The organism is Blautia sp. MSJ-9 (assembly GCF_018919065.1).
In the GTDB taxonomy this organism is placed as follows: Bacteria; Bacillota; Clostridia; order Lachnospirales; family Lachnospiraceae; genus Blautia_A.
In genome coordinates, this window is the sequence record NZ_JAHLQG010000046.1 from 1 (window position 1) to 57671 (window position 57671).

General features: G+C 40.1%; 63 protein-coding genes and 8 pseudogenes (1 of these 71 running past the window's edge). 11 read left to right on the plus strand and 60 right to left on the minus strand.

Features of this window, described 5'->3' with window-relative positions; all coding sequences use genetic code 11:
- On the plus strand, positions 1-744 hold a 744-nt coding region (locus tag KQI87_RS12865), incomplete at its 5' end, for an IS256 family transposase (protein WP_216460494.1).
- Between the two features lie 178 nt (positions 745-922).
- Here KQI87_RS12865 and KQI87_RS17590 read toward each other — a convergent pair.
- The 12 genes and pseudogenes from KQI87_RS17590 to KQI87_RS12925 form a co-directional block, all read right to left on the minus strand.
- Positions 923-1139, minus strand: a pseudogene (locus KQI87_RS17590) (hypothetical protein); the annotation flags it as partial.
- Between the two features lie 25 nt (positions 1140-1164).
- Positions 1165-1344 (minus strand): annotated as a pseudogene (locus tag KQI87_RS12875) (flavodoxin); the annotation flags it as partial.
- A 32-nt stretch (positions 1345-1376) separates the two neighbouring features.
- Positions 1377-1967, minus strand: a complete 591-nt coding sequence (locus KQI87_RS12880) for a hypothetical protein (RefSeq protein ID WP_118338895.1) — start codon at positions 1965-1967, stop codon at positions 1377-1379.
- A complete protein-coding gene (locus KQI87_RS12885) occupies positions 1964-4402 on the minus strand; it encodes a glycoside hydrolase family 3 C-terminal domain-containing protein (protein WP_216460495.1) in 2439 nt (812 codons plus the stop codon). Before KQI87_RS12885 ends, KQI87_RS12880 begins: the two co-directional genes overlap by 4 nt.
- Before the next feature lie 26 nt (positions 4403-4428).
- Entirely contained in the window at positions 4429-7290 is a 2862-nt protein-coding gene (locus KQI87_RS12890; RefSeq protein WP_216460496.1) for a glycoside hydrolase family 3 C-terminal domain-containing protein, read from the minus strand.
- Positions 7291-7473: 183 nt separating this feature from the next.
- A complete protein-coding gene (locus tag KQI87_RS12895; RefSeq protein WP_216460497.1) occupies positions 7474-8781 on the minus strand; it encodes an ATP-binding protein in 1308 nt (435 codons plus the stop codon).
- 23 nt (positions 8782-8804) lie between these two features.
- Positions 8805-9509 (minus strand): LytR/AlgR family response regulator transcription factor, encoded by a 705-nt coding sequence (locus KQI87_RS12900; protein ID WP_019162588.1) that lies wholly within the window; start codon positions 9507-9509, stop codon positions 8805-8807.
- 203 nt (positions 9510-9712) lie between these two features.
- Positions 9713-10462 carry an ATP-binding protein gene (locus KQI87_RS12905; RefSeq protein WP_055149525.1) on the minus strand — a complete coding sequence of 250 codons (750 nt, stop codon included), beginning with the start codon at positions 10460-10462 and terminating at the stop codon, positions 9713-9715.
- 136 nt (positions 10463-10598) lie between these two features.
- A complete protein-coding gene (locus KQI87_RS12910) occupies positions 10599-10793 on the minus strand; it encodes a hypothetical protein (RefSeq protein WP_216460498.1) in 195 nt (64 codons plus the stop codon).
- Between the two features lie 16 nt (positions 10794-10809).
- A complete protein-coding gene (locus KQI87_RS12915; protein ID WP_216460499.1) occupies positions 10810-12627 on the minus strand; it encodes a cobaltochelatase CobT-related protein in 1818 nt (605 codons plus the stop codon).
- 6 nt (positions 12628-12633) lie between these two features.
- Positions 12634-13566, minus strand: coding sequence for an AAA family ATPase (locus KQI87_RS12920; protein ID WP_118610329.1), 933 nt, complete (start codon positions 13564-13566; stop codon positions 12634-12636).
- Positions 13567-13810: 244 nt separating this feature from the next.
- Complete coding sequence (locus tag KQI87_RS12925) at positions 13811-14581, minus strand: ATP-binding protein (protein ID WP_216460500.1); 771 nt, start codon at positions 14579-14581, stop codon at positions 13811-13813.
- Positions 14582-14749: 168 nt separating this feature from the next.
- On the opposite strand from KQI87_RS12925, the gene KQI87_RS12930 reads away from it, so the two are divergent.
- Positions 14750-15397, plus strand: coding sequence for a TetR/AcrR family transcriptional regulator (locus KQI87_RS12930; protein WP_082424858.1), 648 nt, complete (start codon positions 14750-14752; stop codon positions 15395-15397).
- Here the strand turns inward: KQI87_RS12930 and KQI87_RS12935 are convergent.
- Both KQI87_RS12935 and KQI87_RS12940 read right to left on the minus strand, forming a co-directional pair.
- Positions 15319-15945, minus strand: a complete 627-nt coding sequence (locus KQI87_RS12935; RefSeq protein ID WP_216460501.1) for a DUF3786 domain-containing protein — start codon at positions 15943-15945, stop codon at positions 15319-15321. The two genes, KQI87_RS12930 and KQI87_RS12935, sit on opposite strands and share 79 nt — an antisense overlap.
- A gap of 40 nt (positions 15946-15985) precedes the next feature.
- On the minus strand, positions 15986-16318 hold the full coding sequence (locus tag KQI87_RS12940; RefSeq protein ID WP_215659731.1) for a nitrous oxide-stimulated promoter family protein: 333 nt from the start codon (positions 16316-16318) through the stop codon (positions 15986-15988).
- 228 nt (positions 16319-16546) lie between these two features.
- Here KQI87_RS12940 and KQI87_RS12945 point away from each other — a divergent pair, with 228 nt between their 5' ends.
- Positions 16547-16996, plus strand: coding sequence for an Rrf2 family transcriptional regulator (locus KQI87_RS12945; protein WP_216460502.1), 450 nt, complete (start codon positions 16547-16549; stop codon positions 16994-16996).
- Between the two features lie 460 nt (positions 16997-17456).
- On the opposite strand, the gene KQI87_RS12950 is transcribed toward KQI87_RS12945, so the two are convergent.
- The 4 genes and pseudogenes from KQI87_RS12950 to KQI87_RS17320 form a co-directional block, all read right to left on the minus strand.
- The gene (locus KQI87_RS12950; RefSeq protein ID WP_216460503.1) at positions 17457-18266 is read right to left on the minus strand and encodes an EAL domain-containing protein; all 810 of its coding nucleotides are present in this window, start codon (positions 18264-18266) and stop codon (positions 17457-17459) included.
- 25 nt (positions 18267-18291) lie between these two features.
- Positions 18292-19419: a YibE/F family protein gene (locus tag KQI87_RS12955; protein WP_216460504.1), complete on the minus strand. Its 1128-nt coding sequence runs from the start codon at positions 19417-19419 to the stop codon at positions 18292-18294.
- On the minus strand, positions 19419-20672 hold the full coding sequence (locus tag KQI87_RS12960; RefSeq protein ID WP_216460505.1) for a fibronectin type III domain-containing protein: 1254 nt from the start codon (positions 20670-20672) through the stop codon (positions 19419-19421). The genes KQI87_RS12955 and KQI87_RS12960 overlap by 1 nt, the downstream gene beginning before the upstream one ends.
- Positions 20673-20793: 121 nt before the next feature.
- Positions 20794-20913 (minus strand): annotated as a pseudogene (locus tag KQI87_RS17320) (4Fe-4S dicluster domain-containing protein); the annotation flags it as partial.
- A gap of 300 nt (positions 20914-21213) precedes the next feature.
- On the opposite strand from KQI87_RS17320, the gene KQI87_RS12965 reads away from it, so the two are divergent.
- Together KQI87_RS12965 and KQI87_RS17325 are read left to right on the plus strand one after the other, a co-directional pair.
- Positions 21214-21792, plus strand: a complete 579-nt coding sequence (locus KQI87_RS12965) for a cytidylate kinase-like family protein (RefSeq protein ID WP_216460506.1) — start codon at positions 21214-21216, stop codon at positions 21790-21792.
- Between the two features lie 104 nt (positions 21793-21896).
- Positions 21897-21977 (plus strand): annotated as a pseudogene (locus tag KQI87_RS17325) (DUF6783 domain-containing protein); the annotation flags it as partial.
- Here KQI87_RS17325 and KQI87_RS17330 read toward each other — a convergent pair.
- The 5 genes and pseudogenes from KQI87_RS17330 to KQI87_RS12985 form a co-directional block, all read right to left on the minus strand.
- Positions 21951-22064: pseudogene (locus KQI87_RS17330) on the minus strand (DUF6783 domain-containing protein); the annotation flags it as partial. The pseudogenes KQI87_RS17325 and KQI87_RS17330 overlap by 27 nt on opposite strands.
- Positions 22037-23812: a threonine--tRNA ligase gene (gene thrS, locus KQI87_RS12970; RefSeq protein WP_216460507.1), complete on the minus strand. Its 1776-nt coding sequence runs from the start codon at positions 23810-23812 to the stop codon at positions 22037-22039. The pseudogene KQI87_RS17330 and the gene thrS, both read right to left, overlap by 28 nt.
- Positions 23813-24267: 455 nt before the next feature.
- Positions 24268-24741 carry an FGGY family carbohydrate kinase gene (locus KQI87_RS12975; RefSeq protein ID WP_216460508.1) on the minus strand — a complete coding sequence of 158 codons (474 nt, stop codon included), beginning with the start codon at positions 24739-24741 and terminating at the stop codon, positions 24268-24270.
- A 24-nt stretch (positions 24742-24765) separates the two neighbouring features.
- The gene (locus KQI87_RS12980; RefSeq protein ID WP_216460509.1) at positions 24766-25698 is read right to left on the minus strand and encodes an AEC family transporter; all 933 of its coding nucleotides are present in this window, start codon (positions 25696-25698) and stop codon (positions 24766-24768) included.
- 63 nt (positions 25699-25761) lie between these two features.
- On the minus strand, positions 25762-27366 hold the full coding sequence (locus tag KQI87_RS12985) for an AAA family ATPase (protein WP_216460510.1): 1605 nt from the start codon (positions 27364-27366) through the stop codon (positions 25762-25764).
- 288 nt (positions 27367-27654) lie between these two features.
- Between KQI87_RS12985 and KQI87_RS17335 the strand changes: the two genes are divergently transcribed.
- The gene (locus KQI87_RS17335; RefSeq protein WP_442860622.1) at positions 27655-28161 is read left to right on the plus strand and encodes an AEC family transporter; all 507 of its coding nucleotides are present in this window, start codon (positions 27655-27657) and stop codon (positions 28159-28161) included.
- Here the strand turns inward: KQI87_RS17335 and KQI87_RS17595 are convergent.
- Both KQI87_RS17595 and KQI87_RS13000 read right to left on the minus strand, forming a co-directional pair.
- A pseudogene (locus KQI87_RS17595) lies at positions 28150-28479 on the minus strand (HipA N-terminal domain-containing protein); the annotation flags it as partial. The gene KQI87_RS17335 and the pseudogene KQI87_RS17595 sit on opposite strands and share 12 nt — an antisense overlap.
- Positions 28466-28744 carry a helix-turn-helix domain-containing protein gene (locus KQI87_RS13000; protein WP_216460511.1) on the minus strand — a complete coding sequence of 93 codons (279 nt, stop codon included), beginning with the start codon at positions 28742-28744 and terminating at the stop codon, positions 28466-28468. The gene KQI87_RS13000 and the pseudogene KQI87_RS17595, both read right to left, overlap by 14 nt.
- 299 nt (positions 28745-29043) lie before the next feature.
- Here KQI87_RS13000 and KQI87_RS13005 point away from each other — a divergent pair, with 299 nt between their 5' ends.
- Positions 29044-30189: an aldo/keto reductase gene (locus KQI87_RS13005; protein WP_216460512.1), complete on the plus strand. Its 1146-nt coding sequence runs from the start codon at positions 29044-29046 to the stop codon at positions 30187-30189.
- A gap of 208 nt (positions 30190-30397) precedes the next feature.
- Here the strand turns inward: KQI87_RS13005 and KQI87_RS13010 are convergent, their stop codons facing one another.
- From KQI87_RS13010 to KQI87_RS16655, 21 genes are all read right to left on the minus strand, one after another.
- Complete coding sequence (locus KQI87_RS13010) at positions 30398-31006, minus strand: ABC transporter ATP-binding protein (RefSeq protein WP_216460513.1); 609 nt, start codon at positions 31004-31006, stop codon at positions 30398-30400.
- The gene (locus KQI87_RS13015; RefSeq protein ID WP_216460571.1) at positions 30996-31892 is read right to left on the minus strand and encodes an ABC transporter ATP-binding protein; all 897 of its coding nucleotides are present in this window, start codon (positions 31890-31892) and stop codon (positions 30996-30998) included. The genes KQI87_RS13010 and KQI87_RS13015 overlap by 11 nt, the downstream gene beginning before the upstream one ends.
- Positions 31893-31937: 45 nt before the next feature.
- The gene (locus KQI87_RS13020) at positions 31938-32735 is read right to left on the minus strand and encodes an ABC transporter permease (protein WP_216460572.1); all 798 of its coding nucleotides are present in this window, start codon (positions 32733-32735) and stop codon (positions 31938-31940) included.
- Between the two features lie 107 nt (positions 32736-32842).
- A complete protein-coding gene (locus KQI87_RS13025) occupies positions 32843-33838 on the minus strand; it encodes an ABC transporter permease (RefSeq protein WP_256444829.1) in 996 nt (331 codons plus the stop codon).
- A 94-nt stretch (positions 33839-33932) separates the two neighbouring features.
- Entirely contained in the window at positions 33933-35528 is a 1596-nt protein-coding gene (locus KQI87_RS13030; protein WP_216460514.1) for an ABC transporter substrate-binding protein, read from the minus strand.
- 346 nt (positions 35529-35874) lie between these two features.
- Positions 35875-36543 carry an energy-coupling factor ABC transporter ATP-binding protein gene (locus tag KQI87_RS13035; RefSeq protein ID WP_216460515.1) on the minus strand — a complete coding sequence of 223 codons (669 nt, stop codon included), beginning with the start codon at positions 36541-36543 and terminating at the stop codon, positions 35875-35877.
- A gap of 35 nt (positions 36544-36578) precedes the next feature.
- Entirely contained in the window at positions 36579-37397 is an 819-nt protein-coding gene (locus KQI87_RS13040; RefSeq protein ID WP_216460516.1) for an energy-coupling factor transporter transmembrane component T family protein, read from the minus strand.
- A 3-nt stretch (positions 37398-37400) separates the two neighbouring features.
- The gene (cbiM, locus tag KQI87_RS13045) at positions 37401-38405 is read right to left on the minus strand and encodes a cobalt transporter CbiM (RefSeq protein ID WP_216460517.1); all 1005 of its coding nucleotides are present in this window, start codon (positions 38403-38405) and stop codon (positions 37401-37403) included.
- Positions 38406-38876: 471 nt separating this feature from the next.
- The gene (locus tag KQI87_RS13050) at positions 38877-39635 is read right to left on the minus strand and encodes an ABC transporter ATP-binding protein (RefSeq protein ID WP_320813649.1); all 759 of its coding nucleotides are present in this window, start codon (positions 39633-39635) and stop codon (positions 38877-38879) included.
- A gap of 4 nt (positions 39636-39639) precedes the next feature.
- Positions 39640-40458: an ABC transporter ATP-binding protein gene (locus KQI87_RS13055; RefSeq protein WP_253292517.1), complete on the minus strand. Its 819-nt coding sequence runs from the start codon at positions 40456-40458 to the stop codon at positions 39640-39642.
- A 101-nt stretch (positions 40459-40559) separates the two neighbouring features.
- Positions 40560-42095 (minus strand): ABC transporter substrate-binding protein, encoded by a 1536-nt coding sequence (locus tag KQI87_RS13060; RefSeq protein WP_216460518.1) that lies wholly within the window; start codon positions 42093-42095, stop codon positions 40560-40562.
- Positions 42092-42973: a nickel transporter permease gene (nikC, locus tag KQI87_RS13065; RefSeq protein ID WP_216460519.1), complete on the minus strand. Its 882-nt coding sequence runs from the start codon at positions 42971-42973 to the stop codon at positions 42092-42094. The genes KQI87_RS13060 and nikC overlap by 4 nt, the downstream gene beginning before the upstream one ends.
- Complete coding sequence (gene nikB, locus KQI87_RS13070) at positions 42970-43914, minus strand: nickel ABC transporter permease (RefSeq protein ID WP_216460520.1); 945 nt, start codon at positions 43912-43914, stop codon at positions 42970-42972. The genes nikC and nikB overlap by 4 nt, the downstream gene beginning before the upstream one ends.
- Positions 43915-44155: 241 nt before the next feature.
- Positions 44156-45064, minus strand: coding sequence for a LysR family transcriptional regulator (locus tag KQI87_RS13075; RefSeq protein WP_216460521.1), 909 nt, complete (start codon positions 45062-45064; stop codon positions 44156-44158).
- A gap of 92 nt (positions 45065-45156) precedes the next feature.
- Positions 45157-45414, minus strand: a complete 258-nt coding sequence (locus KQI87_RS13080; RefSeq protein ID WP_256444831.1) for a response regulator — start codon at positions 45412-45414, stop codon at positions 45157-45159.
- Positions 45411-45611, minus strand: a complete 201-nt coding sequence (locus tag KQI87_RS13085; RefSeq protein ID WP_253292518.1) for a HEPN domain-containing protein — start codon at positions 45609-45611, stop codon at positions 45411-45413. Before KQI87_RS13085 ends, KQI87_RS13080 begins: the two co-directional genes overlap by 4 nt.
- The gene (locus tag KQI87_RS13090) at positions 45604-45945 is read right to left on the minus strand and encodes a nucleotidyltransferase domain-containing protein (protein ID WP_216460523.1); all 342 of its coding nucleotides are present in this window, start codon (positions 45943-45945) and stop codon (positions 45604-45606) included. The genes KQI87_RS13085 and KQI87_RS13090 overlap by 8 nt, the downstream gene beginning before the upstream one ends.
- 84 nt (positions 45946-46029) lie before the next feature.
- Entirely contained in the window at positions 46030-46173 is a 144-nt protein-coding gene (locus tag KQI87_RS13095) for a hypothetical protein (RefSeq protein ID WP_330655858.1), read from the minus strand.
- A 63-nt stretch (positions 46174-46236) separates the two neighbouring features.
- Positions 46237-46386, minus strand: a complete 150-nt coding sequence (locus KQI87_RS13100; RefSeq protein ID WP_216460524.1) for a hypothetical protein — start codon at positions 46384-46386, stop codon at positions 46237-46239.
- Positions 46331-46570 carry a hypothetical protein gene (locus KQI87_RS13105; protein ID WP_216460525.1) on the minus strand — a complete coding sequence of 80 codons (240 nt, stop codon included), beginning with the start codon at positions 46568-46570 and terminating at the stop codon, positions 46331-46333. The genes KQI87_RS13100 and KQI87_RS13105 overlap by 56 nt, the downstream gene beginning before the upstream one ends.
- Positions 46571-46691: 121 nt before the next feature.
- Entirely contained in the window at positions 46692-47018 is a 327-nt protein-coding gene (locus KQI87_RS16655) for a hypothetical protein (protein ID WP_253292519.1), read from the minus strand.
- Here KQI87_RS16655 and KQI87_RS13115 point away from each other — a divergent pair.
- A complete protein-coding gene (locus tag KQI87_RS13115) occupies positions 46987-47208 on the plus strand; it encodes a hypothetical protein (RefSeq protein WP_216460526.1) in 222 nt (73 codons plus the stop codon). The genes KQI87_RS16655 and KQI87_RS13115 overlap by 32 nt on opposite strands.
- Positions 47209-47249: 41 nt before the next feature.
- On the opposite strand, the gene KQI87_RS13120 is transcribed toward KQI87_RS13115, so the two are convergent.
- The 9 genes from KQI87_RS13120 to KQI87_RS13160 all read right to left on the minus strand — a co-directional run bounded on the left by KQI87_RS13120 (position 47250) and on the right by KQI87_RS13160 (position 53224).
- Positions 47250-47726, minus strand: a complete 477-nt coding sequence (locus KQI87_RS13120) for an HAD family hydrolase (protein ID WP_216460527.1) — start codon at positions 47724-47726, stop codon at positions 47250-47252.
- 165 nt (positions 47727-47891) lie between these two features.
- A complete protein-coding gene (locus KQI87_RS13125) occupies positions 47892-48182 on the minus strand; it encodes a hypothetical protein (RefSeq protein WP_119234496.1) in 291 nt (96 codons plus the stop codon).
- 123 nt (positions 48183-48305) lie between these two features.
- Complete coding sequence (locus tag KQI87_RS13130) at positions 48306-48959, minus strand: esterase (RefSeq protein ID WP_253292520.1); 654 nt, start codon at positions 48957-48959, stop codon at positions 48306-48308.
- Between the two features lie 60 nt (positions 48960-49019).
- On the minus strand, positions 49020-49946 hold the full coding sequence (locus tag KQI87_RS13135; RefSeq protein ID WP_216460528.1) for an acyl-CoA thioester hydrolase/BAAT C-terminal domain-containing protein: 927 nt from the start codon (positions 49944-49946) through the stop codon (positions 49020-49022).
- A gap of 86 nt (positions 49947-50032) precedes the next feature.
- Complete coding sequence (locus KQI87_RS13140) at positions 50033-50386, minus strand: hypothetical protein (protein WP_216460529.1); 354 nt, start codon at positions 50384-50386, stop codon at positions 50033-50035.
- Positions 50387-50429: 43 nt separating this feature from the next.
- A complete protein-coding gene (locus KQI87_RS13145) occupies positions 50430-50681 on the minus strand; it encodes an aldo/keto reductase (RefSeq protein ID WP_216460530.1) in 252 nt (83 codons plus the stop codon).
- 263 nt (positions 50682-50944) lie between these two features.
- On the minus strand, positions 50945-51562 hold the full coding sequence (locus KQI87_RS13150; RefSeq protein WP_216460531.1) for a thymidine kinase: 618 nt from the start codon (positions 51560-51562) through the stop codon (positions 50945-50947).
- Between the two features lie 84 nt (positions 51563-51646).
- Positions 51647-52510, minus strand: coding sequence for a serine hydrolase domain-containing protein (locus KQI87_RS13155; RefSeq protein WP_216460532.1), 864 nt, complete (start codon positions 52508-52510; stop codon positions 51647-51649).
- A 102-nt stretch (positions 52511-52612) separates the two neighbouring features.
- Positions 52613-53224 (minus strand): helix-turn-helix domain-containing protein, encoded by a 612-nt coding sequence (locus KQI87_RS13160; protein WP_216460533.1) that lies wholly within the window; start codon positions 53222-53224, stop codon positions 52613-52615.
- A 23-nt stretch (positions 53225-53247) separates the two neighbouring features.
- Between KQI87_RS13160 and KQI87_RS13165 the strand changes: the two are divergent.
- Both KQI87_RS13165 and KQI87_RS13170 read left to right on the plus strand, forming a co-directional pair.
- Positions 53248-53637, plus strand: a pseudogene (locus tag KQI87_RS13165) (transposase); the annotation flags it as partial.
- Positions 53638-53704: 67 nt separating this feature from the next.
- Positions 53705-54229: a MerR family transcriptional regulator gene (locus KQI87_RS13170; RefSeq protein WP_330655860.1), complete on the plus strand. Its 525-nt coding sequence runs from the start codon at positions 53705-53707 to the stop codon at positions 54227-54229.
- Positions 54230-54376: 147 nt separating this feature from the next.
- On the opposite strand, the gene KQI87_RS13175 is transcribed toward KQI87_RS13170, so the two are convergent.
- The 5 genes and pseudogenes from KQI87_RS13175 to KQI87_RS13195 all read right to left on the minus strand — a co-directional run bounded on the left by KQI87_RS13175 (position 54377) and on the right by KQI87_RS13195 (position 57092).
- Positions 54377-54910 (minus strand): methylated-DNA--[protein]-cysteine S-methyltransferase, encoded by a 534-nt coding sequence (locus KQI87_RS13175; protein ID WP_216460535.1) that lies wholly within the window; start codon positions 54908-54910, stop codon positions 54377-54379.
- An 85-nt stretch (positions 54911-54995) separates the two neighbouring features.
- Positions 54996-55394 (minus strand): type II toxin-antitoxin system HicB family antitoxin, encoded by a 399-nt coding sequence (locus tag KQI87_RS13180; protein ID WP_216460536.1) that lies wholly within the window; start codon positions 55392-55394, stop codon positions 54996-54998.
- 90 nt (positions 55395-55484) lie between these two features.
- Entirely contained in the window at positions 55485-55562 is a 78-nt protein-coding gene (locus KQI87_RS17340) for a type II toxin-antitoxin system HicA family toxin (RefSeq protein ID WP_216460577.1), read from the minus strand.
- An 8-nt stretch (positions 55563-55570) separates the two neighbouring features.
- A pseudogene (locus KQI87_RS13190) lies at positions 55571-55828 on the minus strand (ketopantoate reductase family protein); the annotation flags it as partial.
- A gap of 22 nt (positions 55829-55850) precedes the next feature.
- Positions 55851-57092 (minus strand): HD-GYP domain-containing protein, encoded by a 1242-nt coding sequence (locus KQI87_RS13195; protein ID WP_216460537.1) that lies wholly within the window; start codon positions 57090-57092, stop codon positions 55851-55853.
- A 243-nt stretch (positions 57093-57335) separates the two neighbouring features.
- On the opposite strand from KQI87_RS13195, the gene KQI87_RS13200 reads away from it, so the two are divergent.
- Positions 57336-57671: the 5' portion of a class I SAM-dependent methyltransferase gene (locus tag KQI87_RS13200; protein WP_216460538.1), read on the plus strand. 300 nt of this gene lie beyond the right edge of the window; only the first 336 of its 636 coding nucleotides appear in the window; the start codon lies at positions 57336-57338; its stop codon lies beyond the right edge, outside the window.

Sequence of the window (57671 nt, forward strand, 5' to 3'; positions counted from 1 at the left end):
CGGCCACTGGACGAGGTCTATCCCATTCTCTACATTGATGCAATCCATTATTCTGTAAGGGATAATGGCGTGATCCGAAAGCTTGCTGCTTACGTGATTCTGGGAATCAACACGGAAGGGAAAAAAGAAGTTTTAACCATCAGTGTTGGCGATAACGAAAGCGCAAAATACTGGCTTTCCGTTATGAATGAACTGAAAAATCGTGGTGTCAAAGATGTATTAATCATCTGTGCCGATGGTTTAACCGGAATCAAAGAAGCGATCGCAGCAGCTTTTCCAAAGACGGAATACCAGCGCTGTATTGTACACCAGGTAAGGAACACGTTGAAATATGTCCCGGATAAAGACAGAAAAGCCTTCGCTACGGATCTGAAAAACATTTATCAGGCCACAGATGAAAAGAAAGCTCTGGCAGCCTTAGAGCGTGTAACAGAAAAATGGACACCGAAATATCCGAATTCCATGAAGCGCTGGAAGGATAACTGGGACGCAATCTCGCCGATCTTTAAATTTTCAACGACGGTCAGAACGGTGATTTATACTACAAATGCTATTGAATCCCTGAATTCTACCTACCGGAAACTGAATCGCCAGAGAAGCGTATTTCCAAGCGATACAGCTCTATTAAAGGCACTGTATCTTGCCACATTTGAAGCTACAAAGAAATGGACCAGTACGATCCGCAACTGGGCACAGGTGTATGGTGAACTGAGTATTATGTACGAAGGACGCCTCCCAGAGTAACGAATAAACGGGCGAATAAGACGGGCGGAAAACCGCCTGCTCTTGACATGCCATTCAACAACTGTTATATATAAAACAAGGGTGAGAAGCCTGATTTTCAGGCTTGCCACCCTTGCATATCATAGAAGAATCTTATTTACAGACTTTTTCTCACAGTCTCATTGTTATCCATGCAACCTTATTTCAATAATTTATATGTTGCGTCTGTAACCGGCTCACACCACTCATTGGATGTTTCCTCGCCAGGTACTTCAATTGCCAGATGGGAAAAACCATTCATCTGGTGCGCCAATTGGGAACACCATCTCTTTTGCATGAGCACGCATTGCTTCCTCTTCATATGGCAATTCGCCAAATGCATTTCTTCCTGCTGCATGTACTATTTTTCCCATATTCTGTATGCCTCCGTTTCTCTATGATTTATAAAAATTTTACCCATTCTCTGATTTCCTGTTTTGTTCCGCGATTTAATAATCTGCCTTCTGTAATAACTGCATCTGGTGCAGACGGTTGTAATTCTTTTACAGTGTTACCAAATCCACTTCCACCGGATGTTGCAAAAAGCACAATCTTTTTACCGCTGAAATCATGAGATTCCACCATTCCGGAAGCAGCCCCAACAACAATATTTTCTATTCAGCCTTCCCCTCCGGGAAAATAATTTTAAACACAAAGAAAAAAATCACCATGGAAACTCCACCTGTGATAATTGTCACAAGCATGTTATAGACTGCCGGTGCCACATATGCAGATGCAACTGGCATCCACAGATTATTAAATCCATTACAAATCAGTGAAATTACCACCCATGCTATAAAATACCAGATTGCCTGATATACAGGATTTCCATGGCTTTTAAAAGTAATATTTCTCTGAAGTGGAAAATTGATACACTGTGCAAGAAATGACCCTAATTCATAACTGATAAAATAGCCAAGTCCACCACCGATCAGTATATTCCCCGTTGCATCACGCAATACATTATACCCCAGTAAACTCCATGTAAATTTTACTCCAAACAGATTCATGGAAACCTTTGGCCACATAAATTCTGTACCAGCCAGACCAATTCCCAAAATCCCTGGTAAAAATGTAAATACAAGATACTGGAATACCGTCACGCCCATACTGAATATAACAAAATAGAATATCTGATAAAGCCATTTTGCAATAGCAGAATGTTTCTCTTCAAAACATTTCCATATATTTTTTATATGATTCATCTGCACTTCCCTCCGGCTTCTTTTAATAATTTTTCATATTTCTTATTATTTCTTCTGTTTCTGAAATATCCGCCAACTACTTTTTTTACTCCAAGCATAAAGTGTCCATTCACAGCATCGACAATTCCATATACCATTTCCATACTGACTGCCCCGCCGGTCATCTTGGCAATACCTCTAAATGGCATGTTGTAAATAAATAGAATATTCAGATCTGGTTTCCCCTGTTCTTCACTCTTCTTTTTCATTTTTGTGAGACATCTATATATCAGTCTTGCAAGTCTGCTTTTTGCATAATACATCTGACAAATTGCATCATTGATTTCCAGATTTCCACTCCATCTTCTGTTCGGTATCTCATGGCCAAGAAGTTCACGAAATTCCTCATCTGATATTTTCTGCACGATTCCTGTATAATAATAAGGCATTTTTGCCGGATTATACGGATACCCTTTACTATTTCCTGTTCTCTCGGTCATACCTGTTAAACGAATATCTGCAACACTGGCTCCTACCATAATCTGATAAGTTCCTGTTTCTATTTCCCACTGTCCCGTTTTTATATTCCAATAACGGAATGTCTTATCATCAAACGGAATCCTGAGCTGTCTGCTTTCTCCTGCCTTTAGATAAACTTTTGCAAAACCTTTCAGTTCTTTTTCCGGTCGGAACACGATTGCATTAGGAAGTCCTACATACATCTGAACCACCTCAGCTCCGTCTCTGTCACCTGTATTGGTAACCGAAACTTTGATTCCATCCTCTTCTATGATAAGATCAGAATATGTAAATTCCGTATAAGAAAGCCCAAATCCAAATGGATATTGCACCCGGACTTTTGAAGTATCATAATAGCGATATCCTACATAAACACTCTCGCGGTATTCCGATGTTTTCTCATTACTTGGATAATATCGGAATGCCGGTGTCTGTTCATAAGATATGGGATATGTTTCTGCCAGTCTTCCTGATGGATTCACTTTTCCGGTCAGAATATCCAATGTTGCAGAAGCGCCTGCCTGTCCATTCAGATAGCCATGCAAAATCGCTTTGCAGCAGGTGTGCCATGGCATTTCTATCGCAGATCCTGCACTCAGTATTCCAATAATATTTTCATTTACTTTACTGATATCCTGCAGAAGATCGATCTGGTCCTGCGGAATACGCATATGGGTTCTGTCCAGTCCTTCTGATTCACTGATCTCATCAAGACCAAAGCAGAAAATCACAATATCCGCATTCATAGACAAATTTAATGCAAACTTTCTATCATTCTCATCTACATCTCCATTTCTATGATAGCCTCTTGTCATTCCCAGAATATTCAGATCATATTGTTGCAAAATCGATGACATATCTTCTACTTTTGTTGGATTGACCATAGAAGATCCTGCCCCCTGATATCTGGGTGAAAAAGCAAAATCTCCAATAACAGCGATGGATTTTTTGGTATCCAGAGGAAGAATCTGTTTTTCATTTTTCAGAAGAATCATGCTTTCTGCTGCTGCTTTCCTTGCCAGTTGATGATGTGCATTTCTGTCAAAGTTTTTATCTGAAAGCTCCTTCCCTGATGTCAGTTCCATCACTGCATCTACCAGTTCTCCAACTCTTTCATCCAACTCCGCTTCCTTCAGCTTTCCATTTCGGACAGCAGCAATCACTTCCCTTGCAGAATCGTACCCACAGGACGGCATCTCCAGATTTGAGCCGGCAGCAACACCTTTCACATGGTCATTGCTTCCGCCCCAGTCTGTTACTACAATTCCATCAAATCCCCATTCTTTGCGCAGGATATCTGTCAAAAGATGTTTGTCCTCATTAGCATAAATCCCATTAATCTGGTTGTAACTGCTCATGATTGCTTTTGCGTGTCCTTCTTTAACAGCTATCTCAAAACCGGTCAGATAAATTTCTCTTAATGTCCGTTCGTCAACAACTGCGTCCATTGCCATTCTCCGAAGTTCCTGACTGTTAACCGCCAGATGCTTCGGGCAGGCATAAACGCCTTTACTCTGTATTCCACGAATATATGACGCTGCCATCTTCCCGGAAAGATATGGATCTTCTGAAAAATATTCAAAATTTCTTCCACATAATGGGCTTCTTTTAATATTTAATCCCGGACCAAGCAGGATATTTACATCCATACTTGCTGCTTCCTCTCCAAGAGCCTGTCCAATCTCTTCCCCCAAATCCTGATTCCAGCTGTTTGCTATCGTCGCTGCTGTGGGAAAACAAGTTGCATTCAAGGATGCATTCAGTCCCAGATGGTCTCCTGCTCCTGCCTGTTTTCTGATTCCATGCGGTCCATCTGAAAGAAAGATGGACGGGATGGAAAGCCTGTCAATTTCTCTGGTCTGCCAGACAGTTTTTCCACTGAGTATCGCTGCCTTTTCTTCTATTGTCATCTTTTCAACCAATTTTTGCTGTTTCATAACTGTTTTCCATCCCACTTTCTTCCTTATTCAGCATTCTTTCTTTTCTTATATCCTCTGATTACCAGTACTTCCATTCCTGCCATGAAAAGTGCTATTACAATGTCGATACCAATTCCTGCTTTTTTCCAGTTTTCCATACCTGTTTCTTCGTGTTCTCCATCATAAGCCCAGCTGCTTACAACTGTATACATGACATTTTTGCAGGCATTTCTCATCTGAAGTACAGCTGTTGGATGCTCCGGATTGGCTACATTGTTCTCTTCTCCATTGAATGTGGACAGCATTGCATCTACCCCATTCGCCAAAGCTGCATCTGCATTCATAAATCCATGACCATTGTTTCGGAAGAAGTCTGTAAGCGCCATTCCCCTGAAGCCCCATTCATCTCTGAGAACTGTGTTCATAAGATTACTGCATTCTCCAGTCCATTTATCTCCAAGGAAACTCCAGGAAACCATAACCGCATTTGCGCCTCCCTGTTTTACAGAGATTTCAAATGGTTTCAGATAGATTTCACGGATTGCCTGCTCATTTGACCAGACACTTACCATCTTTGCATTTCCTTCATACAGTGCGAAATGCTTAATGTAAGAATAAACTCCATATTTTCTTGCACCTTCTACTGCATTTGCACCCATATTTCCTGCAAGAACTCCATCTTCTGAAAAATATTCATAGTTTCTTGCTCCAAATGCAGTTCTATGAGTATTCATACCTGGTGCATACCAGCCCTCTGCACCCATTTCCTGACTGATCTTGCCCATGCATTCACCCCAGGCCTGTGCAAGTTCCTTATTCCATGTGGATGCAACCACAACTTCAATTGGGAATCCAATAGAACCAACTCCTGTAAAGTTGTTATTAATTGCTGCTGGTCCATCGAAATCAAGTGTAGCCACTTTTCCCACAGAATCCATGGCTGCTGTCTGATAACCGGCCATTGCAATCATATTTGCCATTTCATCAACAGTAAGCTGATCCAGAAGTTTTTCCCAACGAGGATCGTCATAATCAGCATCACGCATATCAGCTAATGTAAGTCCATTATCTGCTCCCGTTGTCGGCATTACATCCTCATCATTGAGATATGTAGTCTTATCAAAGTTGCTGTTCAGATGATATTCAGAAACATATGGCTCACCCAGCTCTGCAGATGCCGGTGCTGCTGTAGCCTCTTCATAATTTGCAAAATGATCTGCTCTTGATAAATATGTCACATCGCCTTTTGCATCTTCAAATACATTTGTTGCTGCAGTATCATCTGATGCTCTTTTATTTTCTCCCTTATATACTACATCTTTATCTGCAGTGTAAGTTTTCTGATCCATCACAGTGTGTGAATCGCTGTTAATAGAGATTACATAGTCACCTTTTTCAAGAACATATGCTTTTGCATTATTCTCATCATAAGAGGCCATATCTTCTATACTGAATGTAACTGTAACAGTCTGAGATTCTCCCGGCTGAAGCAGATTTGTTTTTGCAAACTCGATCAGATTTGCAGAAGATTTCTCAATTCCCCCATTTGTATATGGCGGTTTATAATACACTTCTACTACATCTTTTCCGGCAACATCTCCGGTGTTGGTTACTTCTACATCTACAGAAATCTGTCCGTCTTTTTCCTCCAGTTCACCCATTTTCTGTTCAAATTCCGTATAACTCAGACCATATCCAAATGGATACTGTACAGTCTTATCGTAATCAATCGCACCTTCCTGTGCAGCTGTTTCATAGTACTTGTATCCTACATAAATACCTTCCACATAATTAGTAAATGCCGGAGCATACACCTGCGCAGTTCCTGCGTTCATTCCTTCAACGGCCAAATCTGCCAGATTTGTATACTCCGTTTTTTCTGCATTATTCCACCACGGAGCAGTCGTCATATCATAAATAAATGTATCCGGTGTTTTTCCGGAAGGATTGACTTCACCTGAAAATACTTTACCAAGTGCATTAAATCCCACATTTCCCGTTCCGGGGCACCATACAACAGATTTAATCTGAGGATATTCATCTGCGAAACCAAGTTCAAACTGATTTGCTCCATTATAAACCACAATCACATTATCAAAGTTTGAGCAAACCATATCCACCATATCTCTCTCAGTTTGTGAAAGCTGTAAATAATGCTCTCCCTCAGGAAAATCATCATATTCCTCTGAATTATTATCATATGCTGCTTTTCTTACATCCATAGGAATATCATTATGACCTTCACCTGCTTTTCTGGAAAGAACCACAACTGCCACATCAGAATACTCTTTCGCACTTTTAATAAGCTCATCACTGTAAGTATCTACAGGTGGCTCCGGTAATGTCCAACTCTGTTTCTGGATAGACATTTCCGGATTATCTGCACCATAATTGTTATAAAAATCAACCAGTTCCTGGTTAATAGAAAATCCGGCATTTTCAAGTCCCTGATTCAGACTGACAATATCATACAGATCATTAATTCCACCGGAACCAGCTCCTCCGTAAGCCGGATTAATAGATTCCCAGCCAAAAATATTCAGTTTTTTTGTTTCATTTAAAGGAAGCAGGCTTTCATTCTTCAGAAGAACAATTCCATCTTCCATAATTTCTTCTGCTACTTCCGCAGCTTCTTCATTTGTTTCATCGCTTAAAGTTCCATTTCCCGTTGCCAGTCCAATCAACGTAGACATTGGTCCAAAACAGATCATATTCACGCAGACAACAACTGCAAGAACCATTGCGATCGCAGCTTCTCCTCTTATCAGAAATCTTTTGCCCCTGGACATCCTGCGGCATGCGATCATAATTACGATTCCAATTACAAGTGCAGCAATAATACCGATAATATACGGTTTGCATAATTGTAATACCGCCAGAACATCTTCCATTTCAACACTGATCATTCTCTTTTTTCCTCCTTTGACTCTCTCATCTTTTTCAGGTATCATTTCCTGTTGGCATTACTATAACATGGTTATTATTTCGTGCCGTTTTTGGCACAAGATGCAGCAAATATGGCACAAAATACTAAAAAAGGTCCACCGGACCTTTTTGTCGTATGCTTGGCAACAAAAATACCCAGAGCATTACAATACTCTGGGTAAAAGAATCTTTAATTCAAACCAGTTCTGCTGTACTCCAAATACTACAGAACCATCATATTTTTCTACAGCTTTACGAATACTCTTCAATCCAAAACCATGGTTTTTACTATCCTTTTTTGTTGTTGTAATCAGATCCTCTTCATTTTTGGAAATTTCTGCTTCACAATAATTCTCTATCTTGATGAACACAAATCCTTTTTGAGCGGATACTGTCAGATGGATCAGTCTTTTTTCCGGATCTGGAATCAAAATTACATGCTCAATCGCATTATCCAAAGCATTTCCAAATATAGAACATATATCTGTTACATGCATATGATCCAATAATTTTCCATCTGCCACACAGGTAATCTGTATATGATTTTTTCGACAATGGAAAATCTTAGCTGCCAAAATCGTATCAAGTACCTGATTCCCCGTTCTGCTTATATTCTCAAAAGCAGCGATTTCCTTTTCCATGGAATCAATCCATTTTTTTCGTTTCTCTTCATCTGATTCCGCACGAAGTCCCGTTATCTGGTGTTTCAGATCATGGTATTTCATTTGTATGAGATCCAGGCTGTCCTGATAATTTCGGTATTGATCATACTGGCTTTTCAGCATCACGTTCATTACTGAAAGTTCTTTCTCGGCAACATACTCACTGATCCTGCTCTGATAAGCATGCAGGATTGCAATTCCTCCAAAATCGATCAGTGTTCTGATAGAAAAAATATCTGCACGTTCTCTGCTCGCAAATGGTGCATTTTCATTTAAAAAGCTCAGATTACTAAAAGCAAAGATTGCAACAGCCATGATTGCCGCCGCTACTACTTCCTTTACTGTCATCTGTTCAAGATAATTCTGCTTCAGAAGATCTTTTTCTAAATAAATATCAATAGTAAAGCAGCCTCCAAAAACAACCATCGTGATCAGAATTTCAACCCAGAGGCTCTGATTCCCCCATGCCTGTACAATAGATACCATCTGCCACTGCAGCGAAGCTGCAAATTCAGCAAGAACAAATGCACGGGCACAGCAATAAGCCGCTCCCAGAGGCTTCATATTTCCTCCGACCATAAGAAATCCATACATCATACCTGCAGCGATCATCATACAGGGAATCCACAAAATTTCAGTTACGCTGCCTGTCAAAGTCAGAAAAATACTCTGCATTGCCAACATGAAAAGACTGCCTATAAGAAAATGTACAGATTTCATGTTTTCTTTTTTTAGGATATAAAGATAAACCAGACATGATCCCCACTCTGCTATTGCCGTATAAATTCTTGGAATATCCTGATATAACATAGTATCCTCCATTTCGCATGAAATCATTCCATATTGAGGTTTTGCAGAAGCAGATTCATGAATTCTTTTTTTCTGGTTCTGCTGACAGGTATATGTACATTATGGATCACACAATCAGAACCAACAAATCCCTCTACATGATTCATATTTACCAGATATCCCTTTGCACATCGAAAAAAATTATGTACCGCAAGTTTTTCTTCGAGTTCTTTCATCGTAATTCTTGAACAGTAATCTCCTCTCGAAGTATGATAAATTACATTATGTCTCTGCCCCTCAATAAAATAGATATCTGCTATATCTATCTTTACAACTCCTTCCCCAATCGGAATCGTAAGAAATTCTTTAACCTCAGAGCGCATACGTCCAACTGCTTTATCCAGTTTCTGCGAAAAAGAAAAGTACTCAACTGGTTTTACTACATAATCCATTGCATCAACTTCATATCCACGTACTGCATATTGAATCATATTTGTAATAAACATAATAATTACTTTCTGATCCATCTGACGGATTTTTTCTGCTGCTGTCATACCATCCATGAACCGCATCTGAATATCCATCAGAATAATGTCAAAACCGCCACTGTAATTCTCAGTGATATCTTCTCCATCACCAAATACCGTAACCTTTATTGATCTTCCCCTTTCCGTTTGATATTTCCGGATATACTCTGTTAATTGTTTTACGTAAATTTCTTCATCTTCCACAATTGCAATCTGTATCATCCTATACCCTCCACAAGAATTGCATTTTTTGTAACTGTTCAATCACACAATATAGTCCCAGGTTTTTATTATTATTTTATAAATAATTTTTGTTTCAGTATATCACTGCTTTTTTCTTGCGTCAAGCGGATGTAATATTACAAATTACAGCTGTATAATCTGGGTTTCTTTTATAATATATCCACAGTAAATCTCCTCATTCTTTAAATAGAAAGTAGAAATTCTGTTAAGTTTTCAATAGCATCTGGTTTTTCTGATAGTTCTTTCCCCATCAGTCCCTCTCCCATAATACTAGGATCCGCGCCAAGAGATACAGCGACTCGACTTGAATTCCATACAGCTTCATACATCATTTCCTGATTCTCTTTTGTTACTTTATTGAGAACGTAATAAAATGGTTTTCGAATACTTTCCGATAATTCCCCGATTTTTTTGGAAAGCTGTAGGGATTCATAGGATGGATCTATGATTATCAATATCAAATCTACACCGTTATCAATTCCACGTCCAAAGTGTTCAATACCAGCCTCCATATCCATTAGCGCAAATTGGTCTTCTTTAAGCCTGAGATTTTGGATAAATTGAGTCATAACAGTTCCCATAGCACAAGAACACCCTTCATTTGCCTGATGGATTTTTCCACTGCTCATCAGTTTTACACCGTCCTTCAGACTATAATAATCTTCCGGTATATCATCTATAGTCCAGGTTTCCTCAAAAAACTGATGAGTAAATTTTGATAACATCATATCATTTAAAACATTTTGCTTACCACCGAAATAGTCTGTAAAATCTCTGGGAAGCTTCATACCTAGCTGTCGGTGTAGGCCATAATTAGATTCATCGGAATCAATTACCAAAATTTCTTTTCCTCGTCTGGCTAAAGCCTTAGCCAAAAGACTGGTTACTGTACTTTTTCCACATCCACCTTTTCCACAAACTGCTATTTTCATCTCTATATTTACTCCTTTTCTTTTTTTCTAAATAATAAGTATTACACATGACCATGCTTCAAACTGTTTTCGAAAAATAATTAAATTAATATAATGTCTATTTTGCCATTACATCAAATATCTCCTTAAATGCTTTTTACTCTACTTCCTCCAGTTCTGTTCCTTCTGGAAGAATATATCCGCAGTTATCACATACTCCATCCTCTGCAAGTATCCCGTCTTTCACAAAGACTTCAATGCCTCCCGGTTCATGACAGCGTGGACAATCTAATTCCTGTATCTTTTTCTGATTTCTTACATCCTGGCAATTGGCAAATTCAATTTTACCCATAGTGATTCCTCCATTTTCATTCCATATCAATTTGTCTTCGCAAAAAAGTTCCTACCATACGGGAAAAATTGCTGATATTACGAATATAGGCAAAATCTTTTCCATAGATTCTCTTTTCCACGGAGAGCTCTTCTTCATTCCCTACAAAAATACCAATTACGAAAATTCCCTGATTTCTGGCCCGACGCACCTCATATGCAGTATCTTTCACAGCTCCTTCTCCGTCATAGATCTTGGGCTGGCGGGTTCCTGGTCGTTGTATGCTCATATCACAGGGTTTTCCATCACTTAATACGATTAAAATCTTATTTTTTTCCGGTCGCCCCATGAGAGAGGAAGAGACTGTTTTCAGTGCAAGCCCATCTCTGTTATTGGCATACGCCCGAAATTGAAAGATTCTTTCATTTGTTTCCCTTGGATCTTCATAATCCCGAAATCTCTGAAGTACTGTATATCCCCAGAAAGCACAGTATCCTGTCACCCGATGAGGAATTCCTGCCTGGCTTAATGCTTCACTAATAATATATCCCTGCGCCGCTACCTGAGCCTGTCTGCCAGCTTGGGAACCACTGGAATCAATCAGGACATCTATTACAAACTCAGAATCTTCTGATCTCTTTTTTCTATTAAATAACTTGTCATCGTCTGTTCTTCCAATTTTCCATAACCTTTCAGGAACAAGCTGCCCTGCATCAGATCTGCTGACAAAATCATCCTTTCGGATTATAAGTGCCCGTTTCAGTGACTCTGCCAACACAGAAATATTTCTTTTGATGATCCAGTGATTATTTCCATAATAGGCTTTATTTTTTTCAAACTGCAGCTGAGAAAAACGGTATTGATTATTTTTTATCACAGGGTTCTGTAAAATTCCATCTGTAAGATACAGGATACAGTTTTTGTGGATTCCTGTACAAAATTTCCGGTTGACTCTGGCCTGCTCCGATTCACTTAGATACGATTTTCCGTAATTCAGTTCCACATATTCCCGTATCCGTCGCACTGCCTGTGGATTTATATTCTCCGAGCTTTCCGGAACTTCTTCATTTTCCGGAGAGAAATAAAATCTTTTTTTCTTTTGGTTTCTGATATCCAGACTCATCATCTTTTTTTTGATATTAGAAAGATATTTTTGAATGATGTCTTCCATCTGTTCATCCGTCATGCATTCCTGCCACGCGTCATTGGCCAATGCCATATCCGGTAAATTCAGAATCTTCTCCAGATTTCCATTCTTTTTTTCAAAAGAGGGATCCAAAACATGATTATAAATCTCATCTATCACGTTTATGACATCTTCCGTATTTTCTGCATCCTTCAGAGAAAGAATCTTGTACAATGCAATCTCTGCCTGCGGATCCATTCCCTCATCGTCTGTGTTCTTCAGAACATGCCTTATATACAAAAGCCTAATCCTGTGAATCAGGTCTGTTCCAGCATTATCTGATATCTGCTCTTCCTCGGCCTTTTCCAATTCTCCGAATGCCTGTTCTCTGATTTCCTTTGTTCCCAAACGTTCTCGAATGATAAAACGATTCACTGCAGCATCCATGCATAATCCGGCAATAGGCAAAAGCATATCTTCCCCAGCAGAAAAATGTAATTTTTTCATCAAATACATGCCAAGTTTCTTCTGATCAAAATATCGTGCAAAGGCACCCTGCTTCACTGCCTCATACAGAACCGTTTGTTTTGAATAAACATATTTTTCTGTGTCCGGTTCAAATTCCATATCATAATCACCACTGACTGTCCAAAAAATATTTCTGATACGATTGCTGATCTCCAGACGATGTTCTTCCAGTTGTTCCGCCGGCCATCTGACATCCTCCATACAAGTTTACCCCCATATGTCTTTTCCGGTCCAGGAAGATGGGATTCTGGTAGAAACCACATCTTCTATGATCTCTTTTTCAAATACATCAAAACTTTTATTTATGATCCCCATCTGGATTGCATCAATTGGAGAAAGTCCGCTTTTTGTTGCTTTTACAGCAGAAACCAATCCTCTCAGGTCAAGAGATTTTGTTGAGATTTCTCCATGATAAGCTTTGATCTGCAAATCCAGAAACAGTCCTGCAAAAGCTTTCAGTGCACTTTTTTCCCCATCTGGAAAATGTTGTCTTAATACAAAAAGGACACTATCCTCATCCATTTCAGGCATATCAATTACCATAAACCTTGAAACCAATGCTTCATTTAGCTCTCTGGTACCTGCGTAACCATAATTCATCGTGCCGATAAATCGTGTTGCCGGATGAAGTAAAATCCTGTTATATCCTGGAATATCGATTCTGCGCCGATGATCCAGTGTGGCATGCAGTACAGAAACCGCATCATTTTTTGCCATATTGATTTCGTCCAGGATTCCAAATCCTCCAAATTCCGCGCATTGGTAGATAGGGCCTTTCCGAAGGCTAACCTCATTATTTATAAAGGTATCCGTTCCAATCAGATCGGCACTGTCTGTATTTACATGAAAAGAAATGTCGTATTCCGGTCTTCCGAATATCCATGCCAGTGTCTCACATAGTACATTTTTTCCTGTAGCTTTCGCACCGGAAAGTAACAGGTTATCTCCCTGAAGAAGCGCTGCTATTGACATTTCCAGAATCTTTTTCCCATAAAATAGGATATCCGGTTTTTCTACCCGTTCCTTTACCTGATCCTCTACCTCATAACGCATGTGAAAATCTCTCAGTTCTCCAATCAGTTCCTGCGCTATCTTCTGGTCTTCTAAATATTTTTCTATTTCTGTCCAATGATTTCTCATGAAGCTTTTCCTTTCTTTGCAATTATAGCAATCCTCGTAAATAATGCATTTAAGACAGTTCAGCAGAGTGCGAAAGACAAGGAAGATATCTGCAGGCGTGCTGACGCACGGCAAAGATATCTGACGCAGGATTTCACACTCTGATGGGCTGGATTAAGATGCATTATTTCAGAGGATTGCTATAGTTATATCAAATCAGATAATATTTCTGTTTACTCAATCTTCAAACTTTCAATCCTCCAACTCACAATCCTAACTTCTTTACAATTTCTCCCAGTGCACTTCTTACAGGAGAATCTTTCGGAAGCCGTATGATCGGCTTTCCATCGCAGTCATACTGATAAACCTGGTTATCATGAGGCACCACCCCTAACAATTCCAGTCCCTGATTTCGAATTTCTTCCAGAGTTCCGGCATCCAGTTTTCCATCCGGAACACGATTCACGATTAATCCAGTCTTCTGTGGTTTAAAGTTTAACTCCTTCATCAGCTTTGCAATACGTCCGGCTGCCTGAACACCTCTTCTGGAACAGTCACTTACAAGAATCGCAACTTCCATCATTGGCAGGATTCCTCTGCTGATATGTTCCATACCTGCTTCGTTATCAACCACAATATATGGATAATGACCTTGCAGTTTCTGAACCTGGGTCTGCACAAGACCATTTACAAAACAATAGCAGCCCTGTCCCTGGGTTCGCCCCATTACCATCAAATCATAATCGTCTTCTTCTGCAATTGCATCGGAAAGACGCATTTCCAGATAAGCCTGTTTTGTCATTCCTGCCGGAATCTGATATCGTGGATCAACTCCTGCACGTTCAATCTCTTCTCTCAGTTCTCCGAGTGTAATCTCCGGTTCAACGCCGAGCACTTCATTCAAATTCGCATTTGCATCTGCATCTACAGCTAAAACCGGATGTTTTCTATTTTCACATAAATATTGAATTAACAATCCACAAAGGGTTGTTTTCCCTACGCCACCTTTTCCTGATACTGCAATTACATGTCCCATGTTTTTCCTCCTAAAATTCTGAACAATCTGTTGACTTTTTCTTTAAACCTCATTATAGTTGTTACTATATAAATTACAATAATCAATCTGTGAGATTTGTATGGTTACTCAACACATCAGAAAAATTGTTGAGAAATTATATGATACTAACTAATACAGGAGTATATAATGTCAGAAAAAACGAGAAAACAAGATCGCCGTACCCGCTATACCAGGCAAACCATAAAAGATACGTTCTTAGAGTTGTTAAATCAGAAAAGTTTTACGAAAATTACAGTTACAGAGATCTGCAAAAATGCTGAAATCAACCGTGGCACTTTTTATCTTCATTACTACGATATCCATGATGTATTATCAGATATTTTTAATGATATGACTCAGGATATGTTAACAACTGTAGATCATTTATTCTGTCTAAATCAAAAAAGCTGTTCCTATCCGTTCTGTCAGAAAATACAGATGGAATCACAATACAGGGCACTGTTTCTGGATGATGCAATTGCCCCTATTCTTCTGGAAAAAATAGCAGAAAATACAAAAGAAGGCTATGTGACCTGGCTTATGTCACACAGCCTCCTGACCTTTGAACAGGCAGAATCGGTTTTTTATTTTCAAATGAATGGCTGCCTTTCCATCAACAGACTGATGCTCCGCAATCACTGTAATGACTGGAAACAGATTCAGACAGTAATCGACAAATTTATCAAAGCCGGGTTGGAAAGTTTTCTGATTCATGATCAGAGAGAAGAAAATGCTTCCGATAATTTTTGCAGCAAAATTTCTCCAACTGTTACCGCATCTTCTACACTCAGATAATGATCGGCATGATCCTGAAGAAATATTTTGCCAGATACAGGAAATTCTTCATCTGCAAACCATATCTTTAAAGTTACCGGATATCTTGGCAGGACTGGAAAAACAGCACACAGATCCGCCTTTGTCTCTGTGAATTCTGCACCCAGGTTTTTACATGCTTTCTGAATTTTCTCAGGATCTTTATCCTGCAAAAGCTTTTCCAGTTTCTGCTCTGCAGTCCGGTCAAACTTGGTTCCTCGAATCAATCCATCTTTCAGGTTACCAAAAGTAATGAGCTTCTGTGAGCCTTCTGTGCCATCGGCCATATCCAGATAATGCAGCAATATCAGATAATGCCATTCATCCATATCTGCGTTAATATAAAACTCAGGAAGTTGAATTTCAATCACTTCATGAAAGCTCGGTACCTCAAGCATATTTTGACTGCTATGAAAAACAGCCCCACTTTTTGCAGCAATCTCCTCTCCGGAACGATTTTGCAGCCGTCTTACTGCTGCCTGCAGCATTTCCTGAAATGCACGATTTTCTGTTTGATTTTTGTATTCCATAAGTTCTCCTTTGTGAATATTTTATCACATCATATAATAATCAATGTTTATGCAAGGATTTTGGTGGTTTCATAAATCTGGCTTTGTCCGGATTCTCTTTCATCCATTCCCGGGCAAAATCCATTACCTCAGTCATAGTTTCATAATCTTTTCCACAAAAACAGCAACTTGGGCATGTTGGACATGGCCATCCCTTATTTTTGAATCTGCATGCGTCTAAATGTCGGTATGCTCTTAATAAATTTGCTTCATATTCTTCTTTAGACTGTGAAGCTTCCCTGTTTTCACGATAATAAAGGTGATACATTTTTTTAGTCATATGTTTTTTGATTCTGGTATATAAATTTCCTTTTAATTTGTCCACAATCAGCATATTATACAATCCTCCGTAAGTTTCATTCCTGTGTTGACTTTTCCTTTACATTTCATTATAGTTGTAATTATATTATTTACAATCATCAAAATAAAAAATATGTACAGTTTCTCAACACATTAAAAAGAGCTGTTGAGAACTTGGAAAGTTTTAGACAAACCAGAAATATTTTCGCCTCAAAAATGTAAAACCAAAATCATTATATCATACTACAAGGAGTTTCTTATCATGAAATACTCAACGAAATTAAGCGATACTGTCCATGTAATGGTTCTGATTGCTATCAACCAGGAAAAATCTCTCTCCAGCGCCTCAATTGCAGAAAGTGTCCATACAAATCCCGGCTTTGTACGCCAGCTTATGTTAAAACTAAAAAAAGCCGGACTTATGACCAGTGTAGCCGGACATGCCCGTCCTTCTCTTTCAAAACCAGCAGACCAGATTACATTGCTGGATATTTATAAAGCAGTTGAAGGCGAGAAACCGCTGCTTCATTTAGATACTCATACCAATCCAGATTGTGGCGTTGGCATTAACATTCAGTTATCTTTGCAGGGATTCTATAATGAAATCCAAAAAACTGCTGAAGAAAAAATGAATACGATTACTTTACAGGATATCATAGATACCTATTATCAGCGAACATCCATGCAAAATGATTTACAAAACATTATATGACAGGAGAATATTCTTATGCATCGCATAATTTTTCGGAACAGCTTTTCATACCAGATGATGGACAGGGTTATTCTCTATAAAAGTATCAAAGAGATCATTCCTTCTCCTTGATATAGTGTTTGTATCAAAAGAATTCCATTTTTGCACAAAAAAAAGCTATAAGACTCCATTTTTTGAAATCTTATAGCTTTGCTATTAATGATATTATTGTCCAGCGAAGGAATAATGTTGACAGTTCTGTTGGCTAGGTGATATGCAATTGTTCTGCTGTTTTTGAAATTATATCATGGGACTGTGCTAGAGCGTGTTTAACTCATGGTCAACACCTCTCATCCCTTTTCGCACAATGAAATTTCTAATCTGTTCTTCACAGTCCAAAAATGGTTTTATCGGTTTAATGCTTTTTCTGTCATTTTTTATCTGCTATAAAAATCTGTGTATATGGAAAAACGGAGGCCCCTCAAGTCCTCCGTCCCCAAAATAAAATATTCTCTTTACCATTTAATCTCTCTAATATCTCTGCAGCTTCATCACCGATATTTCCAAATACGCGTTCTGGTTTTCCGAGGAAAAATCCCTGGCCGTAATGCACTCCCAGGCTGTGCAGACATTCCAGCTCCTGTGCTGTTTCTATCCCTTCTGCAATCAGAATTGCTCCTGTTGCATTACAGTAATCCAACAGGAGTTTCATCATGATCTCTTTTTTCTTATCCTTGTGGATATCCCTTACCAGTTCTATATCCGCTTTCAGATAATCAGGTGTGGTATTTACCACACGGTTTAATCCTGAATGTCCTGCTCCCACATCATCCAATGCTATCTCATATCCCTGATCTGCATAATGTTTCATGATCTGCTGCAATATCTGGTAGTTTTCTATGTCTGATCTCTCTGTTATTTCGAATACAATATCAGAAGCAGGAACCCCAGCCTTCATAGCCTTACGATTTGTAAATCCCTGTATAAACGCTTTATCCTGAATAATATTTCCATCAACATTAAGAAATAATTTTACTTTCTCCGGTTTTGCAACTGCTGCCTTCAGAGCTTTGTTTCTGCATAGTTTTTCTAATTTCCACACGCATCCCAACTGTTCAGCAATCACAAACAAATCTGAGATCGTAAGTGTCGTACTGCTTCTGTCTATACGGCTGAGTGCCTCATAGCCGGACACCCTGCCTGTCTGCAAATTGACGATTGGCTGAAACACCGGATATATGGCTTTTCTCTCTAATATCTTATAGAATTCATCTGCTTTGTTTACTTTCATCGTTTTATGATCCCTCCTGCCAGAATCACTTTTTCAATGCTTTTCCTGAAATAAAGAAGGCTCCCGCCAGTGAGGTAAAGGGAACTGTAAGGATTACTCCCATACTTGCAGAAATCCCCTGCATCAGTTCGATTCCAATAGAATACATATTAATGATCTGATGATAGGAATAATTATAAGCAAAAATAAATACCAGTGTGTTGAGAGAGCCACCTGCAAAAGCAAGAATCAGCGTGTTTGACATAGTTCCCATCATATCTTTTCCAACATTCATGCCGCTTTTAAACAAGTCCCACATTCCAAGATCCGGGCGTCTGCTGTATATTTCCTGTAAAGTAGAGGCAATAGACATTCCTACATCCATTACTGCTCCTAGTGATGCGATCAGGATCCCTGCAAACAGAAGTTCATTTATTTTTATAGCTGTTTTCTCTTCCAGGTAAATCAACTCTTCAATATCACTTACATTATAACCTGTGATCTGAGTTACTTTTCCAAATATTCCTGCAAATATAACAGCCATTACAACACCGGTTACAGTTCCTGAAATTGCAGTTAATGATTTAACAGAAATTCCGGAAATCAGATAAATTGTTACTACAGTGGTTATAACGGCAACAACTACCGCTGAAAAGATTGGCGAAACACCTCTGTATATCATCGGAAGAAACAGAAACAGCACACATACAATGGTAAAGCCCAGCCCCATTACAGATGCCGCACCTTTTTTTCCACCGATCAGGATAATTGCCAGAAGAAACACTGCAATCATAAAATATAAGGAAAATTCACGGTCAGCACTATATACAGATGCAATGACTTCACCCTGTGATTCACTGACCAGTGCAATGACTTTCATAGCCTTTTTACAGGTTGCACCAAACAGATAGCTGGAAGAACTAATTGCTTCCACTTTTTCGTTCTTAAATTTGCCGGAACAGAGTCGCAGCCTGACTGTCTGATTACCTACTCTGTTTCCGTTTTCTGTAAGGTTATCTGAAATAACCTCTGTTACTACTGCTTTCTCAAAGGTTCTGCCCTCTGTAGAAAGAAGTTCTGTTTTTTCGATCTTATTATATTGCATCAGAAAAATGAGGAAAAGGATGCCTGCGATCACCAGGCACCCTCTCCGAAGGAAATTTTTGTTTAACATTATTTTGCTTTCACCTTAATTGTTTTGCTTGCTGCACCATACACGTTCTTGTCTGAAACTTTGGTAAATGCTTTTACTCTTACATAGTAAGTTTTTCCTTTGGACAGATTTTTAAGAGTATATGTAGTTTTTGCTGTACGGTAAGTAGTTACCTTTTTGAATGAAGAATCTGTGGAAACCTGAATTGCATAGCCGGAAACTTTTCCACCTGCTTTTCCGATCGTAACAGTGGCTGTTCCGGATTTTCCGGCTTTCACAGTTTTTAACACTGCTTTCTTTGGCACAATCTTAAATGTTACGGTCTGTGTTCCTGTATACTTTCCGATTCCATTGATGGTTGCTTTTGCCAGACCTGTATTTTTGTTATCTGTATAGGTAACTGTGTAGTCTTTTCCTGCCTTTAAGGTCTTTCCATTCAGAGTTACTTTAAGAGCCGGCTGGATCTGTTTTTCTGTATAAATCTGATTCTTCACTTTCCCTACAGATGCAGATTTAATATCTTCTTTCACACCTTTTTTAATCGTAAAGGTTTCATCAATTTTCTGGTCATTATCTGTACGATAAGTATTGATTGTAAATGTATTATCTGTTACATCAATAACAGAATAAGTCGGAACATCTTCCTGCCATCTGTTTGCAATATAGCTCTGCATTCTTGGTACAAGATCATAATACTTGCTTCCTGATGAAGAGTTTGCTGTCATATAGAGAATACCATCCGGATTTACAACTGTCTCACCCTTTTCTGTATCCTCTATCGCATCCTTATCCATGACTGCATTCAGATAATTCAGATAAGCCACATCAGCCGGTTCCTTTGAATCTGCGGAAATATTTGCCGGTGCTTCATATCTTGTAGCCGGATTTTCTCCTGCATCCATATCCTTGTCCAGCTCTGCATCAAACTCATCATCCGTATATTCTACAGTTTTATGTCCACCCTCAAGAATATGGGTACGGGAATATGCATGATCGTGTCCTGTAAGAACAACATCTACATCATTTGCTTCAAAATAGGGTACCAGTGTATATCTGAGGTTTGTGATCTCCGGCTCATTGGAATGCTCTGCAGAACCATAAATATCCTGATGTAAAGTTACGACTCTCCAGGTACAGTTTGGATTTGCAGCAATCGCCTGTTCCATGAACTGTTTGTGTTCAGCAGCATTGGTATCCTGTGTATTGAGCATCATAAACAGAGTGTTTCCATATGTGAAATAATAATCTCCACACATTGGAGAGTATAGGAACATTGAGAAAAAAGTTCAATAGACTTTACTGAGGTTTAACTATATTTAACATAAGTCTTACGCTACTGTTCGCTCCGTTCTCAGTAATGTCCTGACAATAAGGTGCACCTGCAAGAAATTCAGCTCAAAGCGCTTTCCTCAGACAGGCTTTGACACACTCCATGCACAAAATACATTCTGTTCCGTTTTTCCGTTTTCTGGAATTATCGATTATATCAACATTCATCGGACAAACTTCCCCACAATAAAAGCTATAAACATAATTTTTTCCATATTCCCTACGTGATTCAGAAAAAGCTGCACCACGAAAAGAAACGAAAATGCTTAAGCTGAAAAAGCAAAAGCCCAACAGCAATCGATGTTCCAAAGGGTTCCAGATATTTGTCAGACCAATTTGCCATAAGTACCAGAATATCAGGATTTACGAAAGCAATTTATAGTAGATTTTGGCATATACATTTCGATTTTTTTTGAGTATAATAATTCCGAAAAAGTACTTTGACAGTAAATAAAATGCGACATCATTGCACAGGAGGCATGGGATATGATTATTACAATAGCAAGACAGTGCGGAAGCGGCGGACATGAAATAGGAAAAGAACTGGCTTCCAGACTTGGACTGGAACTCTATGACAGAAAGAAGCTTGAAGAAGAGGCAAAAAAACTGGGAAAACTTGACGAGAACAAAGAATTTTTTCAGGAAAAAGCAGTAAACAGCCTGCTCTACAGTATCGCTGTAAGCTACGGAGCAAGCAATCCGATGGAAAGATCTTTTGAACTTATACGTGAACTTACACAACAGAAATCCGCCGTAATCATCGGCCGCTGCTCAGGAGCAATCTATGCAAATGATCCTGATGCAACTACAATTTTTCTTCACGCAGATAAGGACTGCCGTATCAAACGTGTAATGAAGCGAGACGGCATTGATGAGAAAAAAGCTGTGAAACTGATAAAAGAAGTGGATGAGAAAAGAGCATCCTTCCACAAATTCTGTACAGGCAAAGAATGGGGAGACGCCGGTCAGTATCAGCTGTCTATTGATACCGGAAAACTTGATATTTCCGATGCAGCGGACATGATCATAAATTATATCAACGCTAAAAACAGATTATCCTTCTGATCACGCTTTTCTTTACGCACATATGCCTGCCCTATGTTTTCAAACACTAACCATAGGGCAGGCATTTTTTATTTAGAGCGTGTTTGAAAAATGCTTTACGCAAGATGTGCGTCACAATTTGTGGGAGATTTTGTTCGGATGAGGGCGTCGTAGTGGGCTACGACAACCGAATTCGGACAAAATATACCGCAAAGTGGGGCGTGCAGATTGCGGGAATGATTTTTCAGACACGCTCTAGCACATATTATTTCACAGAAATATGTTCTCTTGATTTGTCAGCAATCTCTTTTTTAATCTTTTCTACAAATTCATCCAGTGGAAGAACGTTAGTTTCTTTTTCTCCGTGGAGACGGAAAGAAACACTACGATTATCTTTTTCATTAAATCCGATAACCAGCAGATAAGGTACTTTCTGTACCTGACCCTCGCGCATGCGATAGCCAAGCTTTTCAGAACGGTCATCAAGTTCTACACGAACGCCAGCTTCTTCTAATGCGTCAACGATTTCTTTTGCATAAGCATTTAATCCATCATCATCTGTTTTTACAGGGATAACACGAGCCTGGACAGGGGCAAGCCATGTTGGCAGATTTCCTTTTGTTTCTTCCAGAATATAAGCCATAAAACGATCCAGAGATCCCAGGATAGCACGATGCAGTACAACCGGTGTCTTCTTTTCGCCATTGCTGTCAATGTAATACAGATTGAATTTAGCTGGCAGACAGAAGTCTAACTGGCAGGTAGAAAGAGTGATCTCATTACCGATAGCCGGCTGAACATTTACATCCAGTTTCGGACCATAGAATGCAGCTTCACCGATTTCTTCTGTGTACTCAATTCCGATATCATTTAAAACATGACGCAGCGCATCTTCTGCTGTATTCCACATCTCATCATCATCATGATATTTTTCTTTGTTCTCAGGGTCACGGAGAGAAAGAACACAACGATAATTAGTAATACCGAAATCTTTATAAGTATCAAAAATTAATCTGACAACTTTTGTAAACTCATCCTTGATCTGCTCTGGTGTTACAAACAGATGGGCATCATTCTGGCAGAAATGACGGCCACGTTCGATACCTTTTAATGTACCGCTGCTCTCATAACGGAAGTCATGAGCAATTTCACCGATACGGATCGGCAGGTCTTTGTAGGAATGTCTTCTGTTTGCATAGATCATCATATGATGCGGACAGTTCATTGGTCTGAGGACAAAGGATTCTCCTTCCATTTCCATAGGAGGGAACATGTTCTCTTTGTAGTGATCCCAGTGACCGGAAGTTTTGTAAAGATTTACAGTACCAACACAAGGAGTCATAACATGGAGATATCCCAGTTTTCTTTCTTTATCCTTGATGTAGTTTTCAAGCTCCTGCCAGATTGTATAACCTTTTGGAAGGAACATCGGAAGACCACGTCCAACAAGATCGTCTACCATAAACAGGTTCATATCTTTACCGATCTTTCTGTGATCTCTTTCTTTGGCTTCCTCTAATAACTGTAAGTGTGCATCCAGCTCTTCCTGTGTCGGGAAACATACACCGTAAATACGCTGAAGCATTTTATTCTTGCTGTCACCTTTCCAGTAAGCACCGGAATGACGGATCAGCTTGAAGTATTTACATAATTTTACATTGTCTACATGAGGTCCACGACAGAGGTCTGTGAAATCACCCTGATCGTAAACTGTGATATTGCCATCGTCAAGATCTCCGATTAAGTCCAGTTTGTAAGGATCATCTTTGAACATTTCCAGAGCTTCTTCCTTGGAAACTTCACGGCGAATAATCTTTTTACCGGATTTAACAACCTTTTTCATTTCCTTTGTAATCTTTTCGATGTCTTCATCACGGATAACATCATCGCCAAGATCGATATCATAGTAGAATCCTTCTGCTACAACAGGTCCTACCCAGAATTTGGCATTTGGATAAAGATGCTTAATTGCCTGTGCCATGACATGGGCGCAAGAATGATTGAGTGTGTTTAACTGCTCATTTTCTTTGAAATTTACCATTTGTATTCTCCTTTTTAATTTTTTATGAAATGATGTCAGAGTTAAAAGGTATTTTTCCCTGACTTGCTATAGAAATGAAAAAAGCACCCATAGACTTATAATACATGATCTAAGGGTGCTTGCACACGGTTCCACCTTAATTTTTACTCTTACAGCCGATAACGGGGCAACACGGTAACGCTTCGGAATTCATCCTTCTGCGCACAGCTTCGAAGTGGTCTTCATGTAATCCGTTCTCAAGAAACTTCCAGCAAATGTTTCTCTCTCTGTCAGAACCTGACTGCACTACTTTCTTCATCAACGCTTTTATGGGTACTTTTCATTTTTTGACTTAACCCATTATAATATAGTTATCACTTTAATTCAACGGATTTTTTGAAAAAAATCACTCAATCTATACAGAATAAGTTACTGTTCACTCCGTGCCCAGTAACACGCTTCGCGATGCACAGAATTTATGCTAATCGCATAAATTCGCGCGGTATGTCTCCTGATTCCATTCCCGGAATCTGTCCTTTTTTCTGCAGATAAAAATGAGTCACGATCCCGTATCCTGATGCCGCTGCACCAACTTCTTTTAAAAGCTGTACACTGCTTTCTCCGTTCTCCAATAAAAGCTCTCCGCTTCCATCCTGCCATGTATAAAGAGAACTCACCGCCCTACCGGAAGCATCTACATACAGCATCCCATGCATCTGCCCGGTAAAGTCGATTCCATCAGGCAGACCATATTCTTTTTCCATCCGGTTGGCAAGCTCTGTCACAATCTCATAAATACGCTCCGGATCCTGTATCTTCTGCTCAGGTATCTCACTTTTCAGAAAAGAGCGATGCTCTACAGTTTCCCTTGCGATCATTTTCCCTGTATCTGCCTCTGTCAGTACCATACTGATCGTAGTTGTACCGATATCAATTCCCATTACTTTCATTCTCTATTTCCTCTGTCTCATTTTTCACTGCAAAGAAAAAAATGCCGCTGCCATATAAACTAAAATAGAAACAATACAGTAAAGCGAATTGGTAGTAGATGCATATGCACTGCTCTCTTTCTTCTTCAAAAATGTCTGAAGACTGAAAGTAGCGGGTGCTGACATATACATGATAACTGCCAGCTTCAGAAGTCTTGAACTTCCCACAAAGTACTTCACTGCCAGCAGAACGCCTGCCATCATAATTGCCTGCAGACATATACGCATGATAATCGTCTTAATACATGGTTTTATCAGTTCCGGTGTCAATTCTATGCTGTATCCTACGGTCAGAAGAATAATAGAAGAAACAGACACTGTCAAAATATTTTCCACACTCAGATAAGTTCCTCCGGCCGGTCCTGCGATCAGTTTGTTAATAACTCCGGATAACCCCGCAATAATTCCCAGAACACTCGCCACAAATGCAGGTGTCTTTAAAGCACTGAGAAACAAATTTTTGATATTAAATTTCTCTCCGTTTTCCGTCTGCCCCAAAAGTCCCATATAAATGCTGAATCCAAAAAGTAATCCCGCAATATCAAGTACTGCGATATGGGACAGATTTTCACTGCCGCATAAACTGGTATATAAAGGATACGCCATCATGCCACCTTCATAAACACAGACCATAAATGGAAGATATTTTCTATATGTCTCTTCCATAAATGGTTTCAACAAAAAGCCGATTCCAAAAGAAATGACCAGCATCACAAACATGATCAGAACAAGAATTCCTGTTTCACTGCTGTACTCTGCAGTTGCCAATGCATGAAAGATTGCTACCGGCAGCATAATATTCGTTACCAGAATTTTCATATTGTCAATGCCATTCTGATTCAGTAACTTTCTTTTTCTGCACCCCATTCCCAGCGCAACCATAACAAGCACCGGCAAAATAATCTCTAAAATTTCCATATGTATTTTCCTTTTCCTGCTATCTTATTGTTTTATCTTTTGTATTTCACATTTACCGCTTTTTTACAATTCTTCCACCTTACATGCATGTTCTTTTGTCTCTTTATCATAGCTGATTCCTACTGCCAGAATTCGCCCTGTATATTGAGATTTTTCCGCCGTTTTTCCTTTAAATCGAAGTGCGTATTCTCTTTCTTTTATCTGATCAATTGCCTCTTCCGGCGTATGGTCTACTTTTAATTCCAATATAATACAGTCCTGATCATATCTTACCGGATAAAAAATGAAGTCTACATATCCCTTCCCTGTTTTATCTTCCCGTTCAACTTTGTACTGATCTCTGGCAGCCAGATATACAAGATTAACAATTGCAGAAAGTTCCGTTTCATTATTATACGATAAAATCGGCACTTCTGTATTATGTGCATATTGAATAATACCTGCCATAGTTTCTGTATCCCCGGCAAGAGTAGCCTGTAGCATTTGTGATGAAATATTTGCAAGACGATAAACATAGCCCAGCGATTTCTCTTTTTTCATCATCGCAGCATAACTTCCCATGAGTTCTTTATTTGGAATAAACACCATTCCATTCTCATATGTCAGAAGTCCATACACAACCATTGCTGAATATATTTCTTCTTTTGTCTTTAATTCCTGCGCAGTAGCCGCATATTCCTGTATCCCCGAAGGTATTCTTTCCCCGGCAAACATTAATGTAAGGTCATTCTGAATTTCGTCTATATTATTTCTGATATATGTGAAAATAGAATCATATTTGCCGGAGCTTACCCAGTAATTGGACAATTGATTATCTGTCAATGCACACACTACTGAACGTGGATTGTACAATCTTTCACCTGCCGCCGTATAATACCCGTCATACCACTCCCGCAGGCTTTCACGGGTAATCTGCGGTTTCTTTGTGCTCTTTAAATATCGTTGATAAAGCATATCTACCTCATCATCAGAAAAGCCAAAGTATTCACTGAACCTGACCCGGGTCGCCATGTTATATTCCAGAAACATATTCAATTCAGAACCATCTGAATATTTTGCAATCGGAAGAACTCCTGTCATATATGCCAGTTCTACATAACTCTGTCCTTTCAGTAAAAGCTTCAGAAAGAGCAAATAGTTTTCTCTGTCCTTTTCCGTAACAAAATCCATATGAAAAACAGCATCCCACTCATCTATTACAAATATAAATTTATGTCCGGTTCTGTTAAACACCAAAGACAGAATATCCCAGACTGCTATATCTGTTTCTACGTCAATTTCCGGATATGCATCTCTGATATCTTTGATCAGTCCATCCTGGATTCTGGTTATATAATCCCGATAGCAGTGACATTCCCTTGGCATTTCACTGAAATCAATATATATAACATCGTGCTTTCCAGTCTGATATTTGTATTGCTCATATTTTGATATATGGAGGTTATCAAACAAAGATTTCTCATCTGAAATTTCAAAAAAAGCAGCTATCATATTCGCCATGATTGTTTTTCCAAAACGTCTTGGACGGGTGATACAAAAAAATCTCTGTTCCTGCTGCAGCGCCGGAATCAATTCTTCCAGTATTTCAGATTTATCCACAAAATAAGTTCCGTTCATAACGGTTTTATATTTATCGTACGGTTCTCTGCTGTTTAGAAACTGTCCCAAATCTGTGACCTCCTTTTGATTGATAATATGAGTATATTCTTTTTTCTGCCATGGTGCAACAATTATCATACATTCCGCTTTCTGGACAATAGTTACCATTCAACCAACCATTCTCTCACTATTTCTATTTTTTAGAAAAATTCAGATTGCACTTGATTTGTAAACGCTCTATAATATCCCTGATTTCAATTTATACTAAAAATTATACCAAAAATGACAGGAGATAATTTTATGCATATCAGTATTCTTCTCATGGAGCAGATCGCAGAGCTTTTTCTTATGATCTTCATGGGATTTTTAATTGTAAAAACAGGGCTTTTAAAAGATGATGACAGCAAAGTTTTATCCAAAATCGTCCTATATCTGATCATTCCCTGCGTGATCATCAATGCATTTCAGGTAGATTACACCATGGATACGGTCAAAGGACTGCTCATTGCTCTTGCAGCATCTGTCATGATTCAGATAATTCTTCTGATCATTCTTTCAGTCCTTGGAAAACTTCTACATTTAAATGAGGTGGAAATCGCTTCTGTATATTACTCCAATTCAGGAAATCTGATCGTACCGATCGTAACATTTATTTTAGGCCAGGAATGGGTACTGTACGGATGTGTTTTCATGAGTGTGCAGCTTGTCTTTCTCTGGACACATTGCAAAAAGATTATTAGCCGTGAACCATCTTACGACTGGAAGAATTTTCTGACATTGCTCTGCCAGTTCATCCAGATCCACATCGCCATATTTCTCATTAATTTCCCTTTCTGGATAATAAGTAAGCGCACCCATACCTGATTTTCCAACAATTGCCAGACGATCCAAGACCGTCAGTTTATCTGGATTTTGTTTATGTGCACGCAGTAGACAATTTAACAATAATCTGCCCCAATTATCTGGTAAACTGTCTGCAAATACTCCAAATAATCCGTTAAAATAATCCTTTGTCGGGACAAAAACCTGTTCTTTAAGAGGAAGTGAAAATGGACTGATCGGGAAGCCGTTTTCAATCCATTCTTCACTGTATTGAAATGCCGCTTTATGATCCGCAGTCATAGCCAGTGTTCCCACAAGTTTTCCATCATAAAGTACCTGTAATGCATTACCTTGTTTCATTTATGACCTCCTGAATATTCTTATATGGCACATGTGTAAAAATATTTCTAAGTTCATCTGCAATGTCCAATGCCATGGCAATTTTTGTCAGTGATATCAATGATATCTGTCCTGTTGTTTCAAATCTTTTAATTGAACCGTAGCTTACTCCGCTCATGGAAGATAATCTTTCCTGAGAAATAGAGCGTCGTTTTCTGATGTTACGCACTCTTTGTGCAAGTTTCTGATCCAGTTCCTCTGCTGTTTCCCATACAAGCTGCTCCATTGTTTCTCCTTACTTTACGGATAATATTTTATCCAAAACCACACTATTCCATCCAAAATAGCCAATATTTTATCTGATATCATTCTATCATTTATTTATTCATAAATCAATCTTCCATTTGCTTCTTTGCTATATATTATCTGCCAAAAAGAAATGGATTTTCCTCTCATATTTTTTATCAAAATTCTTCTACATTCTATCTTTACGAATAGTCAATAAAAATTTTATTAAATCTTCTTGACTTAGAGTATGCTTTATGCATTACACTAGAATTATTATATACGAGGAGGAAATCAATAATGAAAACTCGAAGATTAGGGAAAACCGGACTGGAAGTAAGTGAGATTGGCTTCGGTGGAGAATGGCTGGAGCGCCATCCGGAAGAAGAGGGAATTGAACTGATCCACTATGCATCTTCTAAAGGAATCAACATCCTTGACTGCTGGATGGCAGATCCGAAATCCAGAGATATCATTGGAAAAGGAATCAAGGATAACCGCAGTGAATGGTTTATTCAGGGACATATCGGTTCCACATGGAAAGATAACCAGTATTACCGCACCAGAGATATGAAATATGTCCGTCCTGCATTCGAAGACTTGTTAAAAAGACTGCAAACAGATTATATTGATCTCGGTATGATCCACTACATAGATTCCGAAGAAGAATGGGAAAATATCCAGCATTCTGATTATATGGACTATGTCATGGAATTAAAGAATACCGGCGTGATCCGCCATATCGGTATGAGTTCACACAACCCGAAAGTAGCTATCAAAGCCGCTGAATCTGGCTTTGTGGAAATGATTCTCTTCAGCATCAACCCGGCATTTGATATGCTTCCTGCAAGTGAAAACATCGATACCATGTTTGCAGAAGAATTTGATTCAAATCTGAAGGGAATTGATCCGGAACGTGCCCGCTTATACAAAGTCTGTGAACAGAATGACGTAGGAATCACCGTTATGAAAGGCTTCGCAGGCGGCAGACTTTTTGACGAGAAGCGTTCTCCATTCGGTGTCACTCTCACCCCGGTCCAGTGCGTCCACTACGCCCTGACCAGACCTGCAGTCTGTTCCATTATGTGCGGCTACGATACCAAAGAACAGGTAGATGCAGCAGTCGCATATGAAATTTCTTCCGAAGAAGAAAAAGACTACGCATCCGTACTTGCCAATGCACCTCTTCACTCCTATCGCGGAGAATGTACCTACTGCGGTCACTGCAAACCTTGTGTATCCGACCTGGATATTGCCATGATCAACAAATTCTACGATCTGGCAACCATGCAGCCTAAAGTACCTGCAACTGTTCAGTCCCATTATGAACTTCTGGAGCACAAAGCATCTGAATGTATTGGATGCCAGGCATGCGAATCCCGCTGCCCGTTTGGTGTTCCGATTGCAGAACGAATGAAGAAAACTGCTGAATTATTTGGATGCTAGACTAATTAGATATTATCTCTGTAGTCTAATATCCAGTTCTGCTTTGATGATATCACAATAATAAAGAGACTTACTGTTTTCTGAAAAACATTTTTCAGGAATATGTAAGTCTCTTTGTTATTTTTTATATATGCCAACCACGTCAAGGTTTTTATCAAATGTATAGCCAAATCTGCATACAGATAAGTAATCTAGATAAACTTTTCTATTACTGTTTATTCATTCTCACTACTCTGGTACACACCCTCTCCACCAGCTCCGCATCATGACTGACCACGATCATCCCAATTCCCCTTTTCTGAGTTTCTTCTATCAGAAAATGCCAGATCTGGCTCTGAGTAATGAGGTCCAGCATAGTACTGATCTCATCCGCCAAAAGAAACCGGGTTCTTTTTCCTAATGCTCTTGCAATGCAGAATCTCTGTAATTCTCCTCCTGAAAGTTCTGTCGGAAAACGGTTCAGCCAGTCTGGTTCAATTCCCAACTTTTCCATAAGCTTCGGATCTATCTGGTCACCTTCTTCAAGGACACTTTTCATCCGCAGTCTTGGATTTACGGCCTGCTCCGGGTGCTGCCAGATCATTTGCACCGGGCAGTACCCTTTATAGGACTGCAATGGTTTTCCATCCAGAAGAATTTCTCCAGTCTCTGGCTGTTCATATCCTGCAAGCAGCTTACATAATGTTGTTTTTCCAAACCCACTTGGCGCTGCAATCCCAACTCTCTCATTACTGTCTGCCTGCAGGCTGAACTGTTCCAATATTTGTCTGCCCTTGTTTTCATACCGAAAAGAAAGATTTCTTGTTTCAAGTATCATACACACACCTCACATAACCATTTCCAGATGACCTCCACGGAACTTCTTTTTCCCGACATCTGTCCGTACATTTCTCACACCGTGGAGCAAACGGACATCCCGGTTTCATATCTCTGGTATACGGCTGTACCCCATCGATATAATGAAATCCATTCTTTGGCATAGCTCTCCACAATGCTCTTGTGTACGGGTGACGCAATGTTTCTTCTTTCAAAAAATCCTCTGCTATTGCATCTTCAATCGTATATCCCGCATAAAAAACCTGTATTCTGTCTGCTGTATCAAGTGCCAGTTCCAGATCATGCGTAATCATAAGCACTGCTGCTCCCATATCCGCAAGCTGCCGGAAATGCTCCATTGCGCGTCTGGCAAGCCTCGGATCCAGTCCCGGTGTCGGTTCATCTGCAATGACCAGTTTCGGCGTTTCGATCAGCGCCGTGGAAATCATGATTCTCCTTGTCATTCCCCCCGAAAGTTCAAATGGATATTGTTCCTGAACTTTTTGATCCAGTGAATACTGTTCAAAAATCCGGTTCAGTTTCCGCTTCTTTTCCGGATTTTTCTTTCCCTTACAGATCTGCTGTCCCACTTTCATAAGAGGGTCCAGATAGGAAGTACTTTGTGGAACCAGAACAATTTCCTTTCCACGGAGTTTCCGGATTCTTTTCTCTGTCAATGTTTCCCCACAATATTGAATCTCTCCCTTCATGAAAGCATTATAGGGTAAAATTCCCAAAATCCCATGTGCCAGAAGACTTTTTCCTGATCCGGAAGACCCCACAATCGCTACCATTTCCCCTGCGTGAACCGTAACATTTAAATCTCTTATCACCTGAAGTTCTGTCTGGCGCATCCCTTTTTGATACTGGCAGAAAGAAATCCTCATATGATTGATTTCCAGAATCTTTTCTTTTTCCAACTTTCTGTCCTCCTATTCATGCACACTGGCCGGATCAAGCAGCATGCGGAGATTTTCACCCGTTGTGAAAAAACATACTACTGTAAGGATCAGCATAATTCCCGGAAATAATGCAAGCCACCATTTTCCTGTCACCAGATATTTCATTGCTTCTGAGAGAATAATTCCGATTGCAGGCTGCTCATTCGACAAACCAAATCCCAGAAATGTAATACTGGATTCATGGAGAATTGCATGAGGAAAAAGTAATACCAGTCCTACAATAAACTGTGGCAACAGATGCGGTACCATATGTTTCATGGCAATATACAGGTTACTTTTTCCCAGCTTCTTTGCTGTTTTTATATAAATCTGCTCCTTTAACTGCAGCACTTCCCCTCTGATCAGTCTTGCCAGAGAAGTCCAGTGTGTCAAAGCCACTCCAAGGATCACACCCTTTAATCCTCTTCCACATGCCACGCAGATAAGAATCAGAAGCAGCATATGCGGAATTCCCATCACCAGATCAATAAACCAAGTCACGACAGCATCCGCTGTTTTTCCCATCGTTGCCGAAACCACGCCCAGGATAAATGCCATAACTGCACTGAATGTAGCAGCACAAACTCCGATAATGATACTGATAGAAAGTCCTCTGACCGTTCGGGCAAACATATCTCTTCCAAGCCAGTCTGTTCCGAACGGATAACTCAGACAGGGTGGCAGATTCTTTCTGGAAAAGTCTGTTACCTGTGCCGCTTCTTTACAGAAAAATCCACCGATACAGACAGCTGCCAGAAAGCCTATTGCCACAATCAGGAGAACTATGATTGTCTTTCTTCTGTTCCATTTCTTTTTTCTATATCCTTCCTCGTTTTCAGCGAAATTCTTTTCAGTATATACATCCAATCTTTTTTCTGGAAATGTAGCTGCTTCTTTCACCTCACCACACCTCCTCTTCGTATTCTTGGATCAATTACACCATAGAGAATATTGGCGATCAGGTTTCCACCAAACACAAATATTGCACTGATAATTGTAATTGCCATCAGAAGCGGCAAATCGCTTCCAAGTCCCGCACTGACCGCTGCCTGTCCAAGCCCCGGATAAGAGAAAACCTGCTCTACCAGTACGGAACCGCCGAAAATTTCACTGATAGAAGCAAACTGCAGAGTCATGGCTGGTCCCAGCACATTGCGGAATCCATGATTTCTGAAAATCTCCCAGGTACTCTCCCCTCTTGCTCTGGCAAAGAGTACATAATCGCTGTCACAGATATCGATCATTTTCTCTCTGGTGTGCATGGCAATATTGGAAATCCCAGTAATAGATAACGTCACAGCCGGAAGAATCGCATGACGCACACGATCCAGAAAAGTCACTCCACTGGCTTCCACGCCAATTGGAACACTTAATCCGATCGGCAGTATCTTCAGCCACACTCCAAATATCATCAAAAGAAGCATTGCAATCCAGAAAGCCGGTGTGCTGGAAATAAGCAGACAGTATCCCTTGATTACTTTATCAATTGGTTTCCCATGTTTCATCCCCGCTAAAGCTCCCAATAGAAATCCTGTCACACCCGACAGAATCCACGCTATGACCATCAAAAAAAGCGAATTTCCCAGTTTCACTGCAATCACTGTGGTTACTTTCTGACGGTAAAGGAGAGATACTCCCATATCTCCCTTTACAAAATCCCTGAACCATGCCAGATACCGCTGCACCGGCGGCTTCCCTACACCCCAGTATTCTTCCAGTTTCGCGATCTGCTCCTGGCTCATACTTCCAAGAGCTGTCTGACCCACATTTGCTTTCAGTGGATCAATCGGTGAAGCAGTCATAAGCGCAAATGCTGCGATGCTTACCGCAAATAGAAGCAATATCATCTTTATAAAATTTCTGAAAATAAACTTTCCCGTTGTTCTGTTCAAAACATTTCTACTCCTACATTTATTTTCATATTAGCTGTTCCCATATGATTTATCTTCATATCAGCTATTTCTATATTACTTTTCTTCATATGAACTATTCCCAGCTCCACTGATCTACATTATTCACAATTGACCAGCCATGTCCATGTGGATGAATCTTCTGATCTGCAATCTTAAGACCGTCTTTTACGAAATACAGATGATCGATATTGCAAAGCCAGATCCACGGAATATCGCCGTCCTGTGTAATTCCTGTCTCGCCGTCCCACTGTGCCTTTTTCCAGAGATCGTAGGAATTCTCCAGGTCACTGGATTCCAATGCTTCATCCATATATTTATCAACCGTTTCATTGGAATATGGAGAATACTCTGCCAGTCCTGTTTCATTCATTGTATGATAAATATTATAGAGTTCCATCGGAGTATGTGCTCCCCATCCCCATACAAGCGGTTCTGACTCCGCTCTGGTATATGCAGTATCCCAGTCAACGCCTTCTGTCGTCACTTCGATTCCAAGTTCGGTAAGCTGATTCTTCGTATCTTCTGCCAGTGCCTGGCGTACAGAATCCGATGCCGGATAAAGCATAGTCAGTTCTGCGCGGATGCCGTCTTTCTCACGGATACCGTCATCCCCGGTTTCCCATCCTGCTGCGTCCAGAAGTTCCCTAGCCTTGTCCTGATCATATTCAACTTCTGCCGCTTCGTTATACCACGGCATTTTGTCACAGACACTGTATGCAGGTGTTCCGTAACCATTCAGTACGTTCTGGATCATTTCCTCACGGTCAATTCCAATATTGATCGCACGTCTTACTTCCACATCAGTGGTAAAATCATTTCCATAAGTTACACCATCAATCTCCTCTGCCGCTGTTGCAGGAAGATTGAATCCTCGGTTATCAACCGTCCGCACACTGAACAGATCATATCCATCCACAGTCATATCGGAATAAGAAGCTGCTGTATGTGCAACATCTACTGTTCCCGCCTGTGCCGCTGCCAGTGCTGCATCCTCTTCCATGAAAAGTACCGTCACTTTTTTTATCGTCGGTACTTCCCCGTAATAATCCGGATTTGCTTCAAAAATTACCTGCTGTCCTTTATCCCACTGTTTCATGATATAACGACCGGAACCAATCGGATTCTGACCATAATTTTCATCATATGCGTGTTCCGGTACGATTCCTACGATTGCCATAGTATACGGCCAGACAGCAAACGGAGTATTCATATGAAACTCTACTGTAGTATCATCCACTGCCACTGCTTCTTTCAGCATGGAAAAATCATTCACGGAGCTGTTGTCACGACAGTTATTGTATGTAAATGCCACATCGTCTGCTGTCAGCGGCTCACCGTCTGTAAATTTCACATCATCACGGATTTTCACAGTCCATGTCAGTCCGTCTTCGCTTACTGAATAATCGGTTGCAAGATCCATTCCTATGGACAGATCCGTGTTTGTAACAGTCAGAGTACTCTGAATCAACGGCTCGTGTACATGCTCTCCGGCTCCCCATCCATATGCAGGGTCAAAACCTGCTTCCGGTTCTGATGTTGTCGGCATTGTCACGATTACTTCATCTTTTCCTGTACTCTGTTCCTGCGCTGCCCATACTGCCGTACTTCCTCCCACGAATGTTGCAGTCATACATACTGCCATCAGAATTGCCAATAACTTTCTCTTCATCTATAATTTTCTCCTTTACTTTACTCATGCACAATGCTGTATCTACCAACAGTTTTTTATTATCTCTTTGTATATTGTGCACAGATGAATATTGACAGTATATCATTATTTCACATACTGTATAACCACCTATGGGGGATATTTACCCATTCATATCTGGCATGGTTTCACACGTTTTTTTATATCAAAAAATTCCGGAAGACTTGTTCCAGTGCACAGACCTCCGCGAAATACGTATCAAATTCCCTGCCTGCCGGATCTGTTACTAACAGCTTCCACCTGATACGCAGCAAAAAAGTACTTCTATCCGCAGGAAGTACTTTTTTTGGATAAATATTCAATTATTTTATTCTGTCTTCAGTTCATGTTCTTCATTCATATATGCAAATCTGGTACCAATGGCGTCTGCCAACTGTCTGTTATGTGTAATCGTAATCAGGGTTTTTCCTGCATTATGAAAATTCTGCAAAAAATTTATCAGCATATCCTGTGTTTTTTCATCAAGCCCGGCAAGTGGTTCATCAAGAATCAAAACCTCCGGATTCAGTGAAAGAATACATGCAAGCGAAACCTTTCTTTTCTCTCCACCGCTTAAATGATAAGGTGGTCTTTCTCTAAGTTTTTCTATTCCAAACAAATGCAGACAGTCTTCTGTTCTTTTCCTTATCTCTGTTTCCGGCAATCCCATTTGAATCGGTCCAAACGCAATTTCCTCTTCTACACTTCCGCAAAACAACTGGGTATCCGCATTCTGAAACACATATCCCATCTGCTGATGAAACCATTTTGCAAACCTGCTGTCTTTTAATGTCTTTTCATTAATTTCATATCCCTGATATAAATATTTTCCTTCCGCCGGAAAAATAATCCCATTCAATAATTTAATAAGCGTTGATTTTCCACAACCGTTTGGTCCCTGGATAACCACAGAATCTCCTTTTTTAATATGAAGATTCACATATCTCAGTGCAATTTCTTTTTCGTATGCGAAACATACATTCTCAAGTCTGATCATAATTTTCGTCATTCCTTTTTCATATCAGTTTATAGCTACCTGTTCAGATACCAGAACAACGCCATACATCCTGACATTATAACTGTGCAGAAAATATCCGCTGCACACAATTTATATCTCCGATTTTTCTTATACTCTCCGGTAAATCCACGGCAACACATTGCTGCATGCATTTCCTCTGCCATCTCACCTGACTTCAAAAACGATATTCCTAATACTCCTGACAAAGCTTTTGCTTTCTGAGGATTTTTTCCTACAGATCTCAAGCGAACAGATGTCAGAATATCCGCACACATCTCTCCCAGAACAGAAATATACTTTAAGGTAATATCCAGTGTAAAAACAAATATTGATGGCAGTCGAAAAGTTCTCATACTTCCTGTCAGTTTATTCCATGATGTTCCTGCTGACAAAATACCGATCAAAGTTACAGACACATACACTCTGGATGTAACATTCATTAAAGTCTGGGGAGTTCCCATGAATACAGACGGCAGAAGAATTAATGCTGAAACCAGAACTGCACCTGCCGTTCCTCTCAGAATCTGACGAATAGATTTCGCCGAAAAAAAAGCAAGCCTGACTGTCACAGCTACGCACATAATCAGCGTAAACAAATAATTCCCGGAACAGGCCGTAAGAATAATATAAATAAGTGTATAAAATAATTTCAGAGAAGGAGTAGCAGAAAATCTGCCATCCTTCCCTTCATGAAACTGCATTTTTGCAAGCACAGATAAAATTGATTTAGTGCTTTTTGTTAAAAACGCTTCTTTATCTTCAGACGGAACATATTTTTCCTGAGAGCACATCCAGTCTGGAAGCATTGCTTCTTCGTTTTTATAATCTTTCATTCGTTATGCTGCTTTCTTCTTAAAATCAACTTTTTCTTTCATCATAGAAGAAATAATTTTAAAAATAATCACCAAAAGTGCCACACCAACAACAGCTGAAAGAATATATCCGGTCCATTCAGGTAATCCAGACATTGAATAATCAGGAAACAGTGCCGACAATTCAAATCCATTTACCATTCCTGCCGGAGTATATCCCAATGGGCTTCCACCGCTGATCAGACTCGCTATCTCATCAGCCCCCCATTCGCCCCAGGCAGTACCAGTTGCCAGAAGTCCTAGCGGAGTCAGCACAATGAGAACAGCCATAAGCATATACAGTGGTTTAAATGCCGTTTTATCCGGAACCGCGTCCAGAGCCTTCGGTGTAACCTTCTCAACAAAAGTCAGTACCACTACCGTTAAAATAATCTCTGCCAGCCCAAATAACGTAATATGTCCAATCATCATTGCCGGTATGGATACACTTAACGGATATGGGCAGTAAAGAGCTTGGCCTTCTGCATTTTTAAACAGTAATGGCTGAATGCCAAATTCAACAGCTGCGCAAAAGGCTGCCGCATTAATTCCTATGTATGCACCGATTGCTGCGCTGAGTTTACGCATACCTGTCTTCTTCATTAACAGTTTATATAAAAAGAATCCAAGATATGGCAATACAAACGCCATATTAAAACAGTTTGCTCCAAATGCAAGAATTCCACCATCTCCAAAAAGGAGTGCCTGTATCAACAGTGCAATGGAAACCGATATACACCCGGCCGCAGGACTGCCAGTCAAAATAGCAATAAGAGTTCCTCCTACTGCATGTCCCGTTGTGCCTCCCGGAAGCGGAACGTTAAACATCATTCCCAAAAACGAAAAAGCAGCTCCTATGCCAAGAAGCGGCATCTTTGATTTTGGTATCTCCGTTTTTATTTTATTAATGGAAAATCCCCACACCGGAAGCATGGCAGCTGTCATTACCGCACATGTTGACGGACTCAAATAATTCTCAGGTATATGCATAAATATACTTCCTTTCCAGTGAAAATGTTATTTTATTTGGCGCGCACCTCGTAATTAACTGCATTGTATCACCATGTTAAAGTATCAACAACCTACCCTGGGGGTTATATACCCATTCTTATCCGGCATGGTTCCACGCACATTTTTCATATCTTAAAATCCCCCTGGGAGGCTTGTTCTGGCAGACTATTTTGATAAAATATAATCCGTACAGAGATAACTCAGTAACGTAGCAGACAGATACCTGATTATCGATGTATCAGCACAAAGATTTTGTCAAACAACAAATAAAGTGCACAGACCTCCGCGCAATACGCATCAAATTCCCTACCTGCCGGATCTGTTACTGACAGCTCCCTCCTGATGCGTCGCAATAAAAAAAGTACTTCTATCCGCAGGAAGTACTTTTTTTATGATCAATATAACTATTCAATACCTTCATATCTACAGACTACTGAAATATGCAATTGCTTATAATACAGAATCAATCAGCTTTCTTGTGTAATCCATCTTTGGATGCTCAATTATCTCATCCGGCGTTCCGCTCTCCACAGTCTTTCCACGATAAAGGACAATAACTCTGTCGCAGAATGCCTGAACCAGTGCCAGATCATGGCAAATGAGAATAAAGGAAAGGTTTTCTTTCTGTTTTAATTCAATCAGTAACTCCAGAATCTGTTTCTGCACCGTCACATCCAATGCACTGGTTGCTTCATCACAGATCAGAATGGATGGATTTACTGCCAGTGCCCTGGCGATTGCAGCTCTCTGGCACTGGCCGCCGCTTACCTGATGCGGATAGCGGTCTGCATATTCTTTTTCCAATCCACATCTTTCCAGAAGTTCCTCTACTTTTCTACGGGTTTCTGCACGGCTTATCCCCATATTCTGCAGACTCTCTCCTATCCCGTCACCAAGCGTACAACGCGGATCAAAGGATTCCATCGGCATCTGAAATACCATCTGCATATCCCGGTAAATTTCCCGAAGTTCTTTTCCCTTTACATGCGTAATATCTTTCCCTTTCAGAGTCACTTTACCCTCTGTGATACTTTCCAGATGCGTGATCATCTTTGCGATCGTGCTTTTACCGGAACCGGACTCACCTACAATTCCCAGGCACTCTCCCTGTTTTAATTCAAAACTGACATCATCTACTGCTGTTAATGTCTTTTTTCCAGACATAAATGTCTTTATGAGATGTTCCGCTTTTAAAATTATATCCGCCACTTGTCTACTCCTCCTGATTTCGTTTCAGATGAAGTACTGAGTCCATCAGTTTCTGTGTATAAAGATCAGATGAATGATCCAGAACATTCTCCGTTTCTCCATAATCCCTGACAATTCCATTCTGAAGTACCAGTATCCGGTCGGCCATCGCCCTTACCACACCGATATTATGCGTCACCAGAATCATCGCTGTCTGATATTCCTTTCGCATCATCAGAAGTTCCTCTACTACCTGTTTCTGCACCGTCACATCCAATGCACTGGTAGGTTCATCTGCAAGAAGAAGATTCGGGTGCATGATCATTGCAGTACAGATACCCACACGCTGATTCATACCCCCGGAAAGTTCAAAAGGATAACTGTCCAGAACACGTTCATAATCATCCATACCGATTTTCTTCATAATCTCCCCTGCACGTCTTCGAGTTTCTTTTTTCGTTATTCTCTCATGTTCGGACACCGCTTCATGTATCTGAACCCCGATTTTTCGTACCGGGCAAAGTGCCGCCTTGCAGTCCTGAAATACCATTCCAATTTCTGTTCCCAGATATCTGCGGAGTTTCTTTTCGCTCATGTCGGTAAGATTTTCACCTTTATACCAGATATCTCCTTTTGTTACCAGACCTTCCTCTCCCAGAAGTCCCATGACAGCTTTAATGATCGTACTTTTTCCGCTTCCGGATTCTCCTACGATCCCAAGGATTTCTCCCTGCTTCAGTTCAAAGCTGACATTCTGGACTGTCGGTTCTCCATTATAGCTGATCGTGACATGATCTACTTTCAGCAAAGGATCTGGCATATTCTTCTCTTTTAAAGAATTCATTGTGTTCTCCCGGTTTTTACTGACACTCTCCAATAAGTAAAAGAGTGTTTGTGTAACTGTTCAGTGTTTTCGCAGTTACATTTTTTTATCTTATGCAATTTTTACTGTACATCCAGATCCGCAGTAATTTCATAATAATCACAAGGATGCGCCGCCATTCCTGTCACATTCGCTTTTGTTACAATTCCCATGTTCAAATGTGAAACAAAAAAATACGCATCATCATCTAAAATTTTCTGCTGAAGTTCTACTGCCAGTTTTCCTCTCTCCTCTGTATCAAAAGTCTGATGAAGCTGATCTGTCAGCCTGGTTACTTCATCATTCTGATAATTTCCATAATTTTTAGAACCAGTTACTGTACTGCTGAAGAAATATTCCGGATCACCGGTTGGCGCTGTTGTTAAAGAGCTTACATAAACATCAAACTCTCCGTTTTCTGCATAAGTTCTGTGATCAGAAGTATTATTGACAGATACATCAATCCCGATATCTTTTAAAGTAGCCTGTGCATATTCCGCAAGCTTTGGCTGCTCCAGACGTGTCGGATAAGTCAGCCAGTTAATGGTCAGTTTCTGACCGTCTTTGTCAACATATCCATCACCGTCTGTATCTGTCCATCCGGACTCTTCCAGCAATTTCTTTGCTTCTTCCGGATCATAGGATACTGTCTCCACTGCATCATTTCCATAGGTAAAACTGCTTGGAAACGCTCCTTTTGCCGGAATTCCGCGTCCTTCCATGATTACAGAACAAAATCCCTCTTTATCGATTCCCATTTCGATTGCCTTACGCACGTTCTGATCCTGAACAATTTCAGAATCCATGTTAAACTGCCCGAAGAAACAACGGCTTGTAGCGCAGGAATTAATAGTGTAATCCGGGTTTCCGTCAAACAGGGAATAATTATCGTACTGAAGTCCATAAGTTCCCTGAATATCTCCAGTCTGTAAGGCAGCGGTCAATGCACTTCCATCTGCAAAAGATTTGACTGTAACTTTGTCCACGTTCACTTCACCGCCCCAGTAATCCTCATTTTTTACAAGGTCAATCTGAGTTGGTGTAACTTTCTCTGCAATATAAGGACCGGTTCCTGCTACATTGGCAGAGCCGCCCTCCCCCTGAATACCATAATCCATATCTATGATTGCACCATACGGATCTCCCAGATAATTAATGATTGCCGGGCATGGTTCTGTAGTATAAATAGTAAGTGTAAGATCATCAGCTTCTATATGATCAATTTTCAAATCATATGGTGCGCGGTCATGAACTGCAATCATATCTTCCAGGCATTCCTTTACAGCTTCTGCATCCATCGTACGTCCGCTGGAAAATTTCACTCCATCACGAAGTGTTATTTTTACCGTAGTATCATCCACAAACTCATAATCTGTTGCAAGCCATGGCTCCACTTCCATATTATCGTTATATTTGAAAAGAGTTTCTCCCACACCATAGCGAAGTGCGCTCCATCCGGAATAGTTATCATGAGGATTCAGTCCTGCATCTCCCATTTCTTCACTGTACCCGGTTGTCCCGTATACAAATGTTTTCTCTCCATCCGCAAACACTGTAGTTGATAAACCTGCAATCAGCATAGTTCCTGTCAGTAAGGCTGCAAAAATTTTTCTTTTCATTTCTTCTTTTCCTCTCTCTTATTCTCTGCTCTTTGTTTTGGATCCATATAGTCTCTCAGTGTATCACCAAGAAGATTAAATATCATAACTGTTATAAAAATTGCCACACCGGGAGCCAGTACCATCCACGGTGAAATCTGAAGCATGCTTCGTCCATCGTTGATCATGCTTCCCCATTCTGCTGCCGGAGGCTTCACACCAAGTCCCAGGAAAGAAAGTCCTGCAAGCTCCATCATCATAGTTCCTATATCTAAAACCGCAGTTACCAGAATCTGTCCTGCAATATTGGGCAGAATATGTTTAAAAAGGATTTTCGGCACACTGCTGCCTGACATTTTTACTGCCATCAGATACGGCGAATCTTTCTGCGCCAGTGTCAGTCCTCTTGCAAGTCTTGCAAACTTCGGCCATCCGATCACCGCCAGCGCAATGATCGCATTCTGTATTCCCCCACCCAGGACTCCTGCAACTGCCAGTGCAAAAACAAGACTTGGAAATGCAAGGAATAAATCTGAAATACGCATCAGCACTGTATCTGCAATTCCTCCACACCATCCGCAGACCAGTCCGATCACTGATCCTGTAACCGTAACAATTGAAACAAGCAGAAGCGTCGCATAAATACTTGTTGTACTTCCCACCAGAACTCTCGAAAACATATCTCTTCCGTAACGGTCTGTCCCCAGAATATGTTCTGCGCTCGGTGGCTTCTGCGCTAACAGCAAATCCTGCGCATAAGGATCATATGGGCAGAGTTTTCGCGCAATGGCAGCAACAATAAGTAAGATCAGCGTCAGTACTGTAAAGAAAATCAATTTTTCCCTGATATGATTTTTCTTTATTTTCTGTTTCCTGACAGTAACTTTTTTTCCGCTCATGCCTGATCACCCCCTAATCTGACGCGGGGATCCAGATAATGATAAATGATATCCGTAATAAGATTCACAATAACGTAAATAATCGCCATCCATGCAACATACGCCTGAATGATCGGGTAATCTCTCATAGTAATGGCATCTACTGCCATCTTTCCCACACCGTCCCACATAAAAATAGTCTCTACGATCGTGGCTCCGCCCAAAAGGCTTCCTATGGAAAGTGCAAGGAGTGTAATGATCGTAAGCATGGAAGATTTCATAACATTCTTCCATATGATCACACTTCCCCTTACGCCTCTTGCTCTGGCACCTTTTACATAATCTTTATTTAACTCCTCAAGTATCGTAGCCCGCACCTGTCTGGTGTATTTGGAAGCCATTGAGATTGCCAGTGTTAAAGTTGGAAGCACAAGACTCAACGCAGTATTATCCGTAGTTATGACCGGAAACCACCCAAGCCGTATTGACAGAAAATACATCAATACCAATGCTGCAAAAAAGTTCGGCATCGAGTTTCCGATGAAGCTGAAGAATCGTATCAGATAATCAATCCAACGGTTATGTTTTACTGCCGAAAGAATTCCCAGTGGAATAGAAATAAGCATTGTCAGTAATACAGAAGAAATCGTCAGAAGAATCGTGGCAGGAAGTTTTTCCACGAAAGTATCATAAACATCTCTTTTTGATACATAACTGATTCCCATATCTCCGGTTGCCATTCCTGTGAACCATTTCGCATACTGGACAAGAAACGGCTGATCCAGACCATATTCTTTCCTTGTCTCATCAATCACTTCCTGCGAAACTGCCGAACCTGCATTTTCATACATATAGGTAACAGCATCCCCTCCTGCCAGGCGCATCATGGCAAATGACAAAAAAGTGATTCCGATCAGAACCGGAATCAGCAGAAGAAGTCTTTTTGCAATATATTTTATCATAAGTTCTCCTTTTTCCATGCGACACTGTATATTCTATCTACAATGTCACATTCTGCGGATTTTGCTGAATTCCATAACTGTTCAGTACTTTCACTGGAAAAATGAACTGCTGAATAGTTACAAAATTTCTATAAATCCACAAATAAGTCTAACAAAAGACAAAAAAGCACACAACCCCAAGGGAGGGTTATGTGCCATTCTAAATTTGAATATATTTCGGATGTTTTGGAATAAGTCTTATTTAACTTTTCGGAAGTCTGCCTTTTAAAAACGTCAGAAATTCTTCTACACTGTCATCTGTTTTTTCGCCTTTGTGGAGAATATAACCAAAAATAACTTTATTATCCCCCAGCTCCAGCGGGATTCCCGGGGTAGTTCCTGTTTTGTTTTCTGAGAGGTAACTTCCGCTTACATTGGAAACTTTGCTGTTCTTCAGCATTTTTTCCATAATATAATCGCTGTTGGTCAGGACAGAAATATCCAAATCTTTCCATTGAAAAGCATTCTCCTGCACGGAACCAATATCAAAAAATTCATCCTGATAATTCTGAATAAATCTGCTTCCCTTCAGTTCTTCCAACTGAACTCTCTCTTTTCCTGAATCATAAAATTCTGTCTGCCGTCCCGGATAAAAGATCACATCTGTCTCATACATCGGTACAAATTCCATCTTATTCTTCGCCAGTTCATGCAGAAAATTCTCCTGCTGATGACTCAGAATATAGACAAATCCTATATCGTCCATGTAATCCCGCACTCTCTCCATCACGCTTCTGACCCCTGCTGTCGTCAGTTGAAAATGGTAGTTCTTTTCGAATATTTCATTATAGAAATCCACGAACTGATTTGCAAACCAGGAACTTGGATTCATGGAAATCCTGACCCATTTCGTCATTCCTCGTGAAGCCATATTTTCAAGTACATCTATTTCATTTGTAATCCTGCATGCATAATGATAAACTTTCTGTCCCTGAACAGTCAGGCGGATTCCTCTCGGAAGTCTCTCAAAAAGCTGCATTCCCAACGTATCTTCCAAAGATTTTATCACCTTGCTCACACTCGGCTGCGTAGAATACAGAATTTTCGCCGCATCACTAAACGAACCTGTCTGCGCACATGCCACGAAATACTGTAATTGTTTTAAGTCCATAAATTGTCCCTCTTCTATATCTTCTTGGTCTGCTTACACACATATACCTCTGAAAAATCATCCGCTTCGCTACTTGGTTTAATTAAATCTCATTATTCATGAGCTAATATCCTAGTATATTTACAGATTGCAGCTACCACTTTATCTATATCCAGAGGCTTCGAGATATGTTCTGTCATTCCGGCTTCTTTTGATTCCTGGATGTCTTCTACAAATGCATTGGCAGTCATGGCTATGATCGGGATTGTCTTCGCGTCTGGTCTGTCCATGCTTCGGATTTTTCTGGTCGCGTCATATCCGCTATTGATATCACCATGCTCTCTGGCAAATGGTTCAAATAAATGGCTCAGGAATTCACACCAACATGTTTAGAATAATCAATACCATCTCTTGCCAGTAAAGCTCTTACTGCAGTAAACATTGCATAATAGGATCTTCCTATTGAGTCCTTATAGCTGCCACACTCTAACAATATCTTTGCAGAGTTTAGTCGCTCTTTTGCACTTTTCAGACGATATTTTACCAGTTCCTCTCGATTCTCATGCAACTACTATAACTCCTTCCTGTGCAATGTTTCTGTAATACGGTAAGTCCTTTCTATACTTTTCGAACTCCTCATAGGGAATTACTGTTGGTGAAAGAATCGTATCATATTCCAGTTCCAGTTCACATGATTCATCCCATACTTTCTTTAATTGTTCCTGCAGCGCAGCACGTTCTCCACGTACGATTGCAACAAGATCAACATCCGAATCATGACCATAGTCACCACGCGCATAGGATCCATATAGTATTACCTGAACAAGTTCCTTTCCATATACAGACCGATATATCTGTGCCATCTTTTGTAAAATAATGTTTAATTCATTTCGTGTACACATAACACACCTCCTGCTCTGTTTATGGCATCATTATATAACATGTCCTCATTTGCAGGCAATAACAAATCTTACAGTCTTTTCTTTTTATGCCTCCGGTTTCAATGGACCATAATAATAAGATGCTGTTGCGCCATCATCCATCAGGAATGTGGAGCCTGTGATAAATGCTACTTTATTGCTCATCAGAAATTCGGCTACATTTGCCACTTCATCTGCAGTACCAGGTATTCCTTCCGGGTATTATATTGAAGAATTTGCTGATCTGCTAAAAAAGCAATTTTGTTTATAATTTTATAAAAGTTTCCAATTTGCAGACTCTGTCTGAAAATCAACCAGTTTTCTGTAAAGACCATGTTTCTTCATAAGAGTCTCATGGTTTCCTTTCTCAGCGACAACTCCCTCTGCCAGCACTACGATCTGGTCTGCTGCTTCCTGTTTCAAGTGTCACATCTCCCTGGCTTAATCCATGGATCAGATTACAGATCACAAACCAGATACAGACAAAAGGCAGCATGGAAAAGATGGTGCTGATCCCTGCAAAGATACATCCAAGGATTGTCAGCTTGTGGTAATTTCCTGCATAAGAAAACATTTTGGAAAGCTCATCACTTTTTTCTTTTTGCATGAAATTTTCACTCCTTTCGTAAGCAACGGGAACCATATCCGGCATCGCATTTTTATACCGGATATTGATTCCCGCTATGTTTTTTATTTATATCATAATTATCAGGACCAGATTTATAGGATTACTGCTCAGACAGGTTCTCTTCGCAGAAAAGCTGGATGCAGTCGTCTACCATTTTTTCATCATATTCTGTAGAGATTCCGGATGCGAGCCAGTATGCATAGTCACCTGCATCATATTTTGCAAGTGCATCTGCATCGCTTCCATAACGGAATTCAATATGGTATGTTGTATCATTTGTGTCCGGTGCAAGATAGAAATATGTAAATTCTCTATTTGTGCGGATAGATAAAATTTTTCCCTTTGCTGCGGGTATGATACAGGTAACAATTCTATATGGAAAGGGGATTACATTTATGAAAGAGTATGAAGTTTTTGTAGAAACCATCAATCCTTGCGGCGGTTCCAGACATGCGCAGAGCGAATTTATCGACGTAGAAGCAGAAAGCCCGGAAGCTTATGTCAAAGAACACGGCAGATTCCCGGTTATGGACACTTTTGAAAATCCGCAGGGAGATGTTGTTATTGTAACAGGCGACTCTAATGGATATATTATCCGTTATACGTTCTCTGAATAGCCTAAAGGAACTGTCAGTGGCAGTTCCTTTTAATTTATCTCCTATATCAGTCCATGTTCTTTGCAGTAATAATAAATTCCATCCTCTGCCACATGTCCGCAGACTTCCTCTGCAATTTCTTTCAGTTCATCGGAAGCGTTTCCCATGGCAATGCCATGACCTGCTGCTTTCAGCATTTCCATATCATTATTTCCATCTCCAAATGCTACTGCTTCTGAGCAGTCAATGTGATAGTGCTCCAATACTTTCTCTACAGCAACGCCCTTGCTGCCGCCTGCAGGAATGATATCAACAGCACGATCCCACCATGCTGTGATTTCTGCACCTTTTACACCATCCAGTGCCTGCGCGTACTGCTCTTTATAACATCCCATCATAATCTGGTATACTTTTTCTCTGGAAAATGTTTCAAAATCATCAGAAACCACTACTATCTGCTTTCCAATCGCAAAATAATCTACCAGGTCTTTATCTCTTCCATTCGCCTCGATTTTATCTTTCGTAGAAAGTGCTTGCATAAGAAATATTCGCTCCACTGTCTGCGTGTTCTTTCAGCCAGACAGGATATAAAAAATACAGCTCAGCTTTCATTAATGACCTTTTACTGTCTCTGAAACTTGAGTTGTATTTTTCCATGCAGATAAAAGCGTCTCCTTACTGCATCTTATTTTTTCTCAGAAAAATCATCCCTGCTGCCCGTTTGCCTGACGGATCATATCTTCGACTACGATATCAAAGATTTCTCCGATGGAATTACAATATTCCAGAATCTTCCAAGGCTCATTTGTGTGGAAATGAATTTTCACCAAGTCTTCATCTCCTGCTGCAATGAGGCTGTTTCCCTCAAAATGCTCTGTAATGTAATCTGAAATTTCATCTTCATCCAGATCCTCATCTCTTCTTTCAATTAATAACTGTGTGTCATAACGATATGCAAACTGATCGTCTTCTGCGTCAATTGAATGTACTGCCATTTTATAAAACCTCCGATATCAATTCTCTGTAAATTTTCCTATGCAGCTATTGATAGTTAGCTGTATTTAACACACATTATACCACTATTTTTTCAAAAATCCATCCATGATTGACTAAAAGTTCTATGCCCTATGATTTTCTGCCATTACCCAGGCAAATGCTTTCGCAGTTCTTATGTCCGGTTCTCTAAAATGATTTCCCTGATTCCACTCCAGAGTACAGTTTATCTCGCATTTCGTGAGCCAATCATATCCTTTTTGGATACAATTCCCAACCTGCGACATCACAGGATTTCTTGTTTTTTCTTCTCTGTCTCCAAGACTCAGGTAAACTGTCTTACTTTTTATCTCGTGTTCTTTCATATAATCAATAAATCCTGGAAACCAGACAGATGGTGAGGCGGCAGCAACTCCGGAGAAGATATCTGTCTGGTATACCGTCCATAATGAAAATAAACCAGCAAGGGAGTATCCTCCGATGTAGTATGTCTTACTTTTGTCTGTGCATAATGTCAGAATCTGCTCCAGTGTCCTGGCAGCACCATTGCCAAAATCTTCATTTCCAAACACCGCCGGTGCTTTCCACGGAGACAGCTCATAGTTCCAGTCATCAACTTTCGCAGCAATGAACCAGAAATCTATTGAAGTCCGTTTTCTGATTTCCTCAACCTCATTCTCAAGAACAGATAATTCATGGTCACCAGTCAACTGGATCAAAACAATATCCGCAGCTGGATTTCCATACTCATATATAGTCACCATTGCTTTTTTCTCCATACTAATAATATTCTCTATCGATAATATTCAGCTTGCAAATGTCCTCAAACTTTTCAGCTTTTATCGAATCCACTCTTTTAATGCCGCTGAAACTTTTTTATCAATATCTTTTCTTGCTGCTTCACATTCATCCGGATATTCTTTTGCAGCTCTGAAAACGAACTTCAGGACAAATTTAACGCCTATAGGCAATGCGATACGCAGCATGGATTCCGGTAATACGAAATGGGTGCCGTGCTCATAGATCAGGGTTTCATATTCACAGGTATGAGGGCGTTCTTTTAATCGCTGATCCATACGGCGAATATATTTTCCGGCTTCCCAGAAGGAATCATCATCTGCACCTACAAGGATTAACTTTCCTTTTATCTTCTCTACCTTTATCATTTCTTCTTCCGTGTGTTCTCTTGCTTTTTCTGAATCAATGAACAAACAGGTGGAGCGCTCGATATCGCCTGAACCTTTGGTTTCTTCCTCTATTTTTTTCCAATATTCCGGATGTTCATATACGAATGGCATATAGGCAAGCGGCTCTCCTTTCCAGGAAAGAGTGGAAGCGTTTGGAACCGGCCATTCTTTACAACCGTCTTTTTTCCCCTGTTCAAAACCCTGCCATACAAAATCACTGCCAGTAAAACTAACCGTCAGCGTAATATCTGGAAAATACGACGCAGCTACCAACGCATCCATACCCGTTGTACTTATTCCCATAATCCCGATCTTACGATTTCCATGATTCTGCAGCCATTTGATAGCTGTCTCAATTCGTTCCAGCGGATAATTCACATGACTGTAATTCTTTTTCCCCGGAGACGTGCAGAGAACATTTACCCCCTTTCTATGCAGCCACTTCGCACCACACTTCGCCATATAATCATTAGGATCATCCCCAAACAATCCGATCACAGCGCAGTCTGCACCTTTGGGATTCTCATAATAGGTGCCATAAAAACCATCTTTTTCGTTTTCAAAAAACTGTTTTTTCATATATCTTCTACCACCTTGAAACAAATTCCAACGTTTTCACAAGTGAATCCATTCTGGCTTTTCGTCCGTTTTCTTTGTTTTTTCCTCTATCGCCTTTGAAAAACTTTGCGCTCGGCAAGACTTCCCGCTGTCAGTGCCAGTTCTGCTCCTTTTGAGATGCCCCACAGTCCAACTTTTTCATATCCCATATCATGCAGTCGTTTTGCAGCCGCCTCCAATGAATCGATAGGGACTTTGGAAAATTGTTTTGGCAATCCTTCTTCCATGACATAAGCCAAAGCCAGAGTTGTAAGTCCCTGACAGTCCGGAGATACTGCAAGTGCGTGAGGAATTAATACCTCATCCGCTTCACACTTTATATTCCATGGTACATCCACATATCCCATATTGTAATCACTGTTGAGAACTACGCAGGCACATAATGTATTATTCTCTTTCAAAACAAAAAGTTCTCCCTTTTCCAGACTTTTCATCAGGAAATCATCAGAAGGATAAATTCCTTTTTTCCTTTTTCACAAATGGTCGGAACAAATCAGGTCCCATTATTCTGGCATTTGCCTTATCTGCGGACAGCTCCAATATTTTTATTTCTTTCTTGGTCAAAACCACATTTGTCGCTTCCGCCAGTTCTTTTACCTGCTTCGGCTTACGGCATCCACACACTGGCACAATTCCCTTGTTGACGCAAAAAGCAATTGCAACCTGTGGAACTGTAATCCTGTTCCCATTCCGCATTATCGGAACACTACATATATCCGCTATGATCTCTATGTTAGTATGGATACTGCTGATTTAACATTAACAATATCCATATCCAAAAAGGCGATACAAAATGTAAGCACACTGCCCAGATACCAACCATATCTCGAACTAGGTCGTGCCACCACAAAGCAACGCGCCCTACCACACCTAGCGAATACGTCAAGTTAATACCCTACCCCATACCACAATCCAAGCGCTAATAAAAAAAACCAAGGGGTGTCCAGAGGGGACGCGGCTTAAGCGTCCCCTTTGGGATCCTCTTTCCACAATCTCCCCTCTTTATAGTGCTTTCTGCAAAGTGCCACATAACTCTCATTCGAGCCAAGCATAATCTGTGCGCCTTCCCGGACGATTTTTCCGTTGGCATATCTGGTATTGCACTGTGCCCGCTTTCCACACCAGCAGACAGTCGGGACTTCTTCTATGACATCTGCAATTTCCATAAGCCGCCTGGAACCAGAAAATAGATGATTCAAAAAGTCTGTACGAAGTCCATAACAAAGAACCGGAATATTGTAAAAATCCACGATATCAGATAAGGTGTCTACTTCTTCCGGTGAAAGAAACTGTGCTTCATCTACCAGAATCGCATCTACCCTTTTTCCATGATACGTATATTCCGAAATTTCATCATCCCAGAACTCAGCAATTTCTTTTAAGAACTCATCCACATATTCAGCCGGAGCTGACAACCCAATCCGGGACTGAATTTCATGTTCCCCATCCCGGTTGTCAGTCCTCGGTTTTAACAATACCGCATACTGACCACGCTCTTCATAATTATATCGAACCATCAAAATATTAGCAGATTTCGAACTGCCCATTGCTCCGTATCTGAAATATAATTTTGCCATTTTTTCTAACCATTCCTACTTATCAAAATTTTTCTTTGTATTTTCAGACTCTCTCTGCAGTCTCATCTAATAATGTTTCATTTTTTACAGCTTCGCACAAATAAGATCATAAACAGCCCGCATAAGTTCTTTTCCTGCGCGACATTCTGCGACAAATGAGATGACTGCATTTTTTTCCGGGAGGATCATTGATATCTGGCAGTATTTTCCATCTGCACGAAAAGAATTGTACTCGCCCCGCCAGAAAAGATAGCCATAATGTTTTACATCCGCTGCTTTCGTACTTTCCTCTATCCATTTTTCAGACAGTATCTGACTGCCATTCCATTTTCCTTTATTAAGATAGAAAAGTCCAAACTTATGTAATTCCGAAAGTGTAAGAAATAATCCACCTGCACCAAAACTGTTTCCTAACGGGTCTGTTTCCCAGGTAGGACGTTTAATCTCAAGATGAGAAAAAAGTCTTGGTGTAAGATATGAGACAAGGTCACATCCGGAACGTCTCTGCACGAGAATGCCCGCAAGATATGGACCAACATTGTTATACACAAAATGTGTCCCCGGTTTATATTTAAATGGAATCGATAAGGACATTTTTACCCAGTCGTCCTCTTTGTACAAAGGACGCTGCTCTCCCATAAGACTTCCCTGTTCCTGCCCCAGACACATAGTCAGAAGATCACGAACCGTTGCCGCTTTCAAGTTATCATCAATGGAATCCGGTAAATCTTCTGAAAAAGCATCTGTAAGTTTTTCGTCAAGACTGATCAGCCCCTCCTGAACCGCAAACCCTACTGCGCAGGAAGTAAAACTCTTCGTCGCAGAATAAATATTTCTTCTGCACTCCGGCTCACTGTGCCATTCTGCTATAAGTTCTCCATCCTGAGTAACCTTAATCCCAAGAACATTAAGGTTCTTTGCAACTTCTATAAATTCTGAAATGTCCATATCTATGTACCTCCATTCGCTATTCTTTTTAACCTGTTTTCATTTATTTTATCACAAAATCTACATGATTGAGCCTTTTGTTACCCCAAATCCTTTAGATACTTATTTAGACAACCGCCTATACTCCAACGGCAAAACCCCATAAGTCTCTGCAAACACCTTTGCAAATTTCCCCTGATTCTCATACCCGACAGAATTTGCGATCTCAATTACTTTCAGGTTCGTAGATTCCAGAAGTTCTGCTGCTTTTTCCATCCGTTTCTTTCTGAAATATGCAAGATAACTGTCGCCCAGAATCCCTTTCACATACAGTTTGAAACTGCTCTCACTGATTCCAAACCTGTCTGCCATTTCTTTTGCTGTGATTCTTTTGGAAAGGTCCTGCATGATCATAGCTTCTGCGTCTCTGACAATCGCAATCTGTGATCTGGTAAAACAGTTCATATTTTCACTCTCCCCAGGCATCTTCATCAGTTCATGCAGAAGCCGTACTGTAAAATATCGTAGCATACCAAACTCAGGTTCTTCTTTCATCTCCCACACTTCTCTCACCAGTTCCAGAAGAGAATCGTTCATCCGGTACAGGTAAAGACCGTCTTTTCCGCAAAAAACTTCTGCAATCTGTTCTGTATTTACTCCCAGTTCGGATAGGAAATCCTTCCCCGCCTCTTTCACATAATTCCGGTCAATATAAATCTGAATCCCCTCATACAATCTGCCCGGATAGTAGAAATCTTTTGTCGGCAGAAATTTTTGAAGATTGCCAGAATAAATTCGACAACGACAAATACCAGTTCCTTTCGCTTTTTGATGAAGCCATTAACCTTGATGAAATTGTTCCTGTTTCTTTTATTTCTCATTTTTACGCCAGTACCGGAAGACCTCGCAAACATCAGCTTTATCCAATGCTTAAGGCACTTCTTATCCAGCGTATTTTCTCAATCCCGACGGACACACTCCTGATCGTATTTCTGAAATATTCCCAGGAACTGCGTGATTTCTGCGGTTTTGATGTTGTTCCGGATGGTTCCAAATTTACACGTTTCAAACAGGATTTTTTATCGGACTTACAATCTATGTTCGAGCGTGATCTCTATCGTATCAATCGTATTCTTTGCCCTGACTTATGGATTCGGAGGAAACGCAGAAAACAGTATTCTGTATAAGATTGGCGTAGTAATCGAACCTGTGACTATGTTCTTTGGACTGAAATGGCAGGCATTCCTGGCATTCTGCGCATCTGCAATTTCCAAGGAGTCTCTGCTTGGTGTTCTGAATACACTGTATGGTGCAGGCGGAAGTCTTGTCAGTTCCACTTTTGGTGCAAAAGCTGCCGGAAATGCTGCAGATATTTCCCAGATCCTGTCTACCAACTTTACCAAAGCAGAGGGACTTCTTCCTGAAGTTTCCAAATCTCCCTCCGGACAGCGTATTTATAATACTGAACATATCGAACGCCTGAAATGTATCAATTGTTTCAAGCGCACTGGAATGACCATCTCTCAGCTTCGCAAATTTTTTTTATATGAAACAGATGAAGCAGCTCACATTGATGAAATTATCTCTCTTCTGAAAGATCAGGAACAGATTATAAAAGAAAAACTGATTCAGCTTCAGAAAGATTCAGCGCATGTCCATCACAAAGTAGAACACTACTCAGCAATTAAACATGCGCTGGAAAATAATCTTCCCATGCCGGTGTGGGTAGATGAAGAATAAAAAATTCATTTCTTCTTTGAAAGTTGCTTACTTATTACAGTAAGGCTGTGAGTTACTGCATGATAGATTTCTCTGGGAGTTTCTGTTTTACCATATTTTAATATCTCCTGTATTTATCAGGAAATATCCCATTCATAAAATATCTTTTTAGAGTGCAGTTCCTTTCTTTGGAACAAATAAATAACTCATATCTGTATGTTCCAGTTTAAGCAGTGCAATTTTTTTATCAATTCCTCCGGCATATCCTGTCAGACTGCCATTTGTGCCGACTACACGGTGACAGGGAATGATAATGGAAATCTCGTTATGTCCCACTGCACCGCCTACTGCCTGCGCGGACATATGGGGAGTATTCTGTATTTCAGACATTTGTCTGGCAATTTCTCCATATGTGATCGTCTGGCCATAAGGTATCTGTAATAGGATCTGCCATACCGCCTGTCTGAATGTCGAACCAGTTGGATGAAGTGCAGGCGTAAATTTCGGCTCTTCTCCTGAAAAATATACATCCAGCCATTTTTTTGCATCTGTTAAAATTGGAGTTTCCTGTGAAATGTGTTCCTCAGGAAGTGTATTGGCAAAATATTTCTGTCCCTCAAACCACAGACCTGTAAGTCCGATTTCATCAGCAGCCAATAAAATATTGCCTAATTTTGATTTGTATATACAAGTATATATCATATTTTCCCTCGAAATTTATAAAGAAAATTTCATCCTTTGAATACTTACTCACCCCAAATGCAAATGTAAGTAAATCTCTACATAATTATCTGTTTCCTATTTTTTCCAACAATGCATCCTGCAATACTTGTGAGAAGTTTAATCCCATAGCAATTGCCGATTCGTTTAACCATTCTGGAATTGTAAGCGTTTTCTTTACAGATTTATTGTTATGCAATTTTCGATATTCCATCGTATCACATGCAACAAAATTAATAAATTCATTTTTCTCTAATTCTATATTAGCGGCTATTGATGGTTGTGGTATTTCCTTCCCAGTTCTTTCATAATCATATAAGGTAAATGCTAATACATCTTCTGCCATTATCAATGCATCTTTCATATCATCGCCACATGTATAGCAACTTTCTAAATCTGGAAAATTGACTGAAAATTGACCATTCTCTTCCGGTGTAAAAACTGCAGGATATGCGTATCTAGCCATAATATTCCTCCTCTTATTTTCTCATCTCTTTTTGTGTTCTGATGTTTATCATATGTATTATCTATATAATATATTTTATGACACGTGAATTTATTTAATCCCCGCATCATTCAATATTCTATTTACTGTACCTGTGGGAATTTCCTTGCTTCCATGTCTTGGAATCATAATACTTTTCCCAGTTCTTTTCCCATGCGGATCAGCACACCTGAGAACATATCAATCTCTGTATGACGTCCTGCATCCAGATCCTGCAGCGTAGAATATCTAGCTGATGGCGGAACCGCGCTTCCGTGACTGGAGGATGCGTCCGCTTTGCTTATATCAATTCCTTTTGCTGCTGCAATAGCCTCCAGTTCTTGTCTAAGTCCGTTGCTGATATGTTTCATATGAACACTGTCCTGATAACATCCTACTCCTGCACCAAGAACTGCAACTGTTTTTATCTTCATCTTTTTAATTCTCCTCTTTTGAATTTCTATTTTCCATACTGCCGAAACAGGCATCAACCTGCGCAGTGATTTCTGTATCAAGCCATCCTTTTCCTGCCATATCCTCCAGAATCTCACAGGCTTTTTTATGGGACATTCCTTTCTTATAAGGGCGGCTTTCTGTCAGTGCCTGGTAAATATCTACGCATGCCATAATACGTTTCTGTGTATTCAATTCCTCTGCTTTTTTTCCAAATGGATAGCCAGTTCCATCCAGCCGCTCATGATGAAAAGCTGCCCAGTCCCGCATTTCATCAAAGTCATCAATTTCGTTGAGAATATAATAAGTATATGCCGCATGATGTTTCATTACCACAAATTCATCTTCTGTCAGACGACCAGGTTTCTCAAGGATTTCATTGCCTATGGCAACTTTTCCAATATCATGGAGAGCTCCTGCCAGATACATTTTCTGTGAAGTTTCTTCGTCAAAGCCCATAAAACGGGACAGTTTCTCTGCATCTTCAGCAACTCCTATTGAATGGGTACTTGTAAATGGAGATTTATAATCTACGATCCAGGCAAAAAATTTCGCCAGTGATTTAATCTGTTCGAAACTAAGATTCTGTTTTATACGCAGCACTTTGCTCCACAGACAATTCTCAAGATCATCTCCTCCAAGAAGCAAAAAATTCTCCTCGGAAAAGACCTGAAGAAACGCTTCTATACACACTTCATCCACAACAGAACCGTTCACAGCCTGAAGAAAATCCTTTACTTTCTTCCAGGTATCAGAAGTAAATGTACCTGTGCAGCAGGTCAGATCAAGCAGATCACATAAATGAATGATCCGGGCAAACAGCGGTATTTCTGTCCACTTCTTCCCAAAAGGTCCGCTTCCGTCTGCGTTTTCATGATGGTACAGAATGACATTCCTTACATCTGTCTGAAACGGAAGATCCTGTATATTGCGTTCGCCCAAAGAGCAATGTAACCCAAGTTGCAGTGGTTCTTCCAACTTTGAAATATCCGTAGTATCACTATGTAATTCTTCCTGAATATATTGTGTCAATGCATTATCATGCAATAAGGCACAGGCCGTCAGATCCTGCAGACTTTCTCCCTGAATTCCCATCTGTTCTGCTACGCAGACACTCATATATGCTACTCGTTTGGCATGCTTATCTGTCACATGAACCAGCTCTGCTTCTACACAGTCCAAGGCATAAGAGCAGGCACCCAGCAGTCCTAAAACATCTAATTTCATAATATTCTCCCCTCAACATTTTCGCTAGAAAAAATTATAACATTTTGCTCTCTGAAAGCCAATTCTATTTTCTAATTCTGCTTTAGTATTATTCCTTTTTGACTTTTTCGAAAATATATGATAATGTTAGTTAGAAGAATCTAACTATTTAGTTTAACCCAATATCTGCAAAGCAATTATTGAGTTAGGAGCAAATATCAACGCGGATAATCATATCCGTTAGATTTTTAAGGAGAAGATTGTATGACACCAGAAAAATATAAACAGCTCTCTATCAAAGAATTCACTCAAGCAGCCAAAGTCTATGACAGCGGACATGCCGGTATTTATGAAATGTGTAAGGATGACTATCCGCCAATCCTGTCAGAACTGGAAAAGGAATCTTTTCATGATGTTCTGGACTGTGGATGTGGAACTGGTCCAATGATCCAACTGCTTCATGAAAAGTATCCCGAGAAACACTATGTTGGTCTTGACCTCACTCCTGAGATGATCAATGTTGCTCAGGCAAAGAAACTTTCCAACACGGAATTTCTTGTTGGAGACAGTGAGAATCTGCCTTTTGCAGAGGAATCTTTT

Coding starts and splice junctions, on each gene's coding strand:
- KQI87_RS13120 (WP_216460527.1), bottom strand. CDS start 47,726: ATGCAAGCACTTTCTACGAAAGATAAAATCGAGGCGAATGGAAGAGAT.
- KQI87_RS13090 (WP_216460523.1), bottom strand. CDS start 45,945: ATGTGTACACGAAATGAATTAAACATTATTTTACAAAAGATGGCACAG.
- KQI87_RS13135 (WP_216460528.1), bottom strand. CDS start 49,946: ATGAAAAAACAGTTTTTTGAAAACGAAAAAGATGGTTTTTATGGCACC.
- KQI87_RS13180 (WP_216460536.1), bottom strand. CDS start 55,394: ATGGCTAGATACGCATATCCTGCAGTTTTTACACCGGAAGAGAATGGT.
- KQI87_RS12965 (WP_216460506.1), top strand. CDS start 21,214: ATGATTATTACAATAGCAAGACAGTGCGGAAGCGGCGGACATGAAATA.
- KQI87_RS13105 (WP_216460525.1), bottom strand. CDS start 46,570: ATGCAAAAAGAAAAAAGTGATGAGCTTTCCAAAATGTTTTCTTATGCA.
- KQI87_RS13000 (WP_216460511.1), bottom strand. CDS start 28,744: ATGGAGCAGCTTGTATGGGAAACAGCAGAGGAACTGGATCAGAAACTT.
- KQI87_RS13195 (WP_216460537.1), bottom strand. CDS start 57,092: ATGAAATTAGATGTTTTAGGACTGCTGGGTGCCTGCTCTTATGCCTTG.
- KQI87_RS13125 (WP_119234496.1), bottom strand. CDS start 48,182: ATGGCAGTACATTCAATTGACGCAGAAGACGATCAGTTTGCATATCGT.
- KQI87_RS13005 (WP_216460512.1), top strand. CDS start 29,044: ATGAAAACTCGAAGATTAGGGAAAACCGGACTGGAAGTAAGTGAGATT.
- KQI87_RS12950 (WP_216460503.1), bottom strand. CDS start 18,266: ATGAAAGTAAACAAAGCAGATGAATTCTATAAGATATTAGAGAGAAAA.
- KQI87_RS13145 (WP_216460530.1), bottom strand. CDS start 50,681: ATGCGGAATGGGAACAGGATTACAGTTCCACAGGTTGCAATTGCTTTT.
- KQI87_RS12925 (WP_216460500.1), bottom strand. CDS start 14,581: ATGGGACATGTAATTGCAGTATCAGGAAAAGGTGGCGTAGGGAAAACA.
- KQI87_RS17335 (WP_442860622.1), top strand. CDS start 27,655: ATGGGATTTTTAATTGTAAAAACAGGGCTTTTAAAAGATGATGACAGC.
- KQI87_RS17340 (WP_216460577.1), bottom strand. CDS start 55,562: ATGATTCCAAGACATGGAAGCAAGGAAATTCCCACAGGTACAGTAAAT.
- KQI87_RS13035 (WP_216460515.1), bottom strand. CDS start 36,543: ATGATCAGACTTGAGAATGTATGTTTCGCATACGAAAAAGAAATTGCA.
- KQI87_RS13040 (WP_216460516.1), bottom strand. CDS start 37,397: ATGAAAGATTATAAAAACGAAGAAGCAATGCTTCCAGACTGGATGTGC.
- KQI87_RS13130 (WP_253292520.1), bottom strand. CDS start 48,959: ATGGAGAAAAAAGCAATGGTGACTATATATGAGTATGGAAATCCAGCT.
- KQI87_RS12935 (WP_216460501.1), bottom strand. CDS start 15,945: ATGGAATACAAAAATCAAACAGAAAATCGTGCATTTCAGGAAATGCTG.
- thrS (WP_216460507.1), bottom strand. CDS start 23,812: ATGGTAAATTTCAAAGAAAATGAGCAGTTAAACACACTCAATCATTCT.
- KQI87_RS13055 (WP_253292517.1), bottom strand. CDS start 40,458: ATGAATTCTTTAAAAGAGAAGAATATGCCAGATCCTTTGCTGAAAGTA.
- KQI87_RS12905 (WP_055149525.1), bottom strand. CDS start 10,462: ATGAAAATAGCAGTTTGTGGAAAAGGTGGATGTGGAAAAAGTACAGTA.
- KQI87_RS12920 (WP_118610329.1), bottom strand. CDS start 13,566: ATGAGAAATCATTGGACAGAAATAGAAAAATATTTAGAAGACCAGAAG.
- KQI87_RS12890 (WP_216460496.1), bottom strand. CDS start 7,290: ATGATCAGTGTTGAAATGGAAGATGTTCTGGCGGTATTACAATTATGC.
- KQI87_RS12885 (WP_216460495.1), bottom strand. CDS start 4,402: ATGAAACAGCAAAAATTGGTTGAAAAGATGACAATAGAAGAAAAGGCA.
- cbiM (WP_216460517.1), bottom strand. CDS start 38,405: ATGCATATACCTGAGAATTATTTGAGTCCGTCAACATGTGCGGTAATG.
- KQI87_RS12915 (WP_216460499.1), bottom strand. CDS start 12,627: ATGGAGGATGTCAGATGGCCGGCGGAACAACTGGAAGAACATCGTCTG.
- nikC (WP_216460519.1), bottom strand. CDS start 42,973: ATGAGCGGAAAAAAAGTTACTGTCAGGAAACAGAAAATAAAGAAAAAT.
- KQI87_RS13170 (WP_330655860.1), top strand. CDS start 53,705: ATGTTCTTTGGACTGAAATGGCAGGCATTCCTGGCATTCTGCGCATCT.
- KQI87_RS12945 (WP_216460502.1), top strand. CDS start 16,547: ATGAAATACTCAACGAAATTAAGCGATACTGTCCATGTAATGGTTCTG.
- KQI87_RS13010 (WP_216460513.1), bottom strand. CDS start 31,006: ATGATACTTGAAACAAGAAATCTTTCTTTTCGGTATGAAAACAAGGGC.
- nikB (WP_216460520.1), bottom strand. CDS start 43,914: ATGATAAAATATATTGCAAAAAGACTTCTTCTGCTGATTCCGGTTCTG.
- KQI87_RS13060 (WP_216460518.1), bottom strand. CDS start 42,095: ATGAAAAGAAAAATTTTTGCAGCCTTACTGACAGGAACTATGCTGATT.
- KQI87_RS13150 (WP_216460531.1), bottom strand. CDS start 51,562: ATGGCAAAATTATATTTCAGATACGGAGCAATGGGCAGTTCGAAATCT.
- KQI87_RS16655 (WP_253292519.1), bottom strand. CDS start 47,018: ATGGTTTCTACAAAAACTTCATACTCTTTCATAAATGTAATCCCCTTT.
- KQI87_RS12960 (WP_216460505.1), bottom strand. CDS start 20,672: ATGTTCCTATACTCTCCAATGTGTGGAGATTATTATTTCACATATGGA.
- KQI87_RS13015 (WP_216460571.1), bottom strand. CDS start 31,892: ATGAGGATTTCTTTCTGCCAGTATCAAAAAGGGATGCGCCAGACAGAA.
- KQI87_RS12930 (WP_082424858.1), top strand. CDS start 14,750: ATGTCAGAAAAAACGAGAAAACAAGATCGCCGTACCCGCTATACCAGG.
- KQI87_RS13155 (WP_216460532.1), bottom strand. CDS start 52,510: ATGGACATTTCAGAATTTATAGAAGTTGCAAAGAACCTTAATGTTCTT.
- KQI87_RS12980 (WP_216460509.1), bottom strand. CDS start 25,698: ATGGAAATTTTAGAGATTATTTTGCCGGTGCTTGTTATGGTTGCGCTG.
- KQI87_RS12895 (WP_216460497.1), bottom strand. CDS start 8,781: ATGTTATATCAGGATATTCCAAGAATTTATACGGCAATAGCAGAGTGG.
- KQI87_RS12900 (WP_019162588.1), bottom strand. CDS start 9,509: ATGATACAGATTGCAATTGTGGAAGATGAAGAAATTTACGTAAAACAA.
- KQI87_RS12880 (WP_118338895.1), bottom strand. CDS start 1,967: ATGAATCATATAAAAAATATATGGAAATGTTTTGAAGAGAAACATTCT.
- KQI87_RS12910 (WP_216460498.1), bottom strand. CDS start 10,793: ATGGGTAAAATTGAATTTGCCAATTGCCAGGATGTAAGAAATCAGAAA.
- KQI87_RS13030 (WP_216460514.1), bottom strand. CDS start 35,528: ATGAAGAGAAAGTTATTGGCAATTCTGATGGCAGTATGTATGACTGCA.
- KQI87_RS12975 (WP_216460508.1), bottom strand. CDS start 24,741: ATGAAAGTAATGGGAATTGATATCGGTACAACTACGATCAGTATGGTA.
- KQI87_RS13175 (WP_216460535.1), bottom strand. CDS start 54,910: ATGATATATACTTGTATATACAAATCAAAATTAGGCAATATTTTATTG.
- KQI87_RS12955 (WP_216460504.1), bottom strand. CDS start 19,419: ATGTTAAACAAAAATTTCCTTCGGAGAGGGTGCCTGGTGATCGCAGGC.
- KQI87_RS13115 (WP_216460526.1), top strand. CDS start 46,987: ATGAAAGAGTATGAAGTTTTTGTAGAAACCATCAATCCTTGCGGCGGT.
- KQI87_RS12940 (WP_215659731.1), bottom strand. CDS start 16,318: ATGCTGATTGTGGACAAATTAAAAGGAAATTTATATACCAGAATCAAA.
- KQI87_RS13075 (WP_216460521.1), bottom strand. CDS start 45,064: ATGGACTTAAAACAATTACAGTATTTCGTGGCATGTGCGCAGACAGGT.